Here is a 56,638-nt window from a genome sequence, read left to right as displayed (position 1 = left end):
GCAGGTACCTGATGTGTAGCAAACTTAACATTCGCCGGGGCTGCTGCGGCGTTCTGTGCATCTGGGGTTTTCAGTGCTTGGCGGGTGTGCTCGACGAGTGCTTTATAGGTGGCCACCGTCTGCCGGGTCACGCCAGCGATGCGTCCGATCGCGATCTGGGTAAGACTCTCTCCGCGTTGCAGCAACAACCTGCAGGCGGCAAGGATCCTATCCGCAGTACTCTTCTGTCGTTCGCTGTGGGTGCGTTCTGCAGCCAGGCTTTGGCGTGCCGGGAGTGGCAGCTCTGGGTCAAGCTGCATGATGCCGCGCTTGCAGCGGCCGCTTCCCGTGTACTTGTTCCATGTCCAGCGTGCAATCGAACGAATTGTCGCCCTCAGCGAGGATGCAGGCAGATCCTGTTCAAAGCCTTTGTCCCGGAAGCTGTTCAAATCGTGCGCCTTGTGATCAAGCCAGCGCACGAACGTGTCGTAGCTTCCGCTTTCCCTCTCGCGGTTGACGATGGAATAGGCGTAGTGGCGCAAATGTTCGAACAGCAGGCAGTGACGCGAGTGTGCAATGTCGTCAACGTTGACGTTCTTGGCCCAGGGCGCTGCCACGGCCAGATCGACATAATCGGCCAGGGCGCCCAATTCATAGACGGAGTTGTGTAACTCTTCGGTCGACCACCATGGATGTCCAGGTGTCTTGGCCACTGGTCCTGAATGGAAATTGGGGTCCGCATGCAGCGCCACCGAAAATGCGGCGTAGACGGCCTTCATGAAGGCGATGGGTTTGTCGCGCGCGGCCTCGGTCGTGCACACCGGAGGAATCGCATAATAAAGGTGGCTATTGCCGGAGGCGCGGTTTCGCACAATCAGATTTGGCGCCGGCAGGCCCGCGTCCTCCCAGATCATCGAATTTGAATGGTCGAGGTCGAATATCAGCCAGCTGACAAGGCCTGGCCGATTGATTTGCATGTACGGATAACGCACCGCGTACTCGCGGGGGCGAGTACGGGTCGCCGTTTTGTTGTCACTGCAGCGCGGAATGTAGGGCGCCTCTTGCAGCACCCGGTGCAGGGCGGTACCGTGCTCGAAATATCGAACATCGGGCTCGGCAACGCTATTCACCTTTGTTCCCAAAGGGTGGCAAAACGGTGCCAGCGTGTAGCGCAAGCCCGATACAGCACTCGAATTTTAGGGCGAGCAGATGCTCACCTCGGCCATGATTTGTCATGGGAGCTCCAGTTGCCAAGTGACAGGCGTAAAAAATCCCTTGCGCTGACTTGAGCACCGAACTAAAATCACGGCTGAAGAGTACGTAATTTATGTTTTGGCACTGCCAGCGCATTAGAAGAGGCCCGGTTCCCGCCGGGCCTTTTGCTTTTCAGGGCATCAAATTGTTAGCGTTTCAGATCAGCTCTTCATCGCAATCCTCATATTTCGTTGATCTATCGGTTACTTCTTGCTGCCATCGGCCAGGACTTGCAGCGCCTTGGTAATCTCGCTCATTGCCAGTTGCGCATCCACATCGGTGGCAAATTCAAGACGCAGCACTTTTTTGGCTTGTTGAACCTTGCAGTAAGTGGCGCGTCCCGAGCGCACGGTCACCGGCGCCGGCGCTACGCGCGGGGCAACCGCACGCCGAGAGGACCTGGTTGCCATCGCTACCCCCTGAGATTGCGTGGCGGCGCCGCTGATAATCGCGTCAATCGCCTGCATGACTCCTTCGGTATGGCCTTTGGCATGGAGTGCGGCGAGTTCGGCGGCAGCATTGCGACCGAGCTTATCCGGATGGGCATCGAGCAGCGGTACTGCAGTTGCTGGCAATTCATCAAACACCATCAGATTGGCAACGGTCGTGCGAGGCACGCCGGCATGTTTCGCGACATCGGCAACAGTCAGCGTTTGATCCTCGGCCAGCAATTTCTTGAAACCCACATACTTCGCATAATCTGTCAGGCTGTTGTGCAGCAAATTGGCGTAGAAGGCATCACGGTCCGCATACTCGTCGTCCGATAGATCGAGTACGGCAGGGATGGTTGCACGACCACGATCGACGTAAAAATCAAATCGGTTATGTCCGGATACCACTTCATACCCGCCATCCGGGGCAGGGCGCAGCGTCACCGGGGTGACCAGCTTGTTATTGTCGAGATTGGCGTATAACGCTTCTTTCTCGGCTTCAGTCAACAAGCGCTGGCGGCCGGCGACCTTGCGGATCCGGCTTACCGGCGCATCGAAAGGCTTGCCGGTATTGAGTGCTGCCTCGTCCAGTGCCGCTTTAAGCGCCTCGACTTCGGCTTGGCTCGCTTCCTGCAACTGCACCAGGCGCGCGCGCAGTTCTGCCGACTCCTCATCCGAGCCGCCATCTGCCTGCTTGGCCACCGCAGCGTCGAGCTGCCGCTGCAGTTCATCAATCTTGGCTTGGTATTTCTGGGCCTCGATGCGGAAGGCGCCCAGCTGGCCGGGCATGGTCACATTGCGCTGACTGGCGATCGGTGTCGGAGGATTCTCGCTGACATTGCGTTCCAGGTTGGCCGTCTGGCCAAGCAGCCGTGCCGCCAACTTGTTGACGCGCGGTGGACGTTTGTCGTCTTTCTTACTCATGCTGCTTCCTTCATTTCGCGGTGCGCCCAGCATGTCTGCAGGGACACGTCGAGTTCCGCGACGACCGCATTAAACGCCTCTATCGCACGGTTGTAAGTGCGCTGGCTGCCGTCATAGCTCTCAAGGTCATAAATGGTCTTGAACTCCGCATAAGCGTTTTTCACCAGATCGGTTTCCGGAATTTCGGCCGTTCCCAGCAACTCAGGATAGGTCTGCTTGATCCACGTCTTGACGATATCGGTCATGGACACTGACGACTTCACTTTCGACAACACGATCTTGATGAACTCGAATTCCTTGTCGATCTGCTTGCCTTCCCGCATCGAATTGAACAACTCGGAAAACTGCCGGAAAAATTGCGTCGACGACGCATAGTCCAGGGTTTCCGGGGGCAGGGGGATAATCATGCCGTCAGCAGCCATGAAGCTGGCCAGTGCCAGATACGACAAGGTGGGCGGCGTGTCGATAATGATCACGTCATATTTTTCGCGCAGCGGCTGCATGGCCTTGTTCAGGACGTCCCAGAACTGGAATGTCGGATCGCTGGCCTGCTTGTTCGGCAAGTAATAGTCGGCGCCAAACAGATCCGGCGACGATGGGATCAGATCAATGCCGTCCCAGTAACTGGGCAGTGCAGCGTAAAGAAGATCTTCCTTGTCGCCATAAACAACCGGCATGACCGTCATCTCCTCGTTCACCTCCGCATCGGGCACAAATCCCATCAGCGTGGTGGTCGATGCCTGCGGATCCAGATCGACCAGGCAGACACTGTGCCCCATCAAGGTCAGACCCTGCGCCACTGCAACGGTGGTGGTGGTCTTGCCCACACCGCCCTTGAAGTTGCCGCAACAGACGACAAGGCCCAAAGTGCCGGCCGGCCGCCGTTTGTGTGGGCCGATCTGCTGTACGATGGCGCGCGCCTCGGCCAGAGTGAACATGCGGCTGCGGCCATTACCCTTCAGTTGGCCGGGTGGTATGATGCCCTTGCTGCACAGATGATTGAGTTTCGTACGTTCGATATGGCACATTTGTGCCAGGCGCGTGCCCGAGATCATGGGGGACGTTTTGCGCGGCCACGGCGCCAGCAGATCGTCACGCAGTTGCAGCAGCGTTGCCTCCGCGCGATCGGCGATGCGGATCAAGCCGTCGATATCGACGACGTTGCGTGCAGGCAGAATTCGTTTGGCGGACATGCGCTTACCTCAGTGATTGGTGGTTTGTGTTGCCGTCGTCGCTTTTCGCCAAAAAAATCAAAAAGCGATGAGGCGACCGAATATTAACGTTTACAGTTCAGAACGTATATAACTTTTCTAGGTTTACAAGAAAAATATTGCATTGACGACGATTTTGCTCAAATTTTTACTACAGCTCAGCCAAAATAATTTCATTTTTGGCATGAAAAAGAAAAAAGTGCTCCATCGTCGTTGTCTACTCAATGTCGACCCCGCAGATCCCAGCACTCCAAGTACAAGCACCCGCCTCACGTTTCCTCCTCTCATGCATATCGCTGCGCAGAGCCGGGCATCTCAAATTATCCTGTGCAAGGGTTTCGCGGGTAACGCACGCTCGACCAGGACGAGGGAAGCTGCATGAAACAGAGGCAGGGCAACAATTCGTCCATCCGACTTACCAGGTAATCAGCGTTAGTGGCAAGCGCCTGGCGCTTTCAATCAGCGAGTCGATCTCGGTGTGCGCCCGCCGTCTGCGTCGGCGAACGGTGAGGCAACACAATCAAAACTCGGTAACCCGCGAAACATAGAGAGGGGGCTACGACAATTACCTGGCCCCCTCAGTTGAGCAGTTTCTCCGCCGAGGTAAGCGCTCGGCAAACTTTCACGATGGCGGCTTGTCTCGCGCTCTCGTCGGGTTGGTCGTGCAGTGCGACAGCGAACTGCGCGAGCGCGTGCGCCAAGGCATGCGGCAGTTCCAGCTCGACGTTCATCCAGCCGCATTCCTCTTTTCCTGCCGCATACTCCTTGCGGATAGTCTCAACAGCGAGATGCACACGCTGCTTGGAGACATCATATTCTTTAGCCAACTCAGGCAGGGAGCGCTGATTCACCAACACGCCGCTTGCCATGCTCAATGCATCGACTCCCATCTTCTTCGTCCTGGTTGCAATCCGGGCAAAGTCGTCTGCAGCAAGACGTGATAATTTCATTGTGCTCTCCAAAATGCATGAATGGTCGGCCGATACCGGCCGCAGTTTTCTTAGAATGCGTTACGGACGTCAGGCCAGTCGGCATGTCAGGCATCCTCACACCTTACTTTGTGCGATCTTACGAGTCAGCATCCGGGTGCATTTTCTGCCGCAGTTTTGCGGCAGTGCTGCCCCTCAAATCACCCAAAAGATGTTGCAAGTAGGCCCGGGAGCGTGCATCCCCCAGGCGTTCAAGCAGCGGCAGCACCATCTCAAGGAAACCAGCCCACATCGCCCACTCCTGCGCGTCAGAAGTGTGGCCTGCCTCCCTCATCAGTAATTGCAAACGCTTGAAACAGTCTTCGTTATAGCGGCCATTTTCGAATAACTCTGCACGCTGAGCATAGAGCTGCTCCCCCTTGACCGTGCGCTCACCGGCGGCGACCGTTGTTGCATCTTCGATCGCAATAGTGCGTGGCGTGGTGCGAAGCTTTGTTACGGTACCTTTTGATTCACCGGTAGCAGGACCTGCGGACACCGGGTCTTCGACACCGCGGCGGTGTTCAGCGGCGTTTCCTTGGCCAGCGTCGGCTTCGGCTGGCGACGCGGCGACTTGAATGAGCTTCGCTGCTGATTTCTGCTGAGGATGCGCAACAGGTTTTTCCCCTTCAATCCTTGGCTTCATGGCTTACGCTCCTAAAGTTCGGATCACTCATGGTGTGTTGATGATAACCAACAAACAACAATCTCAACATTCCAGATAACACCATCAAGTGCAATTTCAATCAATAGTAATACATCGTCTATTGACCATCAATAGATAAAACTTTGATGTCGGATAAATCCGGCCTTGTTTTGACTTGGATAATTCGCACGACAACCGCATTGCTGCCAAGGCAATGAGACGCTGTCTGCAGCGCGAAGCGCGCAACCGCTGACATCTCATGCCGGGTGCGATCAGCCTGGTCAACCATCTCGTTCACCCTTGACCATTCGTTCCATGCCAATGGTCAAAGCCGAACGAAGGCAGCGGTCCACATTGGCAACCAGATGTTCCCAGTTGGCTCGGAACTCTCCCTCGTCAAACCAACTGTGTTTTTCTGTAAGTAGGTGTTGCTCGACGTTAATTTTGTCAACTCCAACCCGCCACTCGCAGCGGGCAGACGTAATCGAAGTGAGCACCGGTAGTGGCCGGCTTCGTCGACCTACCTCCGTCGGGGGAGCAAAACCGGGCAGAGCCAGAAATTCAATTCATAGATGGTGTTGTCCACATGATCCTCTTGCTCGGACTTCCTCGCTCCCTGCCATGGGAGGGCGGAGGGAAGGGGACTTTGGTATCAGGCAGCGACGAGTGGGGTACTACGGCCCGTGCTGCCAGCGTCGGGGTTGGCCGGGAGCGGCCGGCTGCATAGCGCAAGCGACTGTTGAAAGCCACAACCTCCGGATAGTCCTGGCCGACTTCCGCGCGCGAAGGTGGATGCATGTGCTCAAGATAGATTTTTGAATCGCGTCGAATAAATTGCGGGATCGAAAACTTAGGTACTAGAACGATCAACAACGTGGCTTAACCTAGCTCATGCAAACTCCTCAGAAACTATTGTTACCCATCTCAATATGGTACTTTTGGAACCGACGTTATTGCTATTAATGCTAGGTTACTTTTATTGCAATACATAACCAAAGGTGATTAGATGGGCATGATCTTCAGCTTCTTGGGTGGTCTGTATTTGGCAGCCGGAATAATCACTGCCACTGCCACTGCCGGCGCCGAGCGCATGGTGACGCTTGAAGTCGTCGGCAGCATCACGAACTTCAGCGATCCTGCCAGGCGCCTGTTCCAGTTGACGCCGACGCAGTTCCAAGCCTTGCCACAATATTCCATCACTACGGCGACATCGTGGACTCCGGTGGCCAGATTCTCGGGCGTGAAGATGGAGGATTTGATGCAGGCGGCCGGGGCCCAGGGAAGCTACGCAATGGTATATGCGCTGGACGATTACTCAGTGCGCATACCGGTGTCAGATTTCAGAAAATATGGCGTTATCATTGCACGATACATGAATGGCCAGCCCCTGCTGCGCAACGGTTTTGGGCCATACTTCATCATTTATCCGAGGGACAAGTATCCTCATGAGTTGAGCACCCCTACGGCCGAAGCCAAATTTATCTGGCAGGTTAACCGAATTGAGTTTAAATGATTGCGCTGATCCGTGAAACCTGGGCCAAGTTTGTAGTGTTTTTGGCCACTAGCATCGTTGCCACCGGAATAATCGGCTATTACAGCTATGGACTGCTTGTATCGCCGACACAGTTCATTGCAACCGCAGGGCCAAAAGAGGGCTATTACTGGACCGTCGCCCAGTACCAGATCCATTTCGAGCGGCTCGACAACCAGATCGTGCGCTTCGCTTCGGGCTTGGATACGAACGTCGACACGCTCAAGCTGCGTCAGCAGGTCCTGCAGTCAAAATACCAAATCCTGGCCAGCGAGTCCACCTTGACCGCCTTTTTCGTCAACAGTGTCCCGCTGTACCGGGAATCGGTCGACAAGCTCGGCATGTTCATGGCTGACGCCGATGCCGATATCGATCTGCTCCGTACCCGGCCCGCCACAGTCAGCAAACTTGTTGGACGCTTCGACGAAATCCGCGACACCGTCAGCACGCTCTCGAACGCCGTTCGGTTTGCAGAGATGAAGCAACGCGAAGCGACGCTGGCCGACTTCACCGATAAGCGCAGCAAGCTGTATGCGTTGGTTATGGTGTTGTGGATTATGTTTCTCGTCGGCGCAGGACTGCTCATGTTGAACTTCTATCGTTCCAAGAAACTGACGCTGCAAAATGAGGCCTCCTTGCTGGCGGAGCGGCGAGCAGAGGAGGCGCTTGCCGAAGCTGTCTTCACGAAAAACACCATCCTCGGTACCCTCAGCCACGAATTGAAGACGCCCTTGCAGACGATCATGTCCTCGATCGACCTGTTGGTCAAGCGCATGAAAAATGAGCGGGATATCGTCGTGGTCAACCGGCTCCTGGCAGCGGCCGAGCGACTGGAGGTGCAAATGGAAGACCTGACCGATTACGCGAGGCTCGGCGCCGGCAAGTTGGCGCTGCGGCGCATCGAGTTCGATCCAGGCGAATTGCTGGACAGGGTGGTCAACGAGTTTCAGGAGGTGGCACAACGCAAGAACCTTGACCTCGTCATACGGCGCAAGCGAAGTGTATCGTTGGTTGCATCTGACGCGCGCCGCATCGAACAGATCGCGGCCAATTTAATCACCAACGCCATCAAGTACACGCCAAGCGGTCGCATTCAGGTTTCGCTCGACATCATCGACGGCGCGCAGCCGCTGTTACGCCTGATGGTCGAAGACACGGGACCTGGTATCAGTGAGGAAAAGCTGCCTACGCTATTTGAGCCGTTTACTCAGCTCGACCAGAGCAGGACCCGCAAGTACGACGGTGCCGGCATGGGCCTGGCCATCGTCCGCCGCCTGGTCGAGCTTTTCGGCGGTCGGATCGACGTGCAATCGATGCCCGGCCGCGGTACCCGCTTCGCGGTGGAGTTGCCGGTGGAGGTGCTGGCAAACGATGCCGGCACCGCCCAACAGGTTCAGAATGAGGCGCCGGCACGACAACGGATACTATTGGTCGACGACAATGCGGAGGTACGCATCTCGATGCAAGAAATCCTTTCCGAAATCGGCTACGTGGCGGATGTGGCGGACAGCGGCAACGTCGCCCTGCAGAAGCTGGCCACACACGCTTACGACGCCATCTTGTTGGACATCAGCATGCCAGGCATGGATGGGTTCGAGGTCGCGGCAACCGTCAGGGCCACGCCTGGCGACAATCAAGCGATTCCAATCGTCGCCCTCAGCGCGTATTCACCTGATGCCGGCACGCCGGTGCAATGGGTGTATTTTACAGCCCATGTCGCGAAGCCTGTTCGCCTTGCCACGCTACGCCAGATCATGGCTGAGGTTCTCATCATCGACAATACTAACGAACCAGGCAGTGAGGTTCATACCGCTTGCAAGCAAGCGAACAGGGCGCGTTTTTGCTAATCAATGCCTTGACTTGGTGATGTGGCTGCTTGTTCCCCGGGTAAGCATCGCCGATGGAGGCCCGTGACACCATCTCTGCCTTGCAGGCAACTGGAAGTCCTGCAATGGCACGACATCTCAACCTGACCTTGGCCTCCACTGGCGTAGTCATACGCCCAAGGTTTTTTGAAGCTCTGCGGCAAAGGTCGCCATCCTGATCGGTTTTTCCTTCCACTGCACGCCAAATTGCTTGATCACCCTAGCGGCCTCCGATTCGTCAACCAAGCCAGTGACTATTTCGCCGGTCAGCAAGTAGACTGGGACCTCTTGGCTAGTGGAGGTTCGGATCTTGCGGATCAGGTTCTCAGCGGTCCGCTCGCCCAATATCCAGTCAATGATGTAGCCGTCGAAGTCTCTCTCTTCCATGGCGCGTTCAAGCGAGACCGGGGTGTAAAAGGCGAAGGCCTGGAAACCGCTGTCATTGAGGAATTCACACAGATTATCCGCGAAACCCGCTTCATCATCGACGATCGCCACGGTGGGCGCCGGCGGCTGCCTCACTTCCAGCTCCAGCTTGTTTACCCGGTATCGCGGCCGATTATCTGTGAGTCGCGTGGCCTCCATCACTGACCAATTATCGCCGTCGCGCAGCGCTACAAAATCAACCCTGGCATTTGCTCCCAGTGGCTCGCCGACCCAGACCAGGCAGGGATACTGCATGCACTCCTGGCCAAGCGTTACCGTGGCCCGATGGGCCACGCCACTGTTGCTGTCTTCTCCCCCTCCCAGCCCGATGACGGATAAGGATTCACCAAAATAGTCGGCGACGATCTGCAGTTGGCCGATCGTCCAGTCGACTCCGCCATTCAGCTTCCGATGTGCCTGCGAGTAGCTCAGGTTCAGGATTTCCGCCAACTTTCTGCTTTGCTGGCGATCACTCACCCCGTTGCGAAACATCAACCCCTTCACTGCCGTCAGGATTGAATTTGAATTATCCGGCTGCTCGCTCAGGTGCATTTTTTTCTCGATGTAGTGGAACGCGTGGCCTGTTAATTTCGCGCGCGAAATCTTCATATGCCCAACTTTCCGCAAATTGTAGCAAGTGAGAATATTTTTTCACATTCAATATTCTTATACTTGGCAACCCTTCTACCAATTTCCATAAAATGCTAACAATAGTAGAATAGTATGCATAGGACGCTAGTATTACATCCTTTTGCTGAACAAAAGAAACATTTTTAAGTGAATATTTTGATTGGGAGGCTGGCATGACGACCTACCGTATTGGAGAGGAGCTGATTGAAAAGGGCTCGAACCAGCTCGAAGGGATGCTCGCCGCGATTCATGGCAGCAGGATACGCCCTGTCTGCCTATGCCGTCCCGCAGGAATTGAGATGTATGTCGTGCACCTCGAGGGACGGCATTTCATCAAACGTATGCCCAATACCGGCGGCGATCATGATCCAAGCTGCGCGTCCTACGAACCGCCAGCTGAGTTATCCGGCCTCGGACAAGTCCTGGGTACGGCGATTGTCGAAAATCCTGACATCGGCACGACCACTCTGAAGCTTCAGTTCTCCCTGACCAAGGCAAGCGGGCGCGCCGCGCCCACGCCAGGGGAAGGCGGGAGCGACAGTGTGAGAACCGACGGCACCAGGCTCTCGATTCGCGCGTTGTTGCACTTCCTTTGGGAGCAGGCGGGCTTTCAGAAATGGTCGCCGGCGATGCACGGAAAACGCAACTGGAGCGTGTTGAGAAAGTATCTCCTCCAGGCATCCCGGCACAAGAACACCAAGGGCAGCGAGTTGGCGAATCTCCTGTATATTCCTGAGCCTTTCTCGCTTGAGCGGAAAGAAGGAATTGCCCAGCGCCGTACTGCCCAGCTGTCGCGGATCGCCGAAGGCCACGGCCAGACTGGCGCCCGCAAGCTCATGGTGCTAATCGCCGAGGTCAAGGAACTGGCGCCGTCCCGCAACGGCTACAAGCTGATCGCCAAACATCTCAGCGATTTTCACTTTCTGATGAACCCTGATCTGCATAAGCGACTAGTCAAGCGGTTCGACTTGGAGATAAGCTTGTCGGCCAGTATCGAAGGTACCCATCTCGTTGCGATTGCCACCTTTGGCGTCAACAAGGCCGGCGTAGCCTCGATCGAGGAAATGGGCCTCATGGTGACTACGGACAGCTGGATTCCATTTGAGAGCTTGCCGGAAAAAAATCTCATTGATAAATTGTCGCGTGATGAAAGGCGCTTCATCAAGGGACTACGCTACAATCTGGCGGACACGCGCCCACTGGCCGCGGCGGTGCTGACCGACACGCATGTGCCCACGGTAATGTACATACACCCGCCGGGGGCAGGGGAGGAGTATGCCATCGCGCTGGCGGAACTGGTCGACGGCAGCAAGACAGCCTCGTGGATCTGGCATCCCGATCAGGAGGAAATGCCGCCTTTGCCGCAGGTGGAAACGGCAAACGCTCTCGCGCGCGAAAGTCACAAGGGACGTGTGCCGCAGCAAACTGGGTAGTTCGCACAGCCCAGGAACTGCCGCCCCGCGGATCTGCCGCTCCTGGCGCTGCGGCGGATCATGATCACACCACAGTTCGGGCAACCATCTTTGTTTTGCGGTGCTACCGGTGCGCCTGACGCCAGGACCGGCGAGACAGGCAAAGAGAAATCCGGCGAGTGACGCATTCTCAGCAGCTCAAAGCCGTCGACCAGAACAATACCGGCGTGCGATGCAAACGACCTGGCTTCCTTGGTGAACGCGCCGCAAGTGACAATGACACCGCCGTCGGCGCCGTGCACCACCCCAGCTCACGCACCACACTCACGCTCACCTGCCTCGCATGCCACTGCTTGCACTGCACTAGCAGCGTTCGCCCCGCTTTGCGCACAATGACGTCGACGCCGCCATCCGCCCCCGCGCCTCCAACGCGAGAGGCGGTATAACCGTATTGCTCGAACAGGCGCCGCACCGCTATCTCCAATTCATCCCACCGCATGGCGCGCAGCGTCCCGATCGACGCCATCTTACGTACCAGGCGACGCTCGCGTGAGGCACGCCAAATCGCCACCGGCAGTGGCAGCAGAAACACAGCGGCCAGCAATGGCGCCGCCGTCACTGCGAGCCGGGATAGCGGCGCAAGCAGGGGAAGGTCCCGCAAGGAGTAGGGCACAAGCAGCCGGAGAAACAGATAAACGCTGCCGGTGAGGCACAGAATGGCCCAAGGTCCGCACCGGCAGCACAGTTTGAAAAGGGCGAACTGAGCGCGCATGACGTCCCCTTAGCGCCGATCCGAACGGGAAGGACGGCGACGCGCCACCATGCTGGCCACTGCCAGCAGTGCGTGGGCACCGGGCACGGCCATCAGTCCGCCCAACATCAGAACACCATCAACCCACACGAGCCAGCTGCCGCGTTCAAACGCAGTGACCGGGACCAGGATCGGCACAAGCAGCGCGATGGCGACAGCGCCGATGGCGGTCCACACGTACACCTTGCTCAAGCTCGAAAGAACCTTGCGTGGTGCTTGCCCCCCGCAACATTTCCGCCTGTGCTCCCACGTGCCAGCGGTTATGGCCAGCAGCGACGCCCACACGAACCCGGGCATGCCGTTCAGCCCGGTGTACAGCAATCCCGCCGCGCCAGTCACGGCAGCCAGCATGGCGGCCGATCGCACTACATCGTGGGTTGTAATCATCAGCTCGTTGTGCATACCACCTCCGCATGAAAAAAAATGGGCTTTTCAAGACATGGAAACAATACTTGAGGACATTTATTTTCTTTTAATGCAATTTAATTGGCCAAATCAATAGCTTTTTGATGATTTTACTTCCTTGACATGCAATCTTCTTTGACTAAACTGGCTTTCAATGCATATTTTAACAAAATTTCATTTATTTAGCTTTTTGCCATGGTGATCGCAGATGCGCCAGTTCCCCACCACATGCCACCGCGCCAAGGTTCGCAGCGCCGCCGCTGCGGGCGCTGCGGTTACCGTCGCGATGCTTCTTGCTGTGGACACACTGGCAGACGCTTCGCCCATCCCGTCCCAGTGTTTCGCGCGGGCAAGCGAGCGTTTCAGGCTGACTAGTCCGGATGTACTCCGCGCCATTGCGCAGCAGGAGTCGTCTGGCCGCTGCATCGCGCGCCACCCCGCCAACGCCGACGGCAGCTACGACATCGGCTGCATGGGCATCAACAGCAGCTGGCTACCCACGTTGCAAAAGAAGTTTGGTCTGAGCGAACAAGACCTGTACGCCCCTTGCATCAACGTCCACGTCGGGGCTTGGATTTTCGCCAAAAACGTCCGCCAGTACGGCGATTCATGGCAAGCGCTCGGTGCCTACAACGCGAAAAGCGAATACAAACGGATTGAATACGCATGGAAAATTTACAAACATCTTTCCCCCGCACGCTAACGCTGTGCGCGCTGCTGCACCTGGCCGGCTGCGGGAGCATACCCGTTGCGATGACCGAAACGGCGCCGGTACCAAAGCCGACGATGCTCGGCATCACCCAGGTTGGGAGCGGGCAGGCGACCCGCTACGTCTACTGCGACATCGGAAGCTGCCCGGCCCCCACCGCAAAAACACTGGCAAGCGCACCCCCGCTCGCGCCGGTAGCGATGGCAACCATGCCAGCTCGCACGTTGCCGGCTGAGGTCGACATCGCCTTCCCATTCAATTCGTCGCTAGTCAGCGACGGCGACCGAAGCGTACTGGAGCGGGCTGCCACCGCCCATCCAGGAGCCAGTGTCGAGATTACCGCCCGCTCAGATTTTGTGGGGCCGCCCGTCGGCCAGCAGATTGTGATCGCGGCGCGCGCCAAAGCGATGCGCAGCATCGTCGCGCCCCAGACCCAGGACGCCCGTTTCATCGAGCGTCACGAGGTAGCCGGCCCGCAACGGGTTGCCCAGGCCGAACAGGCCAAGCAGCGGCGCGGATCGGTGCGTTTCAACCCGTCCATCGATGTGCAACCGAAAGGAATCTCAAAGTGAACGCTATTCTCCAAACCTCCACCCCCTCCCGTAAAACGCTGGTCATCGCCACGATGCTCCTGATGGTGATCATGGCACTGATGGCCACCGCTCATGCGGGCGTCACCGGTGTCGAGTTCCAGCCGACCTATGACCTGATCATCGGCTGGGCCAAGGGCTACCTGGGCAAGATCTTCGCGGTAGCAGCCTTCCTGATCGGCGCTGGCTTCTCTGCGGCGCGCCAGAATCCGATGCCAGCCATCTTCGGCCTGGTCCTGGCACTGATCATCGGCTTCGGCCCGTCGCTGATCGAGTCCATCCTGACCGCCACCGTCTAAGGGGCCACCATGGACTTCGCCATCCCCTCGAAACACGACGAGCCGCCCAAAATGCTGTGGTGGGACTTTGACCAGGCCACGATTTTCATGCTCTTCGTGGTGTTTGGCATCCTGTCCGGCTTTCTGTTCCTGGGGGTGGTGATCGGTGTCTGGACCGCTCGCTGGTACAGCAAGAAAAAGGCCGGCAAGCACCGCTACTACGTGGTGCACATCCTGTACTGGTACCTGCCGAGCCAGATCATCTTCCCGTTCCCGCCTCTGCCGCCATCCTCCATCCGCGAATTCATAGGCTAACCATGGACAAGAATTCCTACCTCGGGCAGCTCGAAGTCGAGCAAAAGAAAAACCGCGACCTGCGCTGGCTGCTCGGCGGAGCCATCTTCGTGATCCTGGTGATGGCGAGCACTATCCGCGCGCAGACGGGGGAAACCAAAACGGCCTTCGTCCCGCCCGAGATTACCAGACCGTTCTGGATCAGCAGCGAGGACGCCTCGCAGTCCTACTACGAGGACCTGGCCCAGTTCATCAACGGCCTGTCGCTGAACGTCACGCCCGAGACCGTGAAACGGGCGTGCCAGCAGTACCTGACCTACGTGCTCGACAAGGACCGCGACGCGTACAGGAAAAAATGCGATCTGCAAGAGGCCAGGGTCAAGCGCGACGGCTCTACCTCCATGTTCTCGGTGAAGGAAATCAATACTGACATGAAGAACCGGCGCGTCGCCATTGGCGGCGACCTGGTCACGATCATCGCCGGCAAACCTTTCCCTCCGCGCCGCCAGACCTACGTGATCGACTTCGTGCATTCCGGGGGCCGTTTCTATATCACAAACCACCATGAGGCTGACAATGCTGATCCCTTTGCTGAGAAAAAATAGCCGCAGCACGCTTTCCGCGGCGGCACTGGCGATAGCCCTGTCCGGTACCGCCGGCGCTGTCGGCGCCGTCCAGATCGTCGAAGGCGGCGACGGTAGCACCATCTATGCAAAGCTGTCGAAGCAGGAAATGACGCGGCTCGCAGTCGAGCACGGCCGGATCGCCTCGCTGCGTGTGCGCGAGGGTGAACTGGGCATCGACGCCGACGAAGACACGGGACAGGTCTTCCTGACCGTACCCGACGGCGCCAGCAAACCGATCAATGGATTCCTGGTCACTGACAACGGCAACACCTACACGCTCGTGCTGCAGATCGTCGACTCGCCGGCGGACTCCATTATCGTCAAGCAACCAAAGGCGCGGGCTGCGCAGACACGCAACGACTTCCAGTCCACCAGCTACGACAAGGCCATCAGGCGCCTCGTCACGCTGATGGCGAACGACGAACTGCCAGACGATGTCCAGGTCAAGCAGTCCGGCCGCAAGCTCGACCTGTGGCAAGAAGCTTCCATGACACTGGAGACGCAGTACTTCATTGGCGACATGGTCGGGGAGCGCTACACCATTGCCAACGTGTCGCAGGCCGCCATGGTGTTGGACGAGCGCGAGTTCTACCGCAAGGGGGTCAGCGTCGTCGCCTTGGATCAGCTCAATCTCGCGCCTGGCGCGTCGACCCGCCTCTACGTGGTGAGGGAGAAGGCCCAAAATGAATGAAATTTCCCCGACCAACCGTGCTCGGCGCAAGCAGTACCTGCTGCTGGCCGGCGTCCTCATCGGCATCATGTCCATCGCCTCGGTGGGCGTGTATTTCACTTCCGACTCAGCACCCGCGTCAGGGGTGACGCGCAAATCCGACATCAAGACCAAAAGCTACATCGCCCCCGGAGAAAAGGTCGACCCGCAGGACGCATGGCGGGGCGTGTCCGATTCGCGCCTCACCACCATGGAGGCCAAGCTCACCGCCCTGGAGAATGAGAATCGAATTCTCAACTCCCGACTTTCCGGCGGCGCAGCAGCTGCTGCTGCTGCTGCTGGCGGCAAGTCGCCCGAACAGATGAGCGACACCGATCTCGATCGGCGCCTGGCCGAATACGAAAAAAGTGTCGACAAGCCCAAGTCGAGCTACCCGGGCGGAACCCCTTCTGCGCCGGTGGCCGGCCAGGCCCCGGCGCGTGCACCGCAGCCTGGCGCCGGCCAACCGGCGCCGCCGCCAAGTCCCAAGAGCGCTGCGCCAGGCGCCAGGCGCGACGCGCAGCCATTTACCGGCGGGATCTTGACCGTGAAAATGGCACGCCCGGTCGACCCCTCAAAAGGTGGCCCGACGACCACCTCGTCCGCTCCAGACCAGAAGCGCCACGTACGCACCGCGCAAAACTACCTGCCTGCCGGCATGTTCGGTCACGCCAAGCTGCTCTCCGGCCTCGATGCGCCGACCGGCGGGCAGGCGCAGTCGAACCCCCATCCAGTGCTGCTGCAACTGATGAACCTGGCCATTTTGCCCAACCAATATCGCTATGACTGGGCAAAGTGCCTGATCGTCGGCGCCGGTTACGGCGAACTCAGCAGCGAACGCGCCTATATCCGTACCGAGTCGCTGTCCTGCGTGTCGAAGGATGGCAAGGTCCTCGATGTTCCCATCAAGGGTTTCATCGCCGGCGAGGATGGCAAGGCCGGCATGCGCGGACGGCTGGTCAGCAAACAGGGACAGGTGCTGGGCAACGCCCTGCTCGCCGGCGTGGTATCGGGCATTGGTACCGGACTGGAACGCTCTTCGACGATCCAGTCCGTCTCGCCACTCGGATCGACAAGCACCATCAAGTCAGGCCAGGAGTTCCAGTCCGGCATTGGCGCAGGGGTCGGACGTGCGCTCGACCGCCTCGCCAACTACTACATCCAGCTGGCTGAAAAAATGTTCCCGGTAATCGAGATCGACGCGGACAGGTCCGTCGATGTCGTTCTCACACAAGGAGTCACTGTCGATGTCGAATCCAAACCAGAATAGTTTTCGCGCGCGAAAGCAGCTGATCGCGCCCTCCCTGTCCGCCATCGGCGTGATCATCGCGGGCATCGTCGCTGCCAATTCCGTGACCGCCGCAGAACCATCCTCCATACTTGCCAAGCAGGAGCTTGCGACCTCGCATGCGCCCGCTTTGGCGTCCCCTATCACTGATCCCGCAGCGCCGTCGGCACCATCAACGGCAGGCGACCCAGCGACAGTCGCCCTGCGCCAGACGCTGACCCGCCTCTATCCCCACACCCGATTCGGCGATATCCAACGCTCCGCCATCCCTGGCATATGGGAGGTGTGGATGGGTAATAACGTCGCCTACGTCAACGATGAGGGACGGCACTTCATCTTCGGCCACCTCTACGACATGCAGACACAGACCGACCTGACGGCGGCAAAGAAAGAGCAGGCCAGTGTGCAGGCGGAAAGCGCTCGGCCCCGGATCAAGTTCACCGACCTGCCGCTCGGCGACGCCATCAAGGCCGTTCGCGGCAACGGCCAGCGCAAGATGGCCGTGTTCTCCGATCCCCACTGTCCGTACTGCCGCCAGCTGGAGCTCGAGCTGGCCAAGCTCGACAACGTCACGATCTATACCTTCCTGTACCCGATCGAGTCAATGCACCCGCAGGCCGCTTCGGTGGCGCAGTCGATCTGGTGTGCGAAGGACAAGAGCGCCGCATGGCGGCAGTACATGACAACCGGCAAAAAGCCCAAGGTCATCCGCTGCGACACACCGATCAACCGCAACGTCGCGCTGGCCAACAGCGCCGGCATTTTCGGCACGCCATACCTGCTCTTCGCCAACGGCACTCAGGCGCCCGGCGCCATGCCGGCAGCCGCCCTCGAGCAACGACTGTCCAGCAACTAAGGAGGACACCATGATCGTACGCCTTGCCCTACCCCTTGTCAGCGCCGCCGCGCTGACCGGCTGCATCTCGATGTCGGGGCTGACTGACAGCACGAAATTCGCCTGTAAGGCCCCCGCCGGCACCACCTGTACTTCCGTGAGCGGCGTGTACGCCAACTCATCGCTGAACAATGGGCCCGCGCGGCCGGTCTCGCAACAGGTCGATACCAGCGGCGTGCCATCGTCCGCAGGCGCAACCGCGTTCCCTGTGCTCGCCGCCGGAATGCCTATCCGCAGTCAGCCGCGCATGCTCAGGATCTGGATGGCGCCATGGCGCGACGAGGACGACACGCTGCATGATCAGGCCTACATGTACGTGATGGTCGATCCAGGACAGTGGCTTGTCGAGCGCAGCCGCGACGCCACGGTGCAAAAAACCATGACACGCCTGCAACCGCTCGGCAAGCCGCGCATTGCCGCAGCGGCGTCCAGTCAACCCGACCAGGCTGCAGCCGGAGAACCGCTGGCCAACGGCCGCAACAACGCGCAGGCGCAGCAGTCCGCCCGTGAGGCTGCTGTGGTGCCAGGCGCCCCGGAGGATGTGAAATGAACATGCATACCGCCCTCAAAACCTTGTTCAGCCCGCTGCGCGATATGTTCAGCTCTCAGGAAGAGCAGCCCTACCAGCCGACGCCGCTGCGCGCCATGCGCGAGATCACCAACACCGAGAGCTTTCGTTCCATTCTGCCGCATTGCGCGTACGACGAGGTCGATGGCTTGTTCGTGCTCGACACCGGCGAGCGCGATCCGAAAGGGCACAGCGACGCGCTAGGCATGGTAATTGAGCTCACGCCGCAGACCGGCGCCACAGAGGAGATGATCAACGTGCTCGCACCCATCATCGCAGGTGCGCCCGGCGGCACGTTCATGCAGTTCAGCCTATACGGCGGCTCACGCATCATCGACCGCATGAAGCTGTTCGCGCTGCTGCGCGACACTGATGTGCTCGAATCGCAAAGTGACGGCGAGCGGCGCAGCAAAGGACTGTTTCGCGCCATGGCGCGCCGCCGCATCGATTACTACCTGCGCGGCACCGCCAAACGCCTTGTTCCGCACATTCCATTTCTGGTGCGTGACTTCCGACTGGTGCTCTCCATCTCGCGCCACTGCGACCCGCGCGACCTGAAGATGATCGAGGAGTTAATGCGGATGCGCGACGGCGTCCACGCAACGCTCAAGGCCGCAAGCTTCGACTGTTGGAACTGGAGTCCGACCGATCTGATCAACTGGTGCTACGAGCTCACCAATCCAAACAAACTGCTGACGCGCTCGGCGCACTACAAGAAGACCTACGATCCCGGGCGCCTGATCCGGCATCAGATCGTTGACCAGGACACGGTCTGCACCCCAACCAACGACGGCAAGTCGCTACGATACGGCTTGCCTGGCGAGGCCAGTGAGGTCCATAGCCGGCTATACAGTGTCACGGGGTACCCGAAGGACTTCCCGTTATGGGGCATGGGTAACCTCATCGGCGACTACTACCATGGGCAGCTCGGCTATCCATGCCCGTTTGTCATCACCATGGGCATCCTGGTACTGGAGCAGGCCGACCACAAAAATGTCGCCCAGATCAAGGGAGCGCGCGCCACCACCAACGCCAGCTCGCAGATGGCGCGCTTCCTTCCGGAATTCCAGGACAAGAAACGCGACTGGGACACGGTCAACCGTTCGTACGCCGCCGGCATGGGTGAGGTCGACATGTATCACCAGGTATTGCTGATGGCGCCCCCCGCCGAGATCGAGGCTGCCGAAACCGCCACCCGTTCGATCTGGCGCTCGCGCGGCTTCAACCTGGTGCCGATGCAATACATGCAGGTGCCGGGCATCCTGACCTCGCTCCCGCTGGGCTTTACGCCCACCATGCAGAAGTTCTACAAGCGCAAGGGACTCAGCTGCCGCAAGACCAGCCTCAACGCCGTCAATCTGGCGCCCCTGATCGCCGAATGGAAGGGAACCGCAACGCCTGTGCTGAACCTGATCGGGCGGCGCGGTCAGCTCATGAGCATCGACCTGTTCGACAACAAAGGTGGCAACTACAACTTTTCTTGCGCGGCGTCGTCCGGGTCCGGCAAATCTGTCCTGGCCAACGAGATCGCCTCGTCCTACCTCGGCGTGGGTGCCAAGATCTTCATCATCGATGTCGGCCGCAGCTACGAGAAGATTTGCCGCCGTTACGACGGGGAGTACATCGAATTCGTCAAGCGGCCTGACTTCCGTATCTGCGTCAACCCCTTCGACAACATCGTCGACATCATTGAAGACATGGAAATGATCAAGCCGCTGGTGGCGCAGATGGCCTCGCCCTCCGGCACGCTGACCGACCACGACCGTTCGCTCATCGAGATTGCGATCATCGAAAAATGGGCCGAAATGGGTAATCTGATGGAAATCACCGACGTTGCGGAGGCGTTAAAGAAGTGCAAGGACCGCAACGCCCGACGGTTGGGCGACCAGCTGTTCCCATATACGCGTGAAGGCATGTACGGCATGTACTTCACCGGCAAGAGCAATGTCGATTTTAGCAAAGACCTGGTAGTCCTGGAACTGGAGGAGCTCAATTCCAAGAAGGACCTGCAGAGCGTCATCCTGTTCATCATGATGTTCCGCATCACCCAGGCGATGTACCACGACCGCCGCGATCGCAAAAAGATCTGCATCATCGACGAAGCATGGGACCTGATGGACGGCGCCAACTCCGGCAAGTTCATCGAGGTGGGCTACCGCCGCGCCCGGAAGTACGGCGGCGCGTTCGGCACGTTGACACAATCGGTGATGGACTACTACAAGAACCCGGCGTCCCAAGCGGCGCTGGAAAACTCTGACTGGTTGTTCCTGCTCAAACAAAAAAAGGAATCGATCGAGCAACTTGACCGCGGCGGAAAGCTCAAGCTCGATGAAGCCACCAAGCGCGTGCTGCTGTCGGTGAAAACCGAGCAGGGCCTGTATTCGGAGATCTACATCAATTCGCCCATGGGCGCCGGCATCGGCCGCCTGATCGTCGATCCGTTTACCTTGCTTGCCTATAGCACCGACCCGATCGACTGGAATGAGATCCAGCAATATCGCGATCAGGGTCTCGACGTCACGGACGCGATCAACGCCGTCCTGCAGGAGCGCGAGGAACGTGCGGGGAGCCCGGCATGACCTCTGTCCGTACTGACTTATTGTCGTCCCCTTGGGCGATCGCAGGCCTGTGCCTGGCGTCGGGCGTGATTGTCGCCATCGCGTTCATGACTTTGCCGCGGCTCAAGCACCAGAGCCACGAGCGCTTCGCCGTGGTCGACCTGGCATCGGTGGTGCGCGCTCACCAGAAGAAGGCAGTCGCGTTGTTGGCCGCCAAGGGTGCAGAGCAATCCGCCAGGACGGCCGTACTGGCCCAGACCCACGACTTCGGCCAGCAGCTTGACCACAGGGTACGCGAATTGAGCGATGAGTGCGGTTGCGTACTGCTGATGCGGGAAGCCGTCGTGGCCGGAGATCTGGAGGATCTGACGCCGGCGCTTATTTCCGGGTTGGACAGAAAGTGAGGAGCATATGCGTATATCTTCCATTCCCCAATGGCGCTATGTCATGCATGTCTTGGGCCTGCACGCCCGGCGTCGCTGGTGGCTGTACGGGATAGCCGCCGCAGCCTTCGCCTGGTGCGACACCCACTATCGCGTTGCGCTCAACATGTCAAACAGCATGCCGCAGTCCATGTATCTCGTCGTGCTGGGATCGCAGCCGACCGGCGTCGGGGATTTCGTCGCCTTTGAATGGCAACGCGACCAGTTCTACCGGCGCGACTGGACCTTCATCAAACGCGTGGCCGGCGTGCCTGGCCAGGCAGTGACCGTCAGCGGCCGCAACGTCTATATCGACGGCAAATCTGTCGGGCATGCAAAAACGGTGAGCAGCCACGGCGTCCCGCTCGATCCGATCCCACCAGGCGTCATCCCCCCCGGCTACATCTATGCCACCGCCACCCATCCGGACAGTCTCGACAGCCGATACAGCGTTACCGGCCTGATCCAGTCGTCCCGCATTATCGGGAAAGCATATGCGATTTTCTGACACGCTCGTTTTCGTCGCTGTCGTGGCCTTTGCCGTCGCCTTGCCACACGCAAGCGCAGTCGACTACGGCAAGATTGGCACTACCTACGAGATCACCGAAGCCGATATGCTGGAGTGGATCGAACAGCGCGTAACCGCAAAGGTGGCCAGTGGCGAAGCGCTGCGCTACCAGCAGCAACAGGCAGAAAAGATCAAGCGCAAGCTGCTCAACCCGGAGCCGCTGCGCAGCGTCACGCGCGCTGCCAGAAACCGCACGCAGTATTACGACCCGACGTTCACGGTGGAGGAGAACATTGTCAACGAGCGCGGCCAGATCCTCGTTGCCGCGGGTACCACAATCAATCCGCTGAACCGAATCGGCTTGTCCCGGCCACTGGTGTTCTTCGACGCCCGCGACAAGAACCAGGTTGCCTTCGCCAAGCGCTTTCTCGACTCGCGCGAAGGCCTCGCCAAGCCAATCCTGGTGGGCGGCAGCTACTTCGAGCTGATGAAAAAGTGGGACACCCCCGTCTACTTCGATCAACAAGGTGCACTCATCCGGAAACTGGGCATCCAGCACGTGCCGGCAATCGTGTCGCAGGAAGGCATAAGGTTAAGAATCGATGAAATCGCTCTTTAAACTGCTGGCCTTGTTGATGGTCGTGCTCTGCGCATGCCATCCCGCCCTCGCCGCCTCCAACGTTACCTGCACCGGCAAGTTCATGAACCCGATCACGGACATCTGCTGGTCATGCATTTTTCCCATCAGCATCGGCAGCACCACGATCCTGCAGATGGGCCAGGAAGACATCGAGAACGTCGGCACGCCGGTCTGCTCTTGCGGTCCCCCGCCCCTTGGCAAGGTCGGCATCAGCATCGGCTTCTGGGAGCCTGTCAGGCAGGTCGACGTCACGCGCACGCCATGGTGTTTCACCTCTCTCGGTGGCGTCACCATCGGCGCCGGCATCGCGCCCAGTCCGTCCGTGGGCCAGGGCAACCGTGCACGCCGTTCTTCCAATACCTCTCTCTATCAGGCGCACTGGTACGTCAATCCGGTGTTGTACTGGCTCGAAGTCCTGTCTGAGACCAGCTGTCTGGAACATGGCGGCCTCGACATCGCCTACGTCTCGGAACTCGATCCCTCCTGGAACGACGACGATTTGGCCGTCATCCTCAATCCGGACGTATTCCTCTTCGCAAACCCCGCCGCGCAGGCTGCCTGCGCCGCCGACTGCGTCGCCGCCACTGCGGGATTCCCGCTATCGCCAATGCACTGGTGTGGCGGCTGTCAGGGTTCGATGTTCCCGCTCAACGGCCATGTGCAGTCCCACGTTGGCGGAGTGCAAGCTTCATCCCTGATCATGCAGCGCTACGCCATGAAACTGCACCGTGAATTCCTCGCATTCGCCGGCAACGGTACTGCCGGCTGGTGCGGCTTGTACCCGGCGCCGGTACTCGACAAGCGCATCTACAAATATTCAATGCTATATCCGAGCGCCCAGGGCAAGGGACCCGACGGTCGTTGCTGCCAGCCGTTGGGGCGCACCACGCATGTATGGAGCGCGGGCAAGGAGTACCCAATCAAGGGCGAAGATTTCGCATACATGATGTATCGCAAGCGCAACTGCTGCGAACGTATTTACGGCTGGATCAAATAGCCCCCAACCGCTGGAGGAGACCATGAATAAAGCAGTGCAACCTTCACGCGCGAAAGCCGCGCTCCTGCTGGTGATCTGCACCTGCACGGTGACGCAAGCGCAGCAGTTGCCGAGCGATACCGCGATCGCGCGTGAATCCGTCAAGCAAGCGCCACGAACGGAGGCTGCCATTTCCAAAGCAGAACGCCAGTCGCGGCAGTTGTGGATGCCGGTGCCGGACGTCGGCCGCCCTCCTGTCCTGTCCGTCCCGGACCCGGCGGCTATCGCCAAGCGCTACCGATCCGATCAGCGTCCTGATGCTGGCCTATTCGTGCTCGTGTCGTTGACGATGCCACCGGGCTCGCTCGACCGCCTTGCGGCACAAGCGGGCAAGGCCGGCGCCACCCTTGTGTTACGGGGCATGCTCGGTGGCTCGTTTAAAAAGACCACGGAGTTAATTGCCGACATCATTCGCAAGCATCCAGAGGCCCAGTTTCATATTGACCCCACGCTGTTCCGGCGGTTCAACGTCGTTCAAGTACCCACCTTCGTGCTGACTGTGCGTCCGGAGGACGACCAGACCTGCGGCCGTGACTGCGATGCCAACAACACATTCGCGCGGGTGGCTGGCGACGTATCGCTCGACTACGCTCTGGAGCACCTGAGTAAACAGGTTGACTCGCGCTTCGCGCACCTGGCCGGAGAGCGGCTCAAGCAGATCCGGGGGCAGCTGTGAAGTGCCCATTCAAGTTGCTATTACTTATCTGCCTGCACGCAAGTGCCGGCTCGGCAATGGCCCAGACAACGCAATCCCAGGCGTTCAACGACGGCAAGTCGTATAGACCCGCCAACACGGACATCAAGAACGGTATCAACTCCGGTGCAATGGCCCATGTTCCGGGTCAGGATACGGGCACGACGAACGGCCTGGCAGGTTTATACGGTACGAATCTGACAGCGCCCGGTCAGGAAAAGATCGCGGCCTGCGCCGCTTACGTGCCCGGCAGCGACGCCTATAAAAATGCCGAATGCGAAACCGTCAACTACGTGGTCGGCAATCCGAGCACCAAGCCACACTACACCATCGGCAAGCTCAATGATCCACTCATCATCGAGAGCAACAACGTTCGCAACACCGCCCAATCCCACATAGCCGGTATGTCCGGATTGAGCGGCAACTATACAGGGTGCATCAACCAGACCACTAATCAGCCTGAGCGATATGATACGGAGCGTTGCCAGGTTGGCCGTCCCGTCACCGAGAACCAGTGCAGTGCCACACTAACGGTCACCTATACTTGGCAACGCCTCGCCGGCCAGGCCGGCGCCGACCTGCGCTATGGGTATTGCGACGCTGGCCAAGTGCGCGGAGACAGACTCAGCATCCCCTACGCGAACGCCTACCGCACCGAGGCGGGACCATGCTTAGCCAACGGCCATGGCACCGGCGTCGAAACCCAGATATGGTACAGGGACTGCTCAGGGAACGAGGTCCGGCACGGCTATGACGCCTCGGCCTGTAGCGCACCGCCGACGCCGGCTGTCTCCGATCCATCTCGTCAGCCGATCCGGTCGTGCACGGACGCACCGCGCACCAGCGCGAACTGCTTCACGCCGGGTGGCACCTTCAGGATACACGTGCACGTCCCCGTCTTTCAGGATCACTGGGACAACAGCGCATGCGCCGAATTGGATGGCAACGGCGCCGTGATTGTCAACTAGGAGCCAGCATGCGCACATTTCTCTTCCTGGTCGCCCTGCTCTGCTCTGTCGAAGCGCTCGCTGCAAAGTCCTGCGGCATCATCAGCCAGGCGTGCAGCCCCGGGCCGGCCACTGTCACGATTGATGGCATGGAAGTCGTCAGACCCTGCTGGGAGCGCACCACCCGGTACGCCTGTATTGAGGACAGCATGTCGACTACATGCGGTTCGGCGATCACCAAGGGCTGCACCGTTGCCAGCACCGCCTGCGACCAGGGCGTAACCATCAACGGCGTGTTCCAGTGCATCACCGAACACAGGGAATACGCCTGCAAGGTGGCCTCCGCCACCAGCAACACGGTCGCCAACTGCGGCGGCCAACAGTTCTGCATCGAAGGCAACTGCTTCGACACTGGCACCGTGCCCGATCCGGACTTCGCCAAAGCAGTGACTGGCCTGGAGATCGCACGCGAAGCTGGCGTATACGTGGATGAGTCTACCTTTCAGGTCTTCAAAGGCCAGGATAACCGATGCTCCAAGAGCGTTCTGAAAAACTGCTGCAAGGGCGCTTCCTCGCCCACCAACGGACTCACCAACCTGGCCATCGCCGGCGGCAGCGCCTATGCGTTCGACGTACTCGCTGGTGGCGGCATGAAATCAACACTCGTCATCGGCGGTTTCGATCCAACTTCGTTTGCGCTCGCTATCGCGGTCATGGTGGTCCAGCAAATGCTGACCTGCGAAAGCGACGAGGTGCTGGTGGCAGTCAAGCGCGACCACCGCCTGTGCCACTACGTAGGCGAATACTGCTCGAAGAAAATCAACCTGCTGTTCGCGAAAATCTGCGTACAGCACAAGGAGACTTATTGCTGCTTCAACAGCAAGCTCTCCAGGATCATCAACGACACTGCGCGTGTCCAGCTGCCCGGCGTGAGCTGGGGTACACCGCAGTCGCCATCCTGCCAGGGTATCACCATCGCACAGTTTCAGAGCATGGACTTGTCCACCGTTGATTTCAGCGATTTTTACGCCGACATCGTCCCCAAGGGGCCGAACCAGAGCGAAGTCTTGGACCGCGCGGCGGACAAGGTCAAATCCTACTTCGGCCATTAGGAGCCCGTCATGAAACGCGTACTGCCTCTCATCCTGTTGGCGGCATCGCTCTCTGCCTACGCCCAGGAAACCAAAACCCCGCCCCAGCTGGTGCGCCAGGCCCTTGACGATGGGCGCGCCGCCGGTACGGTTGGCGGCCCCGTCGCCGAGGAAACCCGCCGCCGCCTCAATGCGACCGGTACCCTGCAACTGGTGGTACAGCGCCTCTACCTGTTCCAGCAGCCCGATTGCGGGCGCGTCCAGCTCGATTTCACCCAGGACGCCGCGCTGCTTCCCGGCACCGCCATGCCAGCCCCCTATCGATGGTCGACCCAGATGAACATCTGCGCCGACGGCTATCCTCCATCCACGTTGACACGGAGAAGCAAATGAAGATCTTGGTAATAATGCTGTTACTGGCGCCGGCAGCGGCACGCGCCGCCGACGCGCCGCCGACCGCGCAGTCCTACTGGGGATCGTCCTCATGGTCCGATCCGGATCGCGGCTTCCTGTGGTACGCGCCGCCCAGGCCGCACAAGACCGAGGAGATGCCTGTCAAGCCCGAAAGTAAGTCCTACGCACAGATGACCAACAAGCAACTGGGCAAGGAAATCGAGCGCCTCCTGGCTGTGGCGGTAGAGCAGCAGAGTCCGGAGGCGGTCAAGCAGTACCTGTTCCTGCAGCAGTACGCCATGGATCGCGCCAGCCGGTTCTCTGACGTATTCCGCAGGACCGTATGGACGACGCCCGAACTTGACTACAGCCTGCGCAGTCGGCCAACCAACGCCATGGCGATCGCCTCCTACGACGCGCAACGCGATGGCAGGCGCACAGCAGCATCGGAACAGTTGGCTCAGACGCATGGGCTGTTTTTCTATTTCCGTGGCAAATGCACCTATTGCCACCAACTGGCGCCGATTCTACGCATGTACCAGCGCAACTCCGGCGTCGAGATCTTCCCTGTCTCGCTCGACGGCGGCACCCTTCCCGAGTTCCCCAATGCAAAGCTGGACAATGGCTCGGCCGCCAACCTGAACGTCTCCACCGTGCCGGCCGTGTTCTTGGCGGACAAGCGCTCCGGCAAAGTTCAACCGGTCGGCTACGGCCTGATGTCGCTGCAGGAGATCATGGAACGCGTCTATGTCCTCACTTCCACCCAGCCTGGTCAGGAGTATTAATATGATCGCCAAGAAAGTCATCGCCTGCGCCGTAGCCGCAGCGACTCTGAGCCAAGCGGCCAACGCTGGCGACAACGGCATGCAGCAGCTGTTTGACGACATGGGTGCCTTCGGCAATGTCACCGGCCCCGGCGCCTACCGGGCCCAGGGGATGAATGTCGTCACCGGCGGCAACCTCTTCATGCGCACGCCACAGCGCAACTACAACCCGGGCAGCGTCACCTTGCCCAGCCTGAAGATGGGCTGCGGCGGCATCGACCTTTACGCCGGGTCATTCTCGTTCATCTCCAAGTCGGAGCTCGTGAGCATGATGAAGAACATCGGCTCCAGCGCGGTTTCGTACGCATTCAAGCTGGCACTCGATTCGATCAGTCCGCAGATCAACAAGACTCTGACCGAGCTGCAGCAGACCGCCCAGGACCTCAATGCCATGAACATCAATTCCTGCGAGGCAGGCGAGGCCGTGGCACGAGGCGTGGGAGGGGACTGGCAGCGTTCCGCACAGTATTTCGCCAAGGTGACGGCGCCGGTTACCGGGCTGTTCACCGACCACAGCGAGGCGCGGGAGGCTGTCCAGGGTGATAACGCCAAGGTCAATGCCGCCATCTCCGCCGTGACCGATCCCGCCACCAGGGCACAGGTCCAGCCCGGCAATATCGCCTGGCATGCGCTGTCGCGGCTGGCCGGTCTGGACGTCGACGACCGCAAGATTTTAATGGCCCTGTCTGGCACGACCATCATCTCCTCCGATCAGGCGGCCGATCAGCCGCCACTGTACAAAGAGCCAAAGGCCATTACCATCCAACAGTTCATCCGCGGCAACCAGAATGGCAAGCTGCCAGTCTACGGCTGCGTCGACAGTACCACGCCGGAAGGCTGCCTTGTGCTTTCCGATGATGAACTGGCAGTAACGCCTTTCGCACAGAAGGTGGAGGCGAAACTGCTGGCGATCGCCGACAAATTCAAGAACAACATCGCGCTTACCACCGACGAGATCGCCTTCATCAATATCACTGGTTTGCCGGTCTACAAGGCGCTGGCCGTATCGACGGCCGCGCCCAACGTGGGCCTCGACACGATCTGGATCGGCAAGTACGCCGACCTCATCGCTGCCGAATACGCGTACCAATACATCGTCCAGGCAACGCATCAGATCAAGCAAGCCTATTCCCAGGCCTCATCTGGTGCCCCGGCCGTCGCAAGCAATGACATGAAGACCATGGCAGCCAACGTCGACCGCTTGCGCACGGATGCCCGCGAGGAGGTGCGACTGGCCTACTCCAAGGTCGAATCGGTCAACAGGATCGCCGAGGAAGTGATCTACATGGAGCGCAATCTCATGGCGAGCCTGCCCGCCAATCTAGCCGGCAACCTGCGCTTCGCCTCCGCCGGAAAATAACGGGAGCTAGCAATGGCCAGTTTCGATGTATACGCCTATTTCAATGTCGACCAGCTGGCTACGCTGATGGATGGCATTGCGGCCATCACAGCCAGCGGCGACTTCCTCGATGTGTTCCGGCTAGTGGCCATGCTCGCCTTTCTCGTCTTCATCGCGGGCATGGCAACGGGCAAGTCGCAGGATCCTATCGAGTTCTTCAGATGGCTGCTGCTGATCGTCATGATCCACTCCTTGCTATTGATCCCCAAAGCGGACGTGGTCCTGATCGACAGAACCGGCACCTCTCCGCCCACGGTGCGATCGAATGTGCCCATCGGTCTCGCCTTCTTCGCCTCGGTCACCTCGCACGTGGGCGACACGCTGACGCGCACGTTCGAAACAGTCTTCGCGCTGCCCAACGACCTGCAATTTCAAAAGAACGGCATCATGTTCGGCAATACCGTACTGGTCGACACGCTGCAGACGGTGCCAACCAATACGTCGTTCAGGGACGACCTGATCTCGTTCATCAACAGCTGCACCTATTACGACATCATCAACGGCCGCATTTCACAAGATGTTTTCGCGCGCACGGATGACGCCTGGTCCATGATGTCCAACACCTCCAATACGCTCAGCGCGCGGATGTCGACTTCACCGACAGGCAGCATGGTATGCGCCACCGCCTATAGCGACCTCACCACTCGCTGGAGTAGCGAGATCACCCAAACCATGCAGACGCGCGGCCGCGTACTCAATCCCCATGCGATCGACAACCTGGCGGCCGGCGCCGCCCTGAGTTCCCAGATCACCAGCACCTACACCCAGCTGACCAATATCGCCAAATCGGCCACCGACATGCTGCGCCAGAACATGACACTCAACTCTGTACGCGACTCCCAGATGGTTTCGGCACAGCATCTGGACGCCCCAAGCGCCGCGATCGTGGCCGCCGCGCAGTCGCAGGCCGAGATGACGGCCAACACGAATTACCTCACCATGGCGCGTGTGGCTGAAAGGGCGGCGCCCGTCATCCGCAACGTGATCGAGCTCATTTGCTATGCCGTGTTTCCTTTGGTGATACTGTTGCTGGTCGTCGCTGGCGAGCACGCCGGCAAAATACTCAAGGCGTACGTGATGTCGCTGGTGTGGGTTCAGCTGATCCCGCCTTTATACGCGATCCTAAACTTCGCCATGACGACTGCCTCCCGCTCTACGCTGGTTGGCATCGCCGAGTCAACGACAACGTCAGCCGCCGTCAACCTGGTCAACATTGGCCAAATGAGTCAGCGCGGCCTGTCCGAGTCTGCGCTGGCCGGCTATCTGACTCTGTGTCTGCCGCTGATCGCATATGCCCTGGTCAAAGGCGGTGACATCGGCGGCTCGGCCCTGTTCAACGCCGCGATGAGTCCGTCGAAAGGCGGTGTAGACGCCTCGGCTAGCAGCATTGGTGTCGGCAACATCAGCCAGGGAAATGTCTCCCTCGATACAACCAGCAGCAACAACGTCAACGCCAATCATTATGATACGGCTCCTTCCATGGCGTCAGGATTCAGCCGGGTCAGCGGCGCTGCTGGAACCTCCATCTTTGGCCAGAACGGTGAGTTCCGCTTCCAAGGTAACCAGAGTACGCTGGGCCTGAGCGCAAACTTCGGCCAGAAGATTGGCAACGCCCTCAACAGCGAAGCAGGCCAGCGGGAAGAATCGGCGATCCGCGAGACGGCCGCCGCGACACAAATGCGTACTGCAGCGCTGATCGAGCGTATGGGTATTGTCAAGGCTTTCTCCGACCAGCACGGGACCCACAACCTGCAAGACGCCTCCCGCGCAACTCGCTCAGGTACCGCCGTCTCTGATCTGCAGCAGATCGCTGAAAACGTGAATAAAAAGCTCGGCTTGTCCGCCAGCAGCTTAGTCGGGCAGCGTATTGTCGGGACGCTGGCCGCCGGCGGCAAGGCGTCGGTGGAAGCAACGATCGGCGGCGGACTGGCCTCCATTCTCCCTGTATCAGGTAAGGCGTCCATCAGCGCCGAGACCAGCATTAACAATCAGAAGATCGACGACGCCAGCAAACAGAAAGCATTCGATGCGGCCGTGGGCTATGCCAGAGATCAGCTGCATAGCCGCAATGTAACAACCGAGCATGCCCTCTCTTCGGACTTCCGCACCTCCGAGGCCTACCTATGGGGCAAGCAGAACCGCAGCGAGTCGGTCAAAGGAGAGGAGGCGGCGCTCACCAGCGCAACCCAGCACACGCGCAATGCCGAATCGGCGCGTTCCCAGGCGTTCTCCCTATCGCAGCAGGCGAGCACCGTGCAGGAGCAATGGCTGCACTCGTCCATGGACTACACCGGTTATCTGGCGGACCGATTGCATCAGGACGGCAAGCTCGACGCGTTCAATATGTTGTACCAGACCACCCCAGACCAGGCCGCACGCATGGCGGCCGCTTACCTGGCCGAGACCAACTTCGACGCCATGCCGACACCGGCGCGAGTTTCGACCAATCTGCAGGATGTCCAGGATCGCTCTCCGGTCTTGTCCGGCAAGACAATCGAGGGCGAACATCGGCGCCATGAAACCAAGGCAAGCGACGGCACCGCTTCGGCGTACCGCAAACACCAAGCTGCGGCAAAGGCCCAAGGCTACCAGCAGGGCGATGTGGCAAACGAGGTAGAAGCGAAGGTAGAGGCGGCAGTGGACGCGAACATGCAAATAATAGGACGCCAGCAAGACGATATCGTGCCGGCCAATGAGAAAGGTAAAAGTGAAGTCGCTGGCCAGCTGCGGCGCGACGCTCAGATCCCGGGCTTGAGAGGGCCAAGTGAGCAGCCTGGCGTCGGCAGTGTCGCCGATCAGCACGACAATGTGTACCGTGATTTGTTCAGGCCGTCAGACCAAAAAAAACCTCAGCCTAAACCACATAACGAGAAACAAGGAGACGATAAGCCATGAATGAGCTCGGTTTGATGCGCATTGGCGTGCTGCTTGCGCTCGCATGCATGGGCGCAATCCGCTGGATAGACCATGCCGAAACGCAGAGCCGGCGCCTCCATGCCGATGCGGTCTTGCGCCGGCATGGCTTGAATACCGAACAATATATTGCCTCCGCCGGCGAACATGACTTCGAATTGATTTTGGCGCTCGATGAAATCAGCGGATGTGGGCACATCGTGCTCGATGCGAAAGGTGACGTGGTCGGGGCGTTGTGTCAGGCCGTTCAAACCAAGCGCTATTTGAAAGTCGTGACTGACCGATACTACGATGACTTTCGCGCGCGCAACTAATTGGAGCTACCGACACGTGAGCACTGAGCAAATCCTGTTTTCCCGGCAGACTAGGTGCGGTACCTGCATACACTGATCGAGCGCTTGCCTGTACCGCAAACGCGAGCGCTGCTGCAGGCGGCCAGGTGGCAAGTCACTGAGCGAACCAGCCATCACCCCATGGTGCTCGGCTCGGTGCGCGACATTCTGGCAGGACAGGACGGGCAATCCGTACGGCAATGGCGTACCCCTCACTCGTTAGCTTTGGCCAGGATCGAAAATGCCAAGCCTAAACCATGAGCAGCTCGCGGCCAGCGGGGCGGCCTGGTTGAAGCGGAACGGTTTTCTGGCGGTAGCGAGCAACCTGTCCGCACTCGGATGCCGACAACGGGCCGATGTAATCGGATTCCGGTCGCATTGTTCGGCGATGATCGAGGCAAAGGTCAGACGAGCTGACTTCGTCGCAGACCTGAAGCAGCCCCACCACCTGTCTGGCGGCGTCGGGCTGTATCGGTTCTATATTTGTCCGTCCGGCTTGATCAGTGCCGAGGAACTCCCGGCACGGCGGGGCAGTTACATGTCCATGCCAACCGCATTGCCGAAATAGCGCGGCCCTGCGGCAACATCTGGCCTGGGAAACAGTACTCATCGCGGGATGGACCGAGTGGCAACATGAAATAGATCAGGATACAGAGCGAAGTGTCTTGTTCTCGATCTTGCGGCTTCTGGCGCTGGGTAAGCCCCTGATGAAGTGATGGCGGTGACGCACCGCAGGCCACCACTGCCGCCACTTACTCAAACGGCTTGTGTGGATGCATCGCTCCCCACTCCGCCGATCCAGGCGACTCGAAGCCCGTAGGCTTGGGCATCGGGCGAATAGACTCCTGATCCCACATGCTGCGCGGCACCGGCCGCAGCCCCCAGCGCTTTAATAGCCGGCCGATCCAGCTGTCGCCGAACATCGGCCCCCGTGACAACAGGGCATCCGCGGCGGCCACCGCTTGTTCCTTGCTCAATCTTTGTTTCATCACGTCCTCCTTGCTTATTTGCTGACCGCCCTGCGGTTACCAGTGTATACGCAAGCAATGATGGCCCCGTTACCAGGATGGTAGACGACGCTCTTGGTGAAGTCGCATACCTGCATCGCCAATATGCTCTTGGCCCAGCCGATATCCAAAATATCACCCCGCTTGCAACGATGCAAAGCTTCGATAAAGCCCTGCTCGTTCTGGGCCGCCATGCCGAGTGCGCAGACTTTCTCGTTGCCGTCCGGATTGGCGCCGAAAGAATTATCGGCAAGCGCCGGGGTACTGCCGTTGATGGTGGCCAGCGCAATGGCGGTCGCGATTGCTTTCTTCATGTGGAGCCTCCTGGTGTGTGTTGATCAAGGGTAGTTTGGTCGTTCAGCCGTGCGATGCGGGCGCGGAACGTGGGATGGGAGCTGCATACTGTCTGCCAGGCTGGGATGTCGCCCAAAACTTCGCCCACGTAGGCCAGCGCGGCGCGCATGCGGGTGGCTCCGACCATCCGCGCCGCGTCGTGATCGGCAGCAAATTCCATCTGTCGCATCGTCCACAGCACAAAGAAATTGGCCATCACCGCGATCACCGCAGTGCTGTGCCCGATAATCACCAGCGACAGCAGCGAGCCATATATCGTCAGGCGAATCAAGGCATGCCGCAACCTGATATGGCCAAACTCATGTGCGAGAACTGACTCCAGCCGATCATCGTCCATCCCGGCGGCCTGGTCGCTGACCAGGATGGTGATGCCTTCGCCGATACCGCTCACCGTCACGTCGAACTTGTCGCTTTCATAGACATAAAACCGGGGAACGGCGACACCACTGACCTTGGCCAATGCTGCACCGATCCGCCGCACACGGTGCTGTCGGCCGGCACCCGCGACCATGCGCTTGAGTAGCAGCGCCCGCACCATCGGCTCGATCAGCAGCCAGCCATAGGCCACGCCGAAGCACGCCCACAGCGTGACGGCAAAACCGGAGTTGCCCCAGCCGACGACGGCCTTGGCCAGTGCCTCGACGAGAGCAACCACCGCCACCAGGCAGATGAACAATAATAGATAGCGCGTGCGCGTCGAAGGCAATAAGTCCATGGATCGATTCCAGTCTGTCCGTCTTCCATTCTTCCGCCGTCGCATCCCCGAACCGCGACTTTTCTCAATATTGCAGCGAATATAGGTTCGTCAGGTCTTCGGCGCCCAGCGGCGCCGCCTTGCTACAGTTCGACGCCTGGGCTGCGGCCGCTGCTGCCTGGCGCCCCCTTTCCAGCCTTCGCGCCAGCGTCCTCATCAAGCTTGTGGCCGCTGACCAGATCCTGCACACTGAGCTTTTCGACAGCGCTGGTCTTGTTCTGCTCCTGCTCGATCAGTTCCCTGACCTTGTCGCTGTCATTGGTGTAGATCGTCATATCCAGCCTCGGACGGGTGATGCCCACGTAGAAGGAGCGCTCTCCCATCGCCCTGCCGCTATCGGCTGTGATCAGAAAATTCACGTCGTTGGTGGTCCTGCCTTGCGATGCGTACACCGTCATCGCATAGGCGTAGTCCCAATGGGAGTCTGACTTGTCCGTCGATTTCAATGTGATCAACCCCCTGGCAGTATCCAGGACGATCTTGTCTTCCGTGATCGCGGTGACCTTGCCCAGGGTGCCGTTGTGGACTCCCAGTTCCTTGTTGTTGCGCGTGAACCGCAGTTCGTCGCCGATGCCGAGTTCACGGGCGTCAGGCTGGTATGCCTCCACCTTCGCATGCTTCTCGGGACTCCAGGTGACATGACGACCATCTTCCATGTGCAGTTTCACCTGATGGCGCGGTACGTCGACACTCATCACAGTGCCATAGCCTCCGCTGGCCACATCCAGACTGCGGTACTCGCGCCCGAACCGCACCACCATGCCTGGTTCATAATACGGAGTCGAAGCCTTCTGCGCGTCAGTGAAGCCGGTTGGTACCAGAATATTCCGTTCCACCTGTTTTGCCCCAATCTCGCCGCGCTCCTGCAGTCCCTCACGCACCAGCTTGTTGATAACATGGCGGTCGTCGTTGAGAGGGACAATGATCAGCGCCCTGTCCCGATCCTGCGGATGCTTGTCGAGGATGTCGCCGGCTACTTTGGCCAGCAACGCACCTTTGTTGCCCAATTCGACGATACGATCGGCCAGAAATTCCAGCGCCGTCGTGTTCTGCCGCGCGACCGCCGCCGATACCGCCTGCTTCAGGTCTTCGACCTGCTGCCGGTTGATGTCAGACATCACGGCGCCATCGACCCCTGCCTTCTGCAGCAGCTCAAATGGTTTGCCAGCCTCCACCGCGTTGTGCTGCAGCTCGTCCCCTACAAGCACCAGCCGGGCGCCTGCCTTTTGCGCCAACGCCATCAACTGCGTCATCTCGCGCTGCCCCGACAGCGAGGCCTCATCCATAATCCACAGTTCCTCGAGGGCATAGCCCCCTTCCTTGGCTTTGCCAGGCAGTGTGACGGACACGGTCCGCCACTGCTTCCCGGCCAAGTCGATCGCACCAAATAACTCCAGAGTCACCGGTTCCGGTTTGGCTTCTTTGACCGCGCGGCGGCCTTCGTCCAGCAAGAACCTGGCGGTCGTCACGCTCTCGATACCCGATTCCGTCTCTAGGGTCAGAGCCGCCATCGCGCTCGGCGCCATCCCGCGCACGGTGTATCCAGCCTCCTCTGCGGCGGTACGCACCAGTTCGAGCATCGTCGTCTTGCCAACGCCGGCGTACCCTTGCAGTCCAATGAACCGGTCTTGCGAGGTCAACACCACGCGCGCGGCATCCTCCTGGCCAACAGTCAGCCGGAACGGCGTGTCGCTGGCCACAGATCTCGCCTGCTCGAAAGCGACAACCGCCGCCACCACCCTTTCCAAGCCCATAATCGGCCCCACGGCGCCTCGTCCACCATCGAGCATGGTGAGCATGTCCCGCTCCCGTTTCAGTGCTTCTGGCGTCGTTATATGGCCTGCCAGGGGCGTCGACAGTGCCTCTTTGGCCGCCAGCTTGGCGCCTAGCGCCTTTTCAACCTCCTCTAGCCGTACGCTTGCCCACGGTGCATCTTTGACCGCATGCTCCAGGGCGACCCGGATCACCTCTTCCCGCGGCACCACGCTTTCGCGTTCGGTCAGGTGAGCGATGGCAAAGCGCACCGCGTCCGTCGCCTTCGCCGCGCTTACTGCTGGATCGGTCGGCGGCGCGCCGCCTTGCTCACGCTCGGCCGCGATCTTGCTGAAATCGACGCCCATGGACCGGGCCCGTTGTCGCCAGTCGTCGCGCAGCGCCTGGTGGTCAACCTCCGACTTCGCATCGCGGGTGCGCAGCGCGGCGTCCTCGCGCTGCGCCGCCGTCGCTGTCTCGCGCGTCAGGCCGAATTTTTCCAAACGTTCTTCGATGGCCTGGCTGCGCTGGCTGAAGTGGCCGATCTGTTCGCGCGAGACACCGGCAACCTCCCAGCGGCCGTCCTGGGTCGATTCCAGCCGATAGCCCAGCTCTCGCAGGTTGGCGGCCAGTTCGCTGTCGTAGATGGCCCCCAGCAGCTTCTGGTTTTTGTAGATCAGTTCATTGGAGATCGATCGCCAGCGCCCGTCTTCCAGTTGGGTCGCGTTGGCGATCACCAGGTGTGTATGGGTCTGAGGATCGAGGTCGCGGCTGGTGGTGTGGTGGAATCGGCCAACGATCAGATTATCGGTTCGCACGGTCGTCGTTTCACCTGCTTCCGTCACCCGCGCCTGCACCAGGTTCTGCTCGATGTAATCGAGCACCTTGGTCACCGCCGCCTCGTGCGCACAGCGGACCTCCTGCTTGTCTTCCACCTCAGCCAGGATCGAGACGGATTTTGGCGCAGAGAGGGTGACGTCGAAGCCTGGCCGGTGGTCACGCAACAACTCGCCATCAGGACCCTTGCCAAGAATTTTCCCGAGGCCGAACTCGCCGATCTCACCGGCAAGTACCTTGGCAAAGTCTTCCGGTCCGACGCTGCCCGTCAGGCCCAGCGCCTCGGCACCTTTGCCAGCCCAGACCGACATTGCCTGGTTTTCGTCCTGGCTGTAGTAGTTGTCCTCGGCGTAGTAGCTGGCGGCGCTGGCGACACTGGAGACGTTACTCATCGAGAGCATAGCTGATGATCTCCTTTTCGATGAATGGCGGCGCGATCACCGGGTATTCCTGGTAGTCGAATTTGACCTTCATGACCTCATTGCGGCCGGCCAGGCGCAAGTAACCGGTCAACGGCGGCAAGCCCATGATTTGCGATGCCATGACCAGCTCGCGCTTCTCACGCCGGGTGGCGATCGTCACGCCGTCCCGGGTTGGGTCGACGCCAAAACTGATGTTTTCGTCCTTTTCCATCAGTTCCTGATCGCCCAGGTTCTCGCTGACATATTTGGCGGTCAGGTAGTCCGGCACCAGCATCGCCAGCCGCGTCTGCAGCATGGAAATGATCGTCTGCGCGTCGTCGTCGCCGTAAATCTTGCGCACCTGCGCGATGTTCTGGTAACCCAGCATTAGCGCGATACCGTATTTCCGGCCGCGCGTCGCCACTTCTTTAAGGGTGCTGATCCGGTCCAGCGACGACAACTCGTCGAGCACGGAGAAAATCATCCGCGATCGGCTCGGCGGCAGCGACATGACAGCCCGCATCGCGATGTCGAACCACGCGGTGAGCAGCGGCTTCATCGTGCTCAGCATTTCTTCCTTGGTTGCGAGGAATAACCAGCTATCGGTCGTCTCGTCGTTGACCCAGTTGCGGATGGAAAACTGTGCCGACGACTCGCCGTCGCCCAGATAGCGCATTGCCTTGGCCGCACGCACTACATTCATCCGGATGCCGAGCGCCGTCTTGGCGGCCTCGGGATCCATGTAGACGGCCGCCGGCAGCTTCTTGACGATCGCCTGGATCTCCTTCAGGGTGAGCACGTTCACCACCTCCACCAGCCGCCTGTTGGTCGCCTGATTGATCTTGGCCAGGCGCGCCAGAATGTCCTCCAGCACGGCCTGGCCGCCCTCTTCCCAGAATGGTTCATTGTGCGTTTTCACGGGAATGAAGGATTCCGATATGTTCGCGTAATCATAAATCTTGCGCGCCTCGTTCCATGCCGTCCAGGGGGGACTGCGCTCGTCGAAGGGGTTGAGAATGATATCGATGCCCGGTCGGTAGAAATTCTCGATGAATTCACCGGTCGAATCAAAAACCAGTGCGCGTTTGCCAATGCGGCGTATGTCTTTCAGCACGGCCTTGATCGCGACCGATTTACCGGAACCCACCGCACCGGATACCGCTATGTTGTAGACCTCGCGTCCGGCTTCCATCGGAATGCCCGCGATATGGATCTCGCTGCACTTTCCCTGTGCTTCAAGATCATTGATGACAGCTTTCGGTTCGGCAAATACCGCTCCGCGCACAATTTCGTCTTTCGATACCTTTTTGCCGAACTGCCGCCAAGCCCAGTTGGTCAGGAAAAATACCGCCGTGCCGGCGGCCACCGACACCCATGCGCACATTTTGAGCTTGCGTTTTATCTCCGACCATTCGGGAGTGGTTATTTGCAGGAGCTTCTCGGCCGGCACAAGAAATATCTTGTTCTCCCCAGACCTGGCCAATGTGAATTTGACTTTCGCCTGCGGCTTGTTCGACTCTACGTTGAATGTGGCGACGGTGCGGCTCACGATGATTTGTCCCTCTTCCTCACTCAGCATGGCATTGCCGATGAACAGGCAAGATCCGGCTGCAGTGATCAGCGCCATCATGAAACTGAAAAACAGGGCGCTGAAATACAGCCCATATTCATGTCGCATGACCTCGGCGCCGCGCGTAAATTGGTGCCGCTTGTCGTTTCGGCTGATGGTCATGATGCTGCTCCGGGCGGATATATGGCCTCCAGTTGCTTGTCGGCCCACCGCAATGCCTCGGTGCCGAGCGTCTCCGGATGGCGAACCATGCCGCGCAGTTGGGCCTCGACGACGTATCGCGTGGCGAGGGTCTGGCGCAGGGTCTCGCGCTGATACCCATTGTTGGCGGCGCTCTGGATGCTGGCGATCAACTCATCGGTAGTCTTGTCCCGCAAGCCGCGGATAAGCAACTCTGTGGCGATGAATGTCTCGGATTTGTTGAGCAGGGCGGCCTGGTTGGCGATCCAGTTGCGCAGATCGGCTGGCAGGCGCAGCCCGAGAATTTTTGGGTCTTTCTTCATCAACAAAAACTCCTTTTAAATCAAAGGGTTTGCGACCTGAGAAAAGCAGCGCGTTAACAGAGCGAAAGCGACTCGTTAACGCTGAAAGCCAAGCGCAGCGCGGCTTTCAGCGGCAACCGGAGGTTGCGTGATGTGTGGGACTCTAGAGGGGGCACGGGGGCTCCCCCGTGGCACCTCCTGGAGCCCTGTCTTTATGTAACGCCGTCCCACCAGGGGGGATTTTCCCCTGGTGGGGATCTCAGGGCCGTCCTGCATCAGGGTGGGGTTCCCTGATGCAGGATTTTTTTATCCACAAATTTCATGCTGGAAAACGCTTCTTAAATAAATTTATTAAATGAATTTATAAGGAATACATTCAGGATACGCTCAATAAAACTATACTACGGTCCGCATACAAAAAGGATCCGATTCACGATTTTTATACTAAAATATTCATATAACATGGTTTGAAGTATTGTTGCCAATTGAAACTTTGATACGCGACAATTAAATAAATTTATTTATTGAAACTTAATGAATCTCAATAAATACATTCCACAAAAAATTTTTTCCTTTTGATATGACTGTCGACGTCGAAACTTACTTGGCACAGCTAGCAGGTGGGATGGGAAAGCTTGCTGCATGGGAAGCCGAAATATTTCAACTGTATCGGGCACGGGTCTCCTATCAAAAAATCGCCACCTTTTTGGCGCTCAACGGTGTTAAAGCGACGAAAATGGAGGTGTACCGATTTATTCACCGAAAGAAACGCACCCACCTGCTGCGGCCCGAAGATGATCTGCCTGCACAGCAGACATCGACACAGACGAATTGCAAATCTGAAATTCACTCCGGCTCAGAGATTTCAGGCGTTACTCAGGAGCCGGAACAAGCAGAGGACAGGTCGCAATTACCAAAATTTAGTTGGAGCAAAAATAGAGCGAAAGACAAACCAACCTGGTGAGGACAATATGAACTCGAACCAAATCCATTTTATTTTGCAGGGAAAAGGCGGTGTTGGCAAATCACTGATTGCGGCAATACTTGTGCAATATTTTGCAGATCGCCATGGTGCGGTCAAGCCGTTCGACACCGATCCTGTCAACGACACCCTGTCGCAGTACAAGGCATTTTCGTCGCGACGCATCGACATTCTGGATCAGATGAACAATATTAATGTCAGGGAATTTGATGGCCTGATTGAGGACCTGTTAACCAGCGATAGTGCCTGTGTGGTTGATAACGGGGCATCCACCTTTATTCCGCTGATGTCGTACATGGTGGAAAACAAGGCAATCGAGCTGCTCCAGGATGCGGGCAAGAAGGTGCTCATCCATTCTGTGATCACGGGCGGTCAGGCATTTGACGATACGCTGCAGGGATTGTCCATCATGCTGCACAACCAGACGGCACCGATTGTAGTCTGGCTCAACGAGTTTTTTGGCGTAGTCGAACGCGATGGGCGAGCATTTGCAGATTCGACGCTGTATCAGGAAAACCAGGCGCGCATACACAGCGTGATTCGCATCGAAAAAGGCAATCCGGATACCTTTGGTAAAGACATGGAATTACTGGGCAAAAGCAAATTGACATTCGATGAGGCCCAGCAATCTTCGATGTTCAGCATCATGCCCAGACAACGCCTGAAAATGGTGCGTCAGTCGCTGTTCGCTCAGCTCGACGCAGCGAGTTTCTGATATGAAAGACCAACGTCAACTGCCGCTGGGCGGCAAACAGGAACCCGCATTGGGCCGAGTCCTTGAAGCGAAGGGCGGCAGCGGCGAGGCCCATCAGCGCCAGGCCAGCCAGGTCGAGGCGCTGTGTGCCGAGGTATTCCGGCTGACTGGACAGAAGATCACCCAGGACGATCCCATCATCCTCGCAGCGCTGTTTCAGTCCGAACTGATCAATAAATCTGGCGCCAACGCGGCCTCTCAAATGCAAGAAGCGGTCAGTCAAGCTGTCGCGCAACTGGCCGACGCAGTAAAGGCGGAAAGAAAGCAGGCGACCGAGGTACAAAAGATGGTCGCATCGACGTTTCAGCAAATCGCCGATGGCACCAAACAGGTGGCCGAGCAGGAGCTTGCGGCCATGCAAGCCAGATTTGCGCGCATGGCATCCGACACGCTCGAGCAGGTGCGTCGGGAAGCCACGCACAAGGCACCAGGCATCAGTCTTTGGTGGAGAGCGGGCGCGTGCACCTTGGCAGGTATCACGGCAGGCTTGATAGGTGGCATGATGATTTCCGGCAATAGCGGCCGCGATTTATCCGAAAACCAAATCAGGCTCATGCACAACGGTTTGTTGCTGGATAAAGCCTGGCCAAAGCTGTCAAAATCGGCCCGCGAGACATTGGAGTTGTCCCCGATGGCAAAAGAGGCGGTGGCACCAGCAAAGGATGACAAAGCGAGGGGGAAATGATGTGCTGGCAATTATGGCACGCAAAAGCGTGGAAATGACGATCATCGGGCAGGGTCGTGAGGCGCAAATGCTACCGGGCACTGCCAATGCCCTTGCGCCGCATGGTCAATCGTTGAAACCTGTGTCAATAGGAAATCAAGATGTCGCCTTGATCCAGCGGCATATAGTTGCCGTGTTCGTCGGCAACAGCCGCAGTCACCTCAATCGTGAATGATAGCGGCAAAGCATTTTCCGACACCGGATTGGCTCTCAGCACGACATCAAAGCAGGTACGGTAGTGCCGGAAGAAAACCGGGTGGTCACCGTTGCTCCGTACAAATGCCGACATGCGCTCCAGTAATTCAAGGGTATCGAGCGGCAGGGGCGACTGTACATCGACCGCCTCGATCAGGAATGCATAGGGGGATGCCAGATGCATGGCGCCGGAACCATGCGCCTGAATGCCAATGGCCCATTGCGTACCGGACGCCTGGACCGGCAGACTACCACACTGATCAATCAATTCGGACAGGGCGGTCATCATCTCACTGCACCTCAATGATTTAGCAATTTGACTGTTTTCCATGCTGTTCTCCGTTAGAAACCGATTGTTATTGATACACATCGCATGCGATTCCCAGATGCCACCGCTCGACCAATGATTTGAGCTCGGCTGGCAAGGCATCCAGTTCGATCGTCTCAATGTGCCGATAAATCATGTCACCCCATAAGGTGGCCAGCATCCGCAGTTCGGGGGACAGGACATAATCGACCGGCGGATGCAGTCGCTTGCATTGGTTGATGGCCTGCTCGAGGCCCACGATCGACATGGTGCTCATTACGCTCCCCTCCCGTGATCCGGAATGTCATCAACAACAGTTTCCAGGAGTCGATGGTCGCCGATGAAGTGGCGCAAGTTATTGATCAATAACTCATTGCCAGCTGTTAATTCCGGCCGAATGACACGCATCACGTCCGCTTCCAGTGACTGGGCCAGGCTGTCCGAAAATCCTTTGATAAAGCCGTCGACCGGACGCAGATCGTCAGCGTGGATCAGGCCGAAGCCTTGCGTTTCATGATGGCCATAGCCCAATGCTTCGTGCAATTGCGCAAACGCATGTCCGGCGCGATACGATCCGGCTTTTCGCGCCTTTTGCAGCATCGCAAATTGTTGTGTCACCTTTTCCACTGGTAACAAGCCGCGCGCGCCGTCGATCAGGACATAGGCGCCACCGGTGAAATAGACGGCCAACATAAACGCCAGGCGCTGCTCTGGCATCACTTCCTTTGGCAGCGTCCAGTGCAGCCTGCGGTCATCCATATCCTTGCCCAGGGACAGTGTTCTTTGGAAAATCGATTTGAGCTGACCGGGCGTGTGTTCCCGCCGCCGCTCCACGCGATGTTTCAGATAGAGTTTTGATGATGTATGCATGATCATGCCTCCACGAAATCTCTGATTGGCGCAGCGACTGCGCCACGCGCTTGCCTAATCGTCGTAACCGGAGCCGCATCCCGCAGGGCAGCATCCGCACGCAATGCCATGGCAGCAATCACCGTGCTCTGCATTCGCAGCCGCGTCCTCATTGCGTTCTGCCATGGTTTGATAGCCAAACTGCTCGGCAATAGCGATGGCGTTATCTCGGTCGGCGACGGGAATCTGCGCAAGCCGTTCGTCAATCGCTGCGCTCAAACGTGCAACAAATACCTCCAGCGACAGACCGCAGCCGGGATACGATGCATCAAACATGCGTTGACATTCCTGCCGCCACGCAGCCAGCCCGATGTCAGCGATAAAATCGACCTGAATTTCTACTTTGTGCATGGCTGCCTCCAGTAAAATATCAACACAATCAATAACCTACATGATTCATTATAGGTCACTAACTATTGACTATCAATAGATACCATAGCAACTTTGCGACAGATCAAACGCGCTTCAGGGCGACAATGCGGCGGTTTGGGGGTGGCGGCACAAGCGGCCCGGAGGGCAAAATCTTTGGGCTCCGGCCAGGTCGGCGGTGGCTCTTGAAGTAGGTCTTGCCGAAGTAAATAGGCACGCTGGCGGGCAACCCGCCTGAGTTTCCAAAGTTTTAGCGGGTAGTCCCGTGACCCGGTTCCCGGCGTGCCGCCTCACGTCGGCCAGCGCCGTCCCTGAAGACCGCCGTTTCGCCTTGGCGGCACGCGCATCGCTTGCTCGCGCCGCAGGCGGGCATCTGCCGCGTCGTAGTCGGCGATCCACGCTGCAATTTCCCGCTCGGTCACCGGTACGCCACCCTGCCGGTTGACGCATGCCGACGGCATCGGTTTCGGGTACACCAGCACGGTGCTGGCAATGACCTCTGTGGTGTACCTCATCCCGCCGGCCCTGTCAGTCCACTTGCGGCTCTGCATCCGCCCTTCCACATGCAGTGCGTCGCCCTTGGCGATGCGCTTGCGCATCGACTGCGCCAGCGCTCCCGTCAGCACCACCCGGTGCCAGTGGGTGACAATACTGGACTGGCCAGTGCGCCAGTCTTCTTCGAAGTCGTCGGTGGCCAGCAGCAGATGGCATACCGGCGCGCCACTCGGCAATGCGGTCCAGCAGGGCATGCGGCCGACATTTCCCATCAGTATGACTTGGTTAATACTTGCCCGCATGATCTCCCCCTCAGCGCTGACGCTTCGCGATTTCATCGCGCAACCAGCGCAGCGCGGTCAACGCTTGGGCATTGAGCGCGCGCACATGGGTGTTGCGTACCTCGGCCGCAAAAAAACCCGCCCGCCTTGCCAGCGCGCGCAGTGCTTTGTCCGGTTTGCTGGCAAAACGGTACATCACGCGTGCCCCAGTCTCGTCCACCACGGCGGCGCCAGTCTGTTCCGATGCACCCTCGCCCACCGCCAGCTGCTGCGCCAGTTCCCACAACGTCGCTATCTGGCGCTGTGTGTTCAAGATGCGCACCGCCGGTTCAGCCAGCAGCGCACGCTCGCCCGCTGAGTTGAGCAAGCGGCTGATCGTCGGTCTTCGGTAGCCGAGTTGTTGCAGGCCGCCAGCGTCTCGGCTGCGTGCCAGGGTGCTGACGACTTGCAGGCGATGCTTGGCGGTTTCCAGTTTTTGCAGACGCGACGCCACCAGGTCAGCCGCGTCGGCGTTGCCACGCCGCGCACCCGTCCGCATCGTCGCGATCCAATGTCGCTGTAAAGTCATGCTGGTCTCCTTCGACTGTCGCGCGCGAAAGTCAGTAGGCAGCGGCCACGCGGCCGCCGGGAACCCCGGCCAGCTGCGACCGGGGCACTTGGTTTAGGCCGTACGCAGCAACTCAGGCAGCCAGCGGCAGTCGGCCACCGCACGTTCGGCGGCCTCAGCGGCCTGCTGCTTCTTCATCTTTTCCAGCGGTACCGCCGCCTCGGCCGACGCCGCCTCGCTGACCACCTTCACCATCCGCGCCACCGACACATGCTCGAAGTAGTGCTCTGCCGAAGCGCGCCACCATTTCCGCATGTCCAGCTTGAGCGACCGGCCCAGTGTGGCGAACTGCGGCGACGCTTCCTCACGCGACAGGGTGGCATCGAGCGAGTTGGCGACACAGAAGGCCAGCATCTCCAGCACCACCGCCTGCGGCTGTGCGCCCAACCATTCCAGCCAGCCCTCGCCATTACCTCCCTCTGGCAGGCGTGCCAGCAGCTGCTCGCGGCGCTGCGCAACGGCCGCTGCCGCCTTGCCCTTGCCGGCTTCCTCGGCCAGCGTGGGGTGGCTCAGGCTGATCTTTGCCAGTGTGCTGCGCGAGTAGCCGCCGTAGGCCAACAGCACTGACTTGAGCAGCGTATAGGTCAGGTAGACCAATGCCACATCGTTCTGGTCCATCATTTCGGCCTGCAGGGCGAGCGTGCGATGGGAGCTCAGTTCGGCGGTGAGCCGATCCGAATGGTCGGCCTTGCGACGCTTGCTCACCGCCACGCCGACCTGCTCGCTGGCGCGTTTTGCCATGTCAGCTGGCCGGATGGCGTCCTGCAGCACCGCCAGCTTGCCATTGCTGTCGATGTAGAGCACGGCACCGGCAATCGCCTTGTCCTCGGCATGTGGCACCTTGCTACACGTGGCGAGGATGGCTGCGCACTGCGTCGACAAGGCCGCCTGCTCCTCGCGCAGCTGCCCGGCCAGCTCCTCCTCGTCGTTTTCATCGGCGGCGTCGATGCGTTCGCCAAGTACGGTCATGCGCTCGGTCAGTTCGTCTACCTGCTGCTGCGCCTTCTCGCTCAGCACGCTGTGCGTGGTACGCACGCGGCCGAACTGCGCCAGATCGGCATGGTCTGCCCGTGGCATGATGTCGACCCATGCGGCGCCTTCTTTCCGGAGTGTTTTGGCGTGCTGTTCCAGCTTCTGCATCGCCAGCTTCTCCAACAAGCCCGCGTCCCTGATGTAGCCGGTGCCGCTGTCGCTGAACAGGTCGCGTTCGACCATGCCACCGGCTTGCTCGAAACTGTCCATGCCCACGTAGCGCGCCAGGCGATCCGATTGGGTATTGATCTTCTGCGCCGTCAGCAGCCGGCGCAGATCGTAGGCGCTGCGGTTGTACTTCGACAGGCTGTCCCACGCGCTCTCCTGCTCGGCGTGGTCGTCGACGAGCGCGAACGCCATCATGTGTTCGAAGTTCAACTCGCCGTCGCGAAACATCGCGAGCAGGCGCGGCGAAATGTTCGCCAGCTTGAGGTAGCGCTTGACGGTTGCCACCTCCAGTTCAAAGCGCAACGCCACATCCTCGATGGCGCGGCCATGGTGGATCATGGCCTGCATCGCCACGTAGAGGTCTGCCGGGTGCATATCCTCACGGCCGCTGTTCTCGGCCAAGCTGATGTCGATGGCCTCGTCCTCGGTCACCAGCAAGACATCGATGCCGTAGTCCGATGGCAACTCGCCCGCACCGACCAGCTGGCCGATGGCCTCAAGCCGGCGCCCGCCAGCGACGACTTCGATCACACCCGTCTCGACGCCGTCCACCAGCTGCCTGTAGCCGACGAGGTTCTGCAATAGCCCATGCGCGCGGATCAGGGCGGCGAGCACATTGAGGTCGGTTTGTTTCGTGCGTACGTTGTACTTGCTGCGCACCAGCTGCGCGCAGGTCGCGGTGACGACTGTGGCGTGGCGGGTCAGTTCAGCCACCGCGTCCGCGATTGCCGCGAGATGAGGCACGCCATTGGCGAGGGTAGTATGGTGAATTTCTGCTTGCATGATTGCTGCTCCTGAAGTGGATGGTTGGCTGTGCCCTGCCGCGATCGGCTCGTCCCGGCAGGGTGCGGTCCGCTACCAGGGAACTCAGGCTGGACCGGTTCCTGAGGCCTTGTGCTTAGTCCAGCGCCGCGCGGATCAGCCCCGCGTCGCGGTGCTGAAAGATAAAATCGGACAACTGGTGATAGGCGATCGCGAAACACGCGCCGTCCTGGAGGAATGACAGCGTGCTGTAGGCGGTGGCGGTGGCAATGATTCCCGCCGTATTCGCGCTGACCTCATCGTCGAAGTAGTTCGCGCAGGACAGGCGCAACATGGCGTCCGAGTCGGGAGCCATGTAAAAACCGCCATTGGACAGTTGGTAGAAATGCCAATAGCCGCCGTGATAGGAGGCGCAGATCCGCGCCAGCGTGGCGTAGATGGTATTTTCCAGCACGACGCAACGGTTGCCGGCGATCGCTGGCAGGCAGCGCAGGCGCTCATGGTCGTTGTCCACCAGCGTGGCGATGATCGGCAGATCGCGCGCGGGCTGTTTCAGGTGCGGATTGGTTTGCATGGTCTTTCCCTTCGAAGAAGTTGATCTGAGGTAAGAGGTCGAATCGGATCCTCTTGCTCGAACTTCCTCGTTCCCTCCCTTGGGAGGGCGGAGGGAGGGGGACTTTGTTTCAGGCAGCGAGGAACGGGGCCGCTGTCTCTGCCCCGTTCCGTCGTCTATCCCCAAGCAAGCCCCCCTCGCTTAGCCTGGGGGCGCTTGCTTGGGGATGCAAGAACGGGGTGCCGCGGCCCGTGCTGCCATCGTCGGGGTTGGCCGGGGGCGGCCGGCTGTAGAGCGCAAGCGGCGGCGCAAGGACGGTGACAGCCGGGTTTTGGGCTGGCGCCGCCCTTGAAAGCACCCGGCCCCTGGACTTGGCGCGGCCGGCTTCACAGCGCAAGCGGCGGCGCAAACGGCGTGACAGCCGGGCTGTTCGGCTGGCGCGGCGGTTGAAAGCGCCTGTCCATCACTTCAGGTTCTATGCGTGCATGCCACCCAGCCGACGCTGGCCATCGCCACCAATGCCGAGCGACGCGTTCGTCGCGCTGGAGCGCAGCGGAAGGCCGCCGGGCCGAGCCCGCAGGGCCGAGACCCGGCCATATGGGGCTCGGTTCACGACAGACCGGGGTTGCGGCCCAGGTCGTGACCTTGCGTCTGCTTTGGACTTTCGCGCGCGCAACCCGCCGAGGCAATACCTGGCGGATGCCAGCAGTCAGTTGCGGCCGTCGTTGCGGCTGTCTATCATCGTCATGGACAAGTCATGACCACGCAAGCTGCCAGCCGCCCGGCATCAGCCCATGCCGCAACGTCGGTGCGGCGGGCAGGTTGGATCGGCCCGCCGCAGATGACCTATGATGTAGCGCTACATGACCAGCAAGCGTTGGCGGTGGGCAATGCAGCACAGCGATCGACGCAGGATCAGCTGGTAAAACGTGCAGACCAACAGGAGAAAATCATGGCAAAACTCACAGAAGAACAACTGGCGCACGCACGAGTGACGTTTCTCTCGTTGGCAGATGGCGCGCCAGCACGTCAGCGCATCGAATTGCTCACACAGGATCAGGCCGATTGCATGTTCTGCACTCTGGAGCAACTCAAGGCGGCGCGCACATTGGACGAGATCACCGCGTTTGCGCTTCTCAACAACATGCAACCAGAAGAACTTCTTTACAGCCTGGCGGCGAAGGATGCCAGCGAATTCGGGCAACTCTGGAAACCACGCAATGCACAGCCCTGAACATCCCTGCAATCGTCACCATTCTTAGCGTTGACGCACGGTCACGCAAGAGTGACGCCAGCAGTGATCGTGGTGGCGCCGCTTTTTTGCCATCCTGGTGAATGCACGGCCATCGCCGCTGATTCTTGCAACGGTATAGTGAGCATGAACACAGCCAGTTTGCGAGATCGTCAAGAAGGGACGGGCGCGGGCATGTTGTACCTGCCGCCGCTCGTCAGGCAGCGGACCTTTGACCTGGCTTGCAATCAAATATAATTCGTCGATGCTGGGCGCCCCATCGCAGCGCGTTGGTGGTTTTCGTGCAGATAGATGCAGTGGTGACGAAGCGCGGTCGATCACTGATCCCTCATGACATGCGATCAGGAGATCGGCGAAAGATAAACACGACTAGTTTTAGTTTTCCAGCCCTGGCACGGCGCGCTCTGCGTGTGTTCCGTCGAGCGGTCCCGAGAAGCGTCGACGACTGGCAAATAGGCGATCATCCAAATGGCGCTCGCCCCAGTGGCTGTGGCGAAGCTCTCGTTCATTTTTCACGCCGATGATGTTGCTGAATCAGTTGGGCGCCGTATGCGTCGAGCGAGCGTGAAGAATTGCTTGATCAAATGTATCAAAGTCGTATCCGCCAACGCTATACATGCCATCTGCGAGCGTAATGCCGTATTTTCTCATCATTGCGGCTCGTGCGTTGCACGCGTCCCCTTCAATCGAAATGTGCGCTTTGTACATGGCATCAGCGTGGGCTAAGGCCAGGGCTAACGTCGCAAATAGATCGCCTCCAATGACGTACTGCTGCAGCGTATCATTGCGGACAATATGGAAGCGCCTCGTTAGATACAGCTGATATGCGCCCACCTCGACGTTGGGTTCACCGTCGTACAGCGAATTATCTTCCTGCGTCTTCGCGACGGCCGGCTTGCCCAACAGCAGGCCAAGTACGCCGCAAACGATCAACAGTGCAGCGATAAACATCATCGTGCGCTTCTCTTCAATTTTGCCAATATTGGTGACTGTCATTGATGGTACAGATATTTCCGATGATATGTACTGCGAGTCCGTCCTGACGGTCGTATCGTAAGTTACAGAAAATACCATTAACACAATGCCAATTGCTAACAAAACACTGCTGAAAATCTTGCTCATTTCACCCTTTTGCTCAGTTTACCTGGTCAGCGCCAAGAAGATTGCCAATTATCGTCACAGATTAGAATTTTTGCAACGACTTAGATTTCTAGTATTCGGCAAAAGAATGCTGTACGAAAGAGATCGGTTACGAACAGAGTGTTTTGGATGTAGGCGTATGAAGTGCAGTGGAACGGAAAACCGGGTTAAGGAAATTAGGGGCGGTTATGGAAAATGGAGAAAATCGGGCGGTAAGCCTGGTTCAGGCTTCTTGTGAACCGACAGGACGCCGGCAGACGCCTGTTCTATTGAGCCTAATGCTATTTCTGGCCATATCCAGACTGACCTATCTACTCATCGGTCGTTGGGTTGCGCAACGAACGTAGCTCGCCCTTGACCACTGCATCCGGTACCGAGAACGAATACCGGCCCAGCATGTTGATGTGCTCGTATAGCAGCGGCGACAGCCTGGCCACGTCCTCATCTAGGACCTCGAAGCTGTCCGCGCCCAGCTGGTTCAATGCGGCTTCCATATAGCTTGTGTTCCACAGTACGATCATGTTGAGCACCAGGCCGAGTGCACCGAGTTGGTCTTCTTGGCCTTCCCTGTAGTGTTGGCGCAGTTCGCCTCTCTTTCCGTGGAAGACAGCACGGGCGACGCTATGCCGTCCCTCGCCACGGTTGAGCTGTGTCAGCGTGCCCCGGCGCTTGGCCTCGTCATCGATGTAGGTCAACGTGTGCAGCGACTTGTCGATCCGGCCGAACTCAGCGATGGCTTGGGCCAGCCTGGTCGGGCGCTCGCCGACCTGGAGCGTGCGCATGATGCCGGCGGCCGGTACACGGCCGAGTTTGAGCGAGCCGGCCAGGCGCAACATGTCATCCCGATGCGGTTCAATCTTCTGCATGCTGATGTTGTGACCGGATACAGAATTGAGCAGGCCGTAGTCGGCCTTCTGGTCGATCCGCCAGAAGCGGGTACCGCCGACATCAGCCAGGCGCGGGCTGAATCGGTACCCAAGCAGGCGGAACAGGCCGAAAACCACATCGCTGCAGGCTCCCGTGTCCGTCATGATCTGGGTTGGCTGAAGCTCGGTCTGCTGCTCCAGGACCACAGCCAGCAGCACCAGGCTGTCGCGCAGCGTGCCCGGCAACGTGATGTCGTTCAGCCCTGAAAACTGATTCGAGATCAGGTTGTACCAGGTGACGCCGCGCCCGACGCCAAAGTATTTCGGATTCGGCCCGGAATGCACTGATCGCACCGGCACCACGAACCGCATGCCGTCGGCCGAGGCGACCTCGCCCCCACCCCATAAACTGGCCAGCGCAGAACGGCTCTGCGCGGCGACCAGCAGTGTGTTCGCTGCCGTGATAGTATCGTCGCGCAGGTAGTTCTGGTCCACCCAGGATAACCTGTCGCGCTTGAGCGCCGGCACGTTGCCGCGAATCAGTGGCTCTGGACCCGTGTTGCATGCCTCCGCCATCAGCCCCGCGCAGATACTCACGTGCAGATCGGAAGCCCGCGCCGTGCGCTCCGAGATATGGGTGAAGGCGTCGGTAAAGCGTGTGCGGGATGCTATCTCGAGGATCAATTCCGGCAGATCGACGCGCGGCAGCGTGGCCATGACCTTGGCGCGCAGCGCGATCAGCGATGCCGGTTCTTCCATTCGGGGATGCGGCGCGATACCCTAGACGTACAGTTTTTTGAGATGGACCAGCGAAGAAGGGCGACGTGGCAGCGGCGTACAAATACCGGTGCCCTCTAATGCGCTTGACGTTGGCGCCCGTTGCAAATCGTGATTTGTGAGCGCGCTGAAGTCAGCGTATTGCAATTATCAACGAACTTAGGGAAGCTTTTGCAGAAGTGCGATTTTTTCTTCAAGCGTGGCGCGCGACAGTTCACCCATATGCCGCAGGTAAAGCCGCCCCTTTGGATCGTAGAACAGAGTCGTCGGATAGCCTGAAGAAGCAGTCAGAGTGCTCACCTGCTTCGCCGGATCCAGGACAACATTCTGTGTCCTCAGACCCTGTGCGGCGAGATAATGAGTGACGATTTCCATCGATTCGCCTTGGTTCACGAAGACGAATTCAATCTCCGCGTGGGCCAGTTGCGTCATCTGCATTGCTGGCATCTCGCGCTGGCACGGTGGGCACCAGGTTGCCCAAAGATTGATCACCACCGGACGGCCAGTAAAATTGGTCAACTCTACGGCTGATCCATCCAAGCTACGCACCTCTACTGCTGGAACTGGCGCTCCCGCCGAAAAAAGTGCCTGATTCAGTGAGGCTCCCCCAATGTAAATGACGGATCCAACCAAGGCTGCAGTCCAAAGTGGCTTGCGTAGCAGCGGAGATCGCCTCGACAACTCGGCACCGATCACGAATGCTGTGACGAAACCAGCCACAATATCGAAGCCGCCATCGCGCAAGTCAAGCACCTCCAACGGCGCGCTCGCGTAGATATCGGCATGCCGCAAAACGAAGATGAGCCGGGCGACCCCGAAGCCACCGAAGAGCATTTTCCATAAAATTGGACCAGGATCGACACGACAGGACGCACGGAACCATGCGGCCACTGCATTGGCAAGCAGGATACTGGCCACCAGTAACGCTACCTGCATCGGAATAATTAGGGGACCTAGCTTAACTGCATCCAAACGACTCTCCCATCCGTGCTGAGCAATTCACCAGCATAGCCCTTTCACTCTTGTGTTCCAACACCCATTAAGCGTGATGCAAAATCAACGACTGATAGTTGCCAATCTTACATTGCCAGGTTAGAGCATAGTTCATCCGAACAGTCCGAACGAAACGATACCCGAGAACGCTTAACGGTGTTTTCCGTTTTCGCTTCCCGTTGCCTCAGCATCAAAAACACGTCAGTTTCATTGGTTGAATCATTTTTTGAAACAAGTATATTTTTTACTTGACGCATTTTATGTTTCATAATTAAAATACGGTCTTTCAGCCAACTAAAAGGCCAAACATGAGCAAGTTACTTGAATTAATCCGGAATTCCAAAGCCTCGAAAAAGGAGGAGCTAGTGCCCTGTACAGTGCGCCTTCCCATGAAGCTGAATTCTTTCATCGAGGCCCTGGCCGATGAGGTGTCGCTGTCAAAGCAAGAGGCGCTGCTGCACTTGATCCAGGAAGGTGCAAGTGTAGCGATGAAGGAATTGAAGCTGGACGATCCAGAGGAAGAGAAGAAGAAGCAAGATCAAGCCAACAAGGAGCAGGAGAGTTGTAGCTTTCATATCCTTAACACGAACAAGCGCAACAGCCTCGAGGATCACGAATGGATGCTCAAGAATGGCTTCGCGGGCGCCTTCTACGATCCATGGAAGTACAACATCGACCGAATTAAAAATGGAGACGTCGTCTTTTTATATGAAAACGGCGTGGGGATTGTGGCATACGGCAAGGGAACGGGCGAGGTGCTGTTGGACTGGTACGGCGACGACGAAGGGGAGACCCACTACCAGAAACTGGACAATTTTAAGGTGCTTTCGAAGCCATTGTCTGCGTCCGAGATCCAGAAGATTCTTGGTCGGAACGTGATGTTTCTGAGGGTCATGTCCGCGATGCCCGACGGGCAAAAGGTTGTGGACAGGATCATCCTTGCGCAGGAAAATATCTAAATCCCCAAACAGGGGCTTAAGTCTGTTTTCCGTTCCACTGCACCTCAAACCCCGACAACTGCAGCTGCCGGCGCCGGCGATCACCAAACCTGCCGTGCTGCATCTGGTCGAACTGGCCGGCGCTGCTGGCGACCGTGGACCAGATCGAGGACCAGGAACAGGACGTGGAGCGGCCGGCGCGCAGCGCTGCGCGTCGAAGCGGTGCGATCCCGTGCGGCGCCCTGGCCGAGCACCTGCAACAGCTGGCGACGCAGGCGTCGACCGGGCCGGCCGTGCCGCACCTGGTCGAGCTGGCCAGGTCGCCGGCACCGGCGATCAGATCCAGGATCAAGACCGCACCCAGGCCCACCAGGAGCAGGCAGTGACGCGGCCGGCGCGCAACGCTGGACATCGAAGCGGTGCGATCGCGCGTGGCGCCCTGGTCGAGTGCCTGCTGCAAATGGCGATGCGCTACTGCTACCCGACCACATACGAAAAACTATGTCGGCTTGGTTCGATGACCAGAAACCGTTTTTGAGCTATTCCCGACACATGGCGACCATGCCTGCTTAGCCCTTGGCGCGAGCCTTAGCGTACTATTTTTTCCGTTTCCCCTGTTCTCCCCTTCTCAGCTAGCTGAAACCACACGGCTAAGCTTACCTGGCTCGTGGCTCGGGCTTCACATCTTTGGTCCGATAGGCTCTGTCTTAACCCGGTTTTGCGTTCCGTTGCACCTGGAACCCCAAAAAGGCCCGCAACACATGATGTTGCAGGCCTGCTGTAGAAGCGTCCAACGCTAGCGTCGCGGCATCATGGATGCGCAGTCATGCTCAGGTGCCAGTGACTCAGGTGGGCCCCATCGATCGCCACTTGCGCCGGCTTGGTCCATGGCTGAACGCCCGGGATGCTGACCGTGGCGGAAAACTTGGCGTCGATCAGCGCGAGCTTGATGAATGACGGCCCGATGTAAATTCGTCGGGTGGTGGCCGCTGCTGCCTCGAGGTCGAGCAGCGCGCGGTTTGCGGCGATCCATGCTTGCAAGATCGCCAGCTTCGGCTTGAGCGGCGGGTTGGCCACCACTTCGGCGGCCGCGGCGTTGATCATCTGCTGGATCTGGGCGCCATTGCCCTGCCCTCCCAGGGCGTCGCTGTAGCCGCCCGCGCCGTCGGCATAGCGCAGGTCGATCTGCTGTCCGTCGCTATGGCCGCTGTGCTCGAGGATGGAACGACCGGTGGCCGTCTGCGTGATATGCATGCTGCTGGTGTCGTCGAAGCGGTAAGCCTTGGTGCCGAGCCAGTCGAGCGTCTGCTTGGTGGACCACGAGTCGCCGCCGGCGTCGCGGCTGCCGTAGCGCCTTGCAGCCAGCGCGGCGACACTGTTACCCAGGTAGAGCGGCGTGAACGCCGTCTTGCTGTCGAAGGACACCTGCCCTCCTTCGGCCGGATCGGACGTGGTGCTGGTCTCTTCGACCGTGCCCTTGAGCCTGACCGTCACCGACAGCTTGCCGTTGCTCATCGCGTCGGCGAAGACCGGCAGCGAAAGCCGATTGAACTTGATCTTGCCGGCGGTGAGCGTGTGCGCCTGACCCAGCAGATTGTCGGTCGTAAACGATGGGTCGGCGCCGTTTGCGGACACCCCGATGTTCACTTCCGTGATCTTGGCGTCGGCCGGCGAAAAGGCGATCTCGAGCGGGATCGTATGGGTGGCGTCGGCCGCACTTTGCTGAATCGACAGATACGGCCCGACCAGGTTGCCGGTGGTGGTGATCGGGTCCAGCACCGGGTGCGCGTCGGCATTTGGCGACAAGAATTTTGCCGAGGTAACCTTCAGGCCGACGCAGCCGAGCGACATTTCAACCTGGGTGATTGTCGCCAGAGCACTGTCGCCGATATTGGTCGCGCTGACGGCGCCGCTGATCGACAGGTCGGCCAATTCGGCCTCCTTGCTCACGTCGACGCAAGCCGTCTTGGTGATGCTCGCCTGCGTGAAATGCGACTGATTCACCGATCCGCTGGCCGACAAGGCAGTGCCCGGCAGCCCGACCACCGAATACGACCAGGTGTCGTTATACTGGCTTTGCTGGGTCGTGTAAGTCGGATACTCGGCGGTGTAAACAGTCACCTTGGCACCGACGCTCTTTGTTCCCTTCGGTACATTAAAAGCAATCGGCGTCGTGATCGTCTGATTCTGCGCCGAAGCAGTCGCGCTGAAGGTCTGCCCCCCGGCCAGCGTCGCCGTGACGGCTGCGGGCGCGGCAAGCGTCTTCGCTTCCGGTACCTCGCGGCGCGCGCCGGCTTTGCCATTCTGGACCACGGTGCTCGAGACAAAGCTCGACGATGCCGCGCCCGCCTGCTTGGAAAGCACCTCGGGCAAGGCGCCCAGCGAGTACGTCATCGTCACGGTTGCCTGGGTTGTTCCCTGCAGGATCACCGTGCTGGCGCTGACAACGTCGGGATTGACCAGATCGTTGAGCGTGAGCTGATACGTATCGGGAATGACGCCTTCAAAGACGAAATTGCCATTGCCATCGATCAGTGCGGTGGCCCGCAGCTGCCCGTTGAATCCGCGCAGCAGAATGCGTTTGCCGCCCAGCGTGGTGACTGCCGCGCCTTGTGGATTGATCAGCTTGCCGGAAAGCTTGGCGCCCTGCTTGATGGCCAGCAAATCGTAAGTCACTGCGAACTCGCCATCCTTGGATACAAAGTTCAGCGACATGTTCACGGTGCCATTTGGCAAGCCCGACAGCGCTTGCTGCAGGGCGGGACCGGTAATGCTGAAGCTCGCGTCGGCCGGGTTGTAGGCCCAGAACGGCTTCAGGCCGACCGATGCGCCATTGCTGCCGGACACCAGTGCATCGCTGTCATCCTTCAGGTCGAGCGCAGGTATGCCCTGCAGCTTGAAGGTCTAAAGTGGATCCATCAGTCAAGACACTTTCCCGACTAATTTAAGCTGTGCCCGTTTCCACTGCTCCAGCTGCTCGGCGCTGACCCGTATTGCTCTCTTCCTGTGACTTCTTCTTGTCGTCACCAAACCGGTCGACGATCAGCGCACCGCCGCCAACCCCGTCGCGGTAGACTTGGTCGGGCGTCTGGTAGCTCAGCGATTGGTGCGGCCGCTCAGCGTTATAGAACGCGAAATACTGCGCCAGGCCCACCGTCAATTCCGCCATA

The 56,638-nt window shown here is 59.0% G+C and carries 58 protein-coding genes and 1 pseudogene (1 of these 59 cut by a window edge); 30 read left to right on the top strand and 29 right to left on the bottom strand.

Annotated elements, in window-relative coordinates:
• From AC0Z42_RS24650 to AC0Z42_RS24630, 5 genes are all read right to left on the bottom strand, one after another.
• Positions 1-1,109, bottom strand: partial view of a replication initiation protein gene (locus tag AC0Z42_RS24650; RefSeq protein ID WP_485470783.1) — the 5' portion only. 106 nt of this gene lie to the left of the window's left edge; 1,109 of the gene's 1,215 nt are visible here — the first part of the coding sequence; its start codon is at positions 1,107-1,109; its stop codon lies off the left edge, out of view.
• A 327-nt stretch (positions 1,110-1,436) separates the two neighbouring features.
• The gene (locus tag AC0Z42_RS24645; protein ID WP_485470782.1) at positions 1,437-2,588 is read right to left on the bottom strand and encodes a ParB/RepB/Spo0J family partition protein; all 1,152 of its coding nucleotides are present in this window, start codon (positions 2,586-2,588) and stop codon (positions 1,437-1,439) included.
• The gene (locus AC0Z42_RS24640; protein ID WP_308925948.1) at positions 2,585-3,781 is read right to left on the bottom strand and encodes a ParA family protein; all 1,197 of its coding nucleotides are present in this window, start codon (positions 3,779-3,781) and stop codon (positions 2,585-2,587) included. Before AC0Z42_RS24640 ends, AC0Z42_RS24645 begins: the two co-directional genes overlap by 4 nt.
• Before the next feature lie 596 nt (positions 3,782-4,377).
• On the bottom strand, positions 4,378-4,749 hold the full coding sequence (locus tag AC0Z42_RS24635) for a TrfB-related DNA-binding protein (protein ID WP_485470781.1): 372 nt from the start codon (positions 4,747-4,749) through the stop codon (positions 4,378-4,380).
• A gap of 118 nt (positions 4,750-4,867) precedes the next feature.
• Positions 4,868-5,413, bottom strand: a complete 546-nt coding sequence (locus AC0Z42_RS24630; RefSeq protein WP_485470780.1) for a hypothetical protein — start codon at positions 5,411-5,413, stop codon at positions 4,868-4,870.
• A 1,006-nt stretch (positions 5,414-6,419) separates the two neighbouring features.
• On the opposite strand from AC0Z42_RS24630, the gene AC0Z42_RS24625 reads away from it, so the two are divergent.
• Both AC0Z42_RS24625 and AC0Z42_RS24620 read left to right on the top strand, forming a co-directional pair.
• Positions 6,420-6,926, top strand: a complete 507-nt coding sequence (locus tag AC0Z42_RS24625; protein ID WP_485470779.1) for a putative pterin-binding protein — start codon at positions 6,420-6,422, stop codon at positions 6,924-6,926.
• On the top strand, positions 6,923-8,791 hold the full coding sequence (locus AC0Z42_RS24620) for a hybrid sensor histidine kinase/response regulator (protein WP_485470778.1): 1,869 nt from the start codon (positions 6,923-6,925) through the stop codon (positions 8,789-8,791). Before AC0Z42_RS24625 ends, AC0Z42_RS24620 begins: the two co-directional genes overlap by 4 nt.
• Before the next feature lie 147 nt (positions 8,792-8,938).
• Here the strand turns inward: AC0Z42_RS24620 and AC0Z42_RS24615 are convergent, their stop codons facing one another.
• The gene (locus AC0Z42_RS24615) at positions 8,939-9,844 is read right to left on the bottom strand and encodes a helix-turn-helix domain-containing protein (protein WP_485470777.1); all 906 of its coding nucleotides are present in this window, start codon (positions 9,842-9,844) and stop codon (positions 8,939-8,941) included.
• Positions 9,845-10,038: 194 nt separating this feature from the next.
• Here AC0Z42_RS24615 and AC0Z42_RS24610 point away from each other — a divergent pair, with 194 nt between their 5' ends.
• Positions 10,039-11,298 (top strand): DUF1173 domain-containing protein, encoded by a 1,260-nt coding sequence (locus AC0Z42_RS24610; protein WP_485470776.1) that lies wholly within the window; start codon positions 10,039-10,041, stop codon positions 11,296-11,298.
• Here the strand turns inward: AC0Z42_RS24610 and AC0Z42_RS24605 are convergent.
• The 3 genes from AC0Z42_RS24605 to AC0Z42_RS24595 are packed head-to-tail and all read right to left on the bottom strand — an operon-like array spanning position 11,265 to position 12,490.
• Positions 11,265-11,579 carry a restriction endonuclease gene (locus tag AC0Z42_RS24605; RefSeq protein ID WP_485470775.1) on the bottom strand — a complete coding sequence of 105 codons (315 nt, stop codon included), beginning with the start codon at positions 11,577-11,579 and terminating at the stop codon, positions 11,265-11,267. The two genes, AC0Z42_RS24610 and AC0Z42_RS24605, sit on opposite strands and share 34 nt — an antisense overlap.
• Positions 11,468-12,049 carry a restriction endonuclease gene (locus AC0Z42_RS24600; RefSeq protein WP_485470774.1) on the bottom strand — a complete coding sequence of 194 codons (582 nt, stop codon included), beginning with the start codon at positions 12,047-12,049 and terminating at the stop codon, positions 11,468-11,470. The genes AC0Z42_RS24605 and AC0Z42_RS24600 overlap by 112 nt, the downstream gene beginning before the upstream one ends.
• 9 nt (positions 12,050-12,058) lie before the next feature.
• Positions 12,059-12,490 carry a hypothetical protein gene (locus AC0Z42_RS24595; RefSeq protein ID WP_485470773.1) on the bottom strand — a complete coding sequence of 144 codons (432 nt, stop codon included), beginning with the start codon at positions 12,488-12,490 and terminating at the stop codon, positions 12,059-12,061.
• A 211-nt stretch (positions 12,491-12,701) separates the two neighbouring features.
• Between AC0Z42_RS24595 and AC0Z42_RS24590 the strand changes: the two genes are divergently transcribed.
• From AC0Z42_RS24590 to AC0Z42_RS24485, 22 genes are read left to right on the top strand one after another with little or no spacing between them, the layout of a single operon-like run.
• Positions 12,702-13,196 carry a lytic transglycosylase domain-containing protein gene (locus AC0Z42_RS24590; RefSeq protein ID WP_485470772.1) on the top strand — a complete coding sequence of 165 codons (495 nt, stop codon included), beginning with the start codon at positions 12,702-12,704 and terminating at the stop codon, positions 13,194-13,196.
• Positions 13,160-13,774, top strand: a complete 615-nt coding sequence (locus AC0Z42_RS24585) for an OmpA family protein (RefSeq protein WP_485470771.1) — start codon at positions 13,160-13,162, stop codon at positions 13,772-13,774. The genes AC0Z42_RS24590 and AC0Z42_RS24585 overlap by 37 nt, the downstream gene beginning before the upstream one ends.
• A complete protein-coding gene (traA, locus tag AC0Z42_RS24580; RefSeq protein WP_485470770.1) occupies positions 13,771-14,091 on the top strand; it encodes a TraA family conjugative transfer protein in 321 nt (106 codons plus the stop codon). Before AC0Z42_RS24585 ends, traA begins: the two co-directional genes overlap by 4 nt.
• A gap of 9 nt (positions 14,092-14,100) precedes the next feature.
• Entirely contained in the window at positions 14,101-14,385 is a 285-nt protein-coding gene (traL, locus tag AC0Z42_RS24575) for a type IV conjugative transfer system protein TraL (RefSeq protein ID WP_308925844.1), read from the top strand.
• A 2-nt stretch (positions 14,386-14,387) separates the two neighbouring features.
• The gene (locus AC0Z42_RS24570; RefSeq protein ID WP_308925845.1) at positions 14,388-14,969 is read left to right on the top strand and encodes a TraE/TraK family type IV conjugative transfer system protein; all 582 of its coding nucleotides are present in this window, start codon (positions 14,388-14,390) and stop codon (positions 14,967-14,969) included.
• The gene (locus AC0Z42_RS24565; protein WP_485470769.1) at positions 14,941-15,681 is read left to right on the top strand and encodes a type-F conjugative transfer system secretin TraK; all 741 of its coding nucleotides are present in this window, start codon (positions 14,941-14,943) and stop codon (positions 15,679-15,681) included. The genes AC0Z42_RS24570 and AC0Z42_RS24565 overlap by 29 nt, the downstream gene beginning before the upstream one ends.
• Positions 15,674-16,969 carry a TraB/TrbI/VirB10 family type IV secretion system protein gene (locus AC0Z42_RS24560; protein WP_485470768.1) on the top strand — a complete coding sequence of 432 codons (1,296 nt, stop codon included), beginning with the start codon at positions 15,674-15,676 and terminating at the stop codon, positions 16,967-16,969. The genes AC0Z42_RS24565 and AC0Z42_RS24560 overlap by 8 nt, the downstream gene beginning before the upstream one ends.
• Positions 16,947-17,843 (top strand): DsbC family protein, encoded by an 897-nt coding sequence (locus AC0Z42_RS24555; protein WP_485470767.1) that lies wholly within the window; start codon positions 16,947-16,949, stop codon positions 17,841-17,843. Before AC0Z42_RS24560 ends, AC0Z42_RS24555 begins: the two co-directional genes overlap by 23 nt.
• 10 nt (positions 17,844-17,853) lie before the next feature.
• Complete coding sequence (locus AC0Z42_RS24550; RefSeq protein ID WP_485470766.1) at positions 17,854-18,432, top strand: TraV family lipoprotein; 579 nt, start codon at positions 17,854-17,856, stop codon at positions 18,430-18,432.
• Complete coding sequence (gene traC / locus AC0Z42_RS24545; RefSeq protein ID WP_485470765.1) at positions 18,429-21,029, top strand: type IV secretion system protein TraC; 2,601 nt, start codon at positions 18,429-18,431, stop codon at positions 21,027-21,029. Before AC0Z42_RS24550 ends, traC begins: the two co-directional genes overlap by 4 nt.
• Positions 21,026-21,412: a hypothetical protein gene (locus AC0Z42_RS24540; protein WP_485470764.1), complete on the top strand. Its 387-nt coding sequence runs from the start codon at positions 21,026-21,028 to the stop codon at positions 21,410-21,412. Before traC ends, AC0Z42_RS24540 begins: the two co-directional genes overlap by 4 nt.
• Positions 21,413-21,419: 7 nt before the next feature.
• Positions 21,420-21,938, top strand: a complete 519-nt coding sequence (locus AC0Z42_RS24535; protein ID WP_485470763.1) for a S26 family signal peptidase — start codon at positions 21,420-21,422, stop codon at positions 21,936-21,938.
• Positions 21,925-22,557, top strand: coding sequence for a type-F conjugative transfer system protein TraW (gene traW, locus AC0Z42_RS24530; protein WP_485470762.1), 633 nt, complete (start codon positions 21,925-21,927; stop codon positions 22,555-22,557). The genes AC0Z42_RS24535 and traW overlap by 14 nt, the downstream gene beginning before the upstream one ends.
• Positions 22,541-23,575: a conjugal transfer pilus assembly protein TraU gene (gene traU / locus AC0Z42_RS24525; protein WP_485470761.1), complete on the top strand. Its 1,035-nt coding sequence runs from the start codon at positions 22,541-22,543 to the stop codon at positions 23,573-23,575. The genes traW and traU overlap by 17 nt, the downstream gene beginning before the upstream one ends.
• 22 nt (positions 23,576-23,597) lie before the next feature.
• The gene (gene trbC / locus AC0Z42_RS24520; protein WP_485470760.1) at positions 23,598-24,290 is read left to right on the top strand and encodes a type-F conjugative transfer system pilin assembly protein TrbC; all 693 of its coding nucleotides are present in this window, start codon (positions 23,598-23,600) and stop codon (positions 24,288-24,290) included.
• A gap of 56 nt (positions 24,291-24,346) precedes the next feature.
• Positions 24,347-25,276, top strand: a complete 930-nt coding sequence (locus tag AC0Z42_RS24515; RefSeq protein WP_485470759.1) for a hypothetical protein — start codon at positions 24,347-24,349, stop codon at positions 25,274-25,276.
• 8 nt (positions 25,277-25,284) lie between these two features.
• Positions 25,285-26,367 (top strand): conjugal transfer protein TraN, encoded by a 1,083-nt coding sequence (locus AC0Z42_RS24510; protein ID WP_485470758.1) that lies wholly within the window; start codon positions 25,285-25,287, stop codon positions 26,365-26,367.
• 9 nt (positions 26,368-26,376) lie between these two features.
• On the top strand, positions 26,377-26,739 hold the full coding sequence (locus AC0Z42_RS24505) for a hypothetical protein (protein WP_485470757.1): 363 nt from the start codon (positions 26,377-26,379) through the stop codon (positions 26,737-26,739).
• Positions 26,736-27,524: a conjugal transfer protein TraF gene (locus tag AC0Z42_RS24500; protein ID WP_485470756.1), complete on the top strand. Its 789-nt coding sequence runs from the start codon at positions 26,736-26,738 to the stop codon at positions 27,522-27,524. The genes AC0Z42_RS24505 and AC0Z42_RS24500 overlap by 4 nt, the downstream gene beginning before the upstream one ends.
• Before the next feature lies 1 nt (position 27,525).
• Positions 27,526-28,923, top strand: coding sequence for a conjugal transfer protein TraH (locus AC0Z42_RS24495; RefSeq protein ID WP_485470755.1), 1,398 nt, complete (start codon positions 27,526-27,528; stop codon positions 28,921-28,923).
• Positions 28,924-28,935: 12 nt separating this feature from the next.
• On the top strand, positions 28,936-31,857 hold the full coding sequence (locus tag AC0Z42_RS24490) for a conjugal transfer protein TraG N-terminal domain-containing protein (protein WP_485470754.1): 2,922 nt from the start codon (positions 28,936-28,938) through the stop codon (positions 31,855-31,857).
• Positions 31,854-32,189, top strand: a complete 336-nt coding sequence (locus AC0Z42_RS24485) for a hypothetical protein (RefSeq protein WP_485470753.1) — start codon at positions 31,854-31,856, stop codon at positions 32,187-32,189. Before AC0Z42_RS24490 ends, AC0Z42_RS24485 begins: the two co-directional genes overlap by 4 nt.
• A gap of 770 nt (positions 32,190-32,959) precedes the next feature.
• Here AC0Z42_RS24485 and AC0Z42_RS24480 read toward each other — a convergent pair.
• From AC0Z42_RS24480 to AC0Z42_RS24455, 6 genes are all read right to left on the bottom strand, one after another.
• Positions 32,960-33,196, bottom strand: coding sequence for a hypothetical protein (locus tag AC0Z42_RS24480; RefSeq protein ID WP_485470752.1), 237 nt, complete (start codon positions 33,194-33,196; stop codon positions 32,960-32,962).
• A gap of 14 nt (positions 33,197-33,210) precedes the next feature.
• Positions 33,211-33,528, bottom strand: a complete 318-nt coding sequence (locus AC0Z42_RS24475) for a hypothetical protein (protein ID WP_485470751.1) — start codon at positions 33,526-33,528, stop codon at positions 33,211-33,213.
• On the bottom strand, positions 33,525-34,283 hold the full coding sequence (locus AC0Z42_RS24470) for a M48 family metallopeptidase (protein WP_485470750.1): 759 nt from the start codon (positions 34,281-34,283) through the stop codon (positions 33,525-33,527). Before AC0Z42_RS24470 ends, AC0Z42_RS24475 begins: the two co-directional genes overlap by 4 nt.
• A 122-nt stretch (positions 34,284-34,405) precedes the next feature.
• The gene (gene mobF / locus AC0Z42_RS24465) at positions 34,406-37,312 is read right to left on the bottom strand and encodes a MobF family relaxase (RefSeq protein ID WP_485470749.1); all 2,907 of its coding nucleotides are present in this window, start codon (positions 37,310-37,312) and stop codon (positions 34,406-34,408) included.
• Positions 37,296-39,044 carry a type IV secretion system DNA-binding domain-containing protein gene (locus AC0Z42_RS24460; protein WP_485470748.1) on the bottom strand — a complete coding sequence of 583 codons (1,749 nt, stop codon included), beginning with the start codon at positions 39,042-39,044 and terminating at the stop codon, positions 37,296-37,298. The genes mobF and AC0Z42_RS24460 overlap by 17 nt, the downstream gene beginning before the upstream one ends.
• Positions 39,041-39,388 (bottom strand): hypothetical protein, encoded by a 348-nt coding sequence (locus tag AC0Z42_RS24455; protein WP_485470747.1) that lies wholly within the window; start codon positions 39,386-39,388, stop codon positions 39,041-39,043. Before AC0Z42_RS24455 ends, AC0Z42_RS24460 begins: the two co-directional genes overlap by 4 nt.
• A 580-nt stretch (positions 39,389-39,968) precedes the next feature.
• Between AC0Z42_RS24455 and AC0Z42_RS24450 the strand changes: the two genes are divergently transcribed.
• The 3 genes from AC0Z42_RS24450 to AC0Z42_RS24440 are packed head-to-tail and all read left to right on the top strand — an operon-like array spanning position 39,969 to position 41,785.
• Positions 39,969-40,328 (top strand): hypothetical protein, encoded by a 360-nt coding sequence (locus tag AC0Z42_RS24450; protein WP_485470746.1) that lies wholly within the window; start codon positions 39,969-39,971, stop codon positions 40,326-40,328.
• A gap of 7 nt (positions 40,329-40,335) precedes the next feature.
• A complete protein-coding gene (locus tag AC0Z42_RS24445; protein ID WP_485470745.1) occupies positions 40,336-41,061 on the top strand; it encodes a nucleotide-binding protein in 726 nt (241 codons plus the stop codon).
• Between the two features lies 1 nt (position 41,062).
• Positions 41,063-41,785 (top strand): hypothetical protein, encoded by a 723-nt coding sequence (locus AC0Z42_RS24440; protein ID WP_485470744.1) that lies wholly within the window; start codon positions 41,063-41,065, stop codon positions 41,783-41,785.
• A gap of 124 nt (positions 41,786-41,909) precedes the next feature.
• Here the strand turns inward: AC0Z42_RS24440 and AC0Z42_RS24435 are convergent, their stop codons facing one another.
• From AC0Z42_RS24435 to AC0Z42_RS24400, 8 genes are all read right to left on the bottom strand, one after another.
• Complete coding sequence (locus AC0Z42_RS24435) at positions 41,910-42,350, bottom strand: hypothetical protein (RefSeq protein WP_485470743.1); 441 nt, start codon at positions 42,348-42,350, stop codon at positions 41,910-41,912.
• 25 nt (positions 42,351-42,375) lie between these two features.
• Positions 42,376-42,603, bottom strand: coding sequence for a DUF3717 domain-containing protein (locus AC0Z42_RS24430; protein WP_485470742.1), 228 nt, complete (start codon positions 42,601-42,603; stop codon positions 42,376-42,378).
• Entirely contained in the window at positions 42,603-43,196 is a 594-nt protein-coding gene (locus AC0Z42_RS24425) for a hypothetical protein (RefSeq protein ID WP_485470741.1), read from the bottom strand. Before AC0Z42_RS24425 ends, AC0Z42_RS24430 begins: the two co-directional genes overlap by 1 nt.
• 54 nt (positions 43,197-43,250) lie before the next feature.
• Positions 43,251-43,586 carry a hypothetical protein gene (locus AC0Z42_RS24420; RefSeq protein WP_485470740.1) on the bottom strand — a complete coding sequence of 112 codons (336 nt, stop codon included), beginning with the start codon at positions 43,584-43,586 and terminating at the stop codon, positions 43,251-43,253.
• A 308-nt stretch (positions 43,587-43,894) separates the two neighbouring features.
• Positions 43,895-44,401: a single-stranded DNA-binding protein gene (locus AC0Z42_RS24415; RefSeq protein WP_485470739.1), complete on the bottom strand. Its 507-nt coding sequence runs from the start codon at positions 44,399-44,401 to the stop codon at positions 43,895-43,897.
• A 10-nt stretch (positions 44,402-44,411) separates the two neighbouring features.
• Positions 44,412-44,948, bottom strand: a complete 537-nt coding sequence (locus tag AC0Z42_RS24410) for a hypothetical protein (RefSeq protein WP_485470738.1) — start codon at positions 44,946-44,948, stop codon at positions 44,412-44,414.
• 93 nt (positions 44,949-45,041) lie between these two features.
• Positions 45,042-46,970 (bottom strand): ParB/RepB/Spo0J family partition protein, encoded by a 1,929-nt coding sequence (locus tag AC0Z42_RS24405; protein WP_485470737.1) that lies wholly within the window; start codon positions 46,968-46,970, stop codon positions 45,042-45,044.
• Positions 46,971-47,085: 115 nt separating this feature from the next.
• Positions 47,086-47,523, bottom strand: coding sequence for an antirestriction protein (locus AC0Z42_RS24400; RefSeq protein ID WP_485470736.1), 438 nt, complete (start codon positions 47,521-47,523; stop codon positions 47,086-47,088).
• A 736-nt stretch (positions 47,524-48,259) separates the two neighbouring features.
• Here AC0Z42_RS24400 and AC0Z42_RS24395 point away from each other — a divergent pair.
• Complete coding sequence (locus tag AC0Z42_RS24395; protein ID WP_485470735.1) at positions 48,260-48,736, top strand: hypothetical protein; 477 nt, start codon at positions 48,260-48,262, stop codon at positions 48,734-48,736.
• A 552-nt stretch (positions 48,737-49,288) separates the two neighbouring features.
• Here the strand turns inward: AC0Z42_RS24395 and AC0Z42_RS24390 are convergent.
• The 3 genes and pseudogenes from AC0Z42_RS24390 to AC0Z42_RS24380 form a co-directional block, all read right to left on the bottom strand.
• Positions 49,289-49,876: a hypothetical protein gene (locus tag AC0Z42_RS24390; RefSeq protein WP_485470734.1), complete on the bottom strand. Its 588-nt coding sequence runs from the start codon at positions 49,874-49,876 to the stop codon at positions 49,289-49,291.
• 329 nt (positions 49,877-50,205) lie between these two features.
• Positions 50,206-51,522 (bottom strand): annotated as a pseudogene (locus AC0Z42_RS24385) (Tn3 family transposase); the annotation flags it as partial.
• A 174-nt stretch (positions 51,523-51,696) separates the two neighbouring features.
• A complete protein-coding gene (locus AC0Z42_RS24380; RefSeq protein WP_485470733.1) occupies positions 51,697-52,509 on the bottom strand; it encodes a redoxin domain-containing protein in 813 nt (270 codons plus the stop codon).
• Between the two features lie 329 nt (positions 52,510-52,838).
• Here AC0Z42_RS24380 and AC0Z42_RS24375 point away from each other — a divergent pair, with 329 nt between their 5' ends.
• Positions 52,839-53,489, top strand: coding sequence for a hypothetical protein (locus AC0Z42_RS24375; RefSeq protein WP_485470732.1), 651 nt, complete (start codon positions 52,839-52,841; stop codon positions 53,487-53,489).
• 16 nt (positions 53,490-53,505) lie between these two features.
• Here the strand turns inward: AC0Z42_RS24375 and AC0Z42_RS24370 are convergent, their stop codons facing one another.
• From AC0Z42_RS24370 to AC0Z42_RS24360, 3 genes are all read right to left on the bottom strand, one after another.
• Positions 53,506-53,928 carry a hypothetical protein gene (locus AC0Z42_RS24370; protein WP_485470731.1) on the bottom strand — a complete coding sequence of 141 codons (423 nt, stop codon included), beginning with the start codon at positions 53,926-53,928 and terminating at the stop codon, positions 53,506-53,508.
• A 350-nt stretch (positions 53,929-54,278) separates the two neighbouring features.
• Entirely contained in the window at positions 54,279-56,315 is a 2,037-nt protein-coding gene (locus AC0Z42_RS24365; protein WP_485470730.1) for a carboxypeptidase-like regulatory domain-containing protein, read from the bottom strand.
• 97 nt (positions 56,316-56,412) lie between these two features.
• Positions 56,413-56,638 (bottom strand): integrase core domain-containing protein (locus AC0Z42_RS24360; RefSeq protein ID WP_485470729.1); only part of this gene is annotated, 226 nt, incomplete at its 5' end.

This window comes from Janthinobacterium sp. 1L-D-8-B-C4, assembly GCF_057291295.1.
Note: the sequence above shows the minus strand (reverse complement) of the source record. Positions and strands in the feature narration are given on the sequence as shown.

Coding starts and splice junctions, on each gene's coding strand:
- AC0Z42_RS24420 (WP_485470740.1), bottom strand. CDS start 43,586: ATGCACAAAGTAGAAATTCAGGTCGATTTTATCGCTGACATCGGGCTG.
- AC0Z42_RS24475 (WP_485470751.1), bottom strand. CDS start 33,528: ATGAAGAAAGCAATCGCGACCGCCATTGCGCTGGCCACCATCAACGGC.
- AC0Z42_RS24440 (WP_485470744.1), top strand. CDS start 41,063: ATGAAAGACCAACGTCAACTGCCGCTGGGCGGCAAACAGGAACCCGCA.
- AC0Z42_RS24615 (WP_485470777.1), bottom strand. CDS start 9,844: ATGAAGATTTCGCGCGCGAAATTAACAGGCCACGCGTTCCACTACATC.
- AC0Z42_RS24445 (WP_485470745.1), top strand. CDS start 40,336: ATGAACTCGAACCAAATCCATTTTATTTTGCAGGGAAAAGGCGGTGTT.
- AC0Z42_RS24585 (WP_485470771.1), top strand. CDS start 13,160: ATGGAAAATTTACAAACATCTTTCCCCCGCACGCTAACGCTGTGCGCG.
- AC0Z42_RS24470 (WP_485470750.1), bottom strand. CDS start 34,283: ATGGACTTATTGCCTTCGACGCGCACGCGCTATCTATTATTGTTCATC.
- AC0Z42_RS24635 (WP_485470781.1), bottom strand. CDS start 4,749: ATGAAATTATCACGTCTTGCTGCAGACGACTTTGCCCGGATTGCAACC.
- AC0Z42_RS24375 (WP_485470732.1), top strand. CDS start 52,839: ATGAGCAAGTTACTTGAATTAATCCGGAATTCCAAAGCCTCGAAAAAG.
- AC0Z42_RS24630 (WP_485470780.1), bottom strand. CDS start 5,413: ATGAAGCCAAGGATTGAAGGGGAAAAACCTGTTGCGCATCCTCAGCAG.
- traW (WP_485470762.1), top strand. CDS start 21,925: ATGCGATTTTCTGACACGCTCGTTTTCGTCGCTGTCGTGGCCTTTGCC.
- AC0Z42_RS24560 (WP_485470768.1), top strand. CDS start 15,674: ATGAATGAAATTTCCCCGACCAACCGTGCTCGGCGCAAGCAGTACCTG.
- AC0Z42_RS24390 (WP_485470734.1), bottom strand. CDS start 49,876: ATGAGCAAGATTTTCAGCAGTGTTTTGTTAGCAATTGGCATTGTGTTA.
- AC0Z42_RS24405 (WP_485470737.1), bottom strand. CDS start 46,970: ATGCAAGCAGAAATTCACCATACTACCCTCGCCAATGGCGTGCCTCAT.
- mobF (WP_485470749.1), bottom strand. CDS start 37,312: ATGCTCTCGATGAGTAACGTCTCCAGTGTCGCCAGCGCCGCCAGCTAC.
- AC0Z42_RS24490 (WP_485470754.1), top strand. CDS start 28,936: ATGGCCAGTTTCGATGTATACGCCTATTTCAATGTCGACCAGCTGGCT.
- AC0Z42_RS24510 (WP_485470758.1), top strand. CDS start 25,285: ATGCGCACATTTCTCTTCCTGGTCGCCCTGCTCTGCTCTGTCGAAGCG.
- AC0Z42_RS24595 (WP_485470773.1), bottom strand. CDS start 12,490: ATGCACAACGAGCTGATGATTACAACCCACGATGTAGTGCGATCGGCC.
- AC0Z42_RS24410 (WP_485470738.1), bottom strand. CDS start 44,948: ATGACTTTACAGCGACATTGGATCGCGACGATGCGGACGGGTGCGCGG.
- AC0Z42_RS24570 (WP_308925845.1), top strand. CDS start 14,388: ATGGACAAGAATTCCTACCTCGGGCAGCTCGAAGTCGAGCAAAAGAAA.
- AC0Z42_RS24495 (WP_485470755.1), top strand. CDS start 27,526: ATGATCGCCAAGAAAGTCATCGCCTGCGCCGTAGCCGCAGCGACTCTG.
- AC0Z42_RS24645 (WP_485470782.1), bottom strand. CDS start 2,588: ATGAGTAAGAAAGACGACAAACGTCCACCGCGCGTCAACAAGTTGGCG.
- AC0Z42_RS24430 (WP_485470742.1), bottom strand. CDS start 42,603: ATGAGCACCATGTCGATCGTGGGCCTCGAGCAGGCCATCAACCAATGC.
- AC0Z42_RS24640 (WP_308925948.1), bottom strand. CDS start 3,781: ATGTCCGCCAAACGAATTCTGCCTGCACGCAACGTCGTCGATATCGAC.
- trbC (WP_485470760.1), top strand. CDS start 23,598: ATGAATAAAGCAGTGCAACCTTCACGCGCGAAAGCCGCGCTCCTGCTG.
- AC0Z42_RS24480 (WP_485470752.1), bottom strand. CDS start 33,196: ATGAAACAAAGATTGAGCAAGGAACAAGCGGTGGCCGCCGCGGATGCC.
- traC (WP_485470765.1), top strand. CDS start 18,429: ATGAACATGCATACCGCCCTCAAAACCTTGTTCAGCCCGCTGCGCGAT.
- AC0Z42_RS24540 (WP_485470764.1), top strand. CDS start 21,026: ATGACCTCTGTCCGTACTGACTTATTGTCGTCCCCTTGGGCGATCGCA.
- AC0Z42_RS24620 (WP_485470778.1), top strand. CDS start 6,923: ATGATTGCGCTGATCCGTGAAACCTGGGCCAAGTTTGTAGTGTTTTTG.
- AC0Z42_RS24555 (WP_485470767.1), top strand. CDS start 16,947: ATGTCGAATCCAAACCAGAATAGTTTTCGCGCGCGAAAGCAGCTGATC.
- AC0Z42_RS24460 (WP_485470748.1), bottom strand. CDS start 39,044: ATGACCATCAGCCGAAACGACAAGCGGCACCAATTTACGCGCGGCGCC.
- traU (WP_485470761.1), top strand. CDS start 22,541: ATGAAATCGCTCTTTAAACTGCTGGCCTTGTTGATGGTCGTGCTCTGC.
- AC0Z42_RS24600 (WP_485470774.1), bottom strand. CDS start 12,049: ATGCGCGCTCAGTTCGCCCTTTTCAAACTGTGCTGCCGGTGCGGACCT.
- AC0Z42_RS24535 (WP_485470763.1), top strand. CDS start 21,420: ATGCGTATATCTTCCATTCCCCAATGGCGCTATGTCATGCATGTCTTG.
- AC0Z42_RS24425 (WP_485470741.1), bottom strand. CDS start 43,196: ATGCATACATCATCAAAACTCTATCTGAAACATCGCGTGGAGCGGCGG.
- AC0Z42_RS24435 (WP_485470743.1), bottom strand. CDS start 42,350: ATGGAAAACAGTCAAATTGCTAAATCATTGAGGTGCAGTGAGATGATG.
- AC0Z42_RS24505 (WP_485470757.1), top strand. CDS start 26,377: ATGAAACGCGTACTGCCTCTCATCCTGTTGGCGGCATCGCTCTCTGCC.
- AC0Z42_RS24565 (WP_485470769.1), top strand. CDS start 14,941: ATGCTGATCCCTTTGCTGAGAAAAAATAGCCGCAGCACGCTTTCCGCG.
- AC0Z42_RS24550 (WP_485470766.1), top strand. CDS start 17,854: ATGATCGTACGCCTTGCCCTACCCCTTGTCAGCGCCGCCGCGCTGACC.
- AC0Z42_RS24415 (WP_485470739.1), bottom strand. CDS start 44,401: ATGCGGGCAAGTATTAACCAAGTCATACTGATGGGAAATGTCGGCCGC.
- AC0Z42_RS24625 (WP_485470779.1), top strand. CDS start 6,420: ATGGGCATGATCTTCAGCTTCTTGGGTGGTCTGTATTTGGCAGCCGGA.
- AC0Z42_RS24500 (WP_485470756.1), top strand. CDS start 26,736: ATGAAGATCTTGGTAATAATGCTGTTACTGGCGCCGGCAGCGGCACGC.
- traL (WP_308925844.1), top strand. CDS start 14,101: ATGGACTTCGCCATCCCCTCGAAACACGACGAGCCGCCCAAAATGCTG.
- AC0Z42_RS24395 (WP_485470735.1), top strand. CDS start 48,260: ATGACCACGCAAGCTGCCAGCCGCCCGGCATCAGCCCATGCCGCAACG.
- AC0Z42_RS24485 (WP_485470753.1), top strand. CDS start 31,854: ATGAATGAGCTCGGTTTGATGCGCATTGGCGTGCTGCTTGCGCTCGCA.
- AC0Z42_RS24590 (WP_485470772.1), top strand. CDS start 12,702: ATGCGCCAGTTCCCCACCACATGCCACCGCGCCAAGGTTCGCAGCGCC.
- AC0Z42_RS24515 (WP_485470759.1), top strand. CDS start 24,347: ATGGCCCAGACAACGCAATCCCAGGCGTTCAACGACGGCAAGTCGTAT.
- AC0Z42_RS24400 (WP_485470736.1), bottom strand. CDS start 47,523: ATGCAAACCAATCCGCACCTGAAACAGCCCGCGCGCGATCTGCCGATC.
- AC0Z42_RS24610 (WP_485470776.1), top strand. CDS start 10,039: ATGACGACCTACCGTATTGGAGAGGAGCTGATTGAAAAGGGCTCGAAC.